General features: G+C 71.4%; 21 protein-coding genes and 1 tRNA gene (1 of these 22 running past the window's edge). 9 read left to right on the top strand and 13 right to left on the bottom strand.

The features are described from left to right. Positions 1-52 precede the first annotated feature (52 nt). The 4 genes from AB0I77_RS27570 to AB0I77_RS27585 all read right to left on the bottom strand — a co-directional run bounded on the left by AB0I77_RS27570 (position 53) and on the right by AB0I77_RS27585 (position 5,493). Positions 53-1,612, bottom strand: coding sequence for an aminotransferase class III-fold pyridoxal phosphate-dependent enzyme (locus tag AB0I77_RS27570; protein ID WP_363285387.1), 1,560 nt, complete (start codon positions 1,610-1,612; stop codon positions 53-55). A gap of 10 nt (positions 1,613-1,622) precedes the next feature. Further along, on the bottom strand, positions 1,623-3,254 hold the full coding sequence (locus AB0I77_RS27575) for an MFS transporter (RefSeq protein WP_363285388.1): 1,632 nt from the start codon (positions 3,252-3,254) through the stop codon (positions 1,623-1,625). 62 nt (positions 3,255-3,316) lie between these two features. After that, positions 3,317-4,162 carry an alpha/beta hydrolase gene (locus AB0I77_RS27580; protein WP_363285389.1) on the bottom strand — a complete coding sequence of 282 codons (846 nt, stop codon included), beginning with the start codon at positions 4,160-4,162 and terminating at the stop codon, positions 3,317-3,319. Positions 4,163-4,167: 5 nt separating this feature from the next. Then, complete coding sequence (locus tag AB0I77_RS27585) at positions 4,168-5,493, bottom strand: FAD-dependent monooxygenase (protein WP_363285390.1); 1,326 nt, start codon at positions 5,491-5,493, stop codon at positions 4,168-4,170. A gap of 254 nt (positions 5,494-5,747) precedes the next feature. Between AB0I77_RS27585 and AB0I77_RS27590 the strand changes: the two genes are divergently transcribed. The 3 genes from AB0I77_RS27590 (at position 5,748) to AB0I77_RS27600 (ending at position 36,909) form a co-directional block, all read left to right on the top strand. Then, positions 5,748-19,421 carry a type I polyketide synthase gene (locus tag AB0I77_RS27590; protein WP_363285391.1) on the top strand — a complete coding sequence of 4,558 codons (13,674 nt, stop codon included), beginning with the start codon at positions 5,748-5,750 and terminating at the stop codon, positions 19,419-19,421. Between the two features lie 107 nt (positions 19,422-19,528). Next, positions 19,529-30,217: an SDR family NAD(P)-dependent oxidoreductase gene (locus tag AB0I77_RS27595; RefSeq protein ID WP_363285393.1), complete on the top strand. Its 10,689-nt coding sequence runs from the start codon at positions 19,529-19,531 to the stop codon at positions 30,215-30,217. A 38-nt stretch (positions 30,218-30,255) separates the two neighbouring features. Further along, entirely contained in the window at positions 30,256-36,909 is a 6,654-nt protein-coding gene (locus AB0I77_RS27600) for a thioester reductase domain-containing protein (protein ID WP_363285394.1), read from the top strand. A gap of 90 nt (positions 36,910-36,999) precedes the next feature. On the opposite strand, the gene AB0I77_RS27605 is transcribed toward AB0I77_RS27600, so the two are convergent. Beyond that, on the bottom strand, positions 37,000-38,604 hold the full coding sequence (locus tag AB0I77_RS27605; protein WP_363285395.1) for an FAD-binding oxidoreductase: 1,605 nt from the start codon (positions 38,602-38,604) through the stop codon (positions 37,000-37,002). Between the two features lie 230 nt (positions 38,605-38,834). Here AB0I77_RS27605 and AB0I77_RS27610 point away from each other — a divergent pair, with 230 nt between their 5' ends. Both AB0I77_RS27610 and AB0I77_RS27615 read left to right on the top strand, forming a co-directional pair. Further along, positions 38,835-40,607 carry a biotin carboxylase N-terminal domain-containing protein gene (locus AB0I77_RS27610; protein ID WP_363285396.1) on the top strand — a complete coding sequence of 591 codons (1,773 nt, stop codon included), beginning with the start codon at positions 38,835-38,837 and terminating at the stop codon, positions 40,605-40,607. A gap of 63 nt (positions 40,608-40,670) precedes the next feature. Beyond that, complete coding sequence (locus AB0I77_RS27615; RefSeq protein ID WP_363285397.1) at positions 40,671-41,495, top strand: ATP-binding protein; 825 nt, start codon at positions 40,671-40,673, stop codon at positions 41,493-41,495. 203 nt (positions 41,496-41,698) lie between these two features. Here AB0I77_RS27615 and AB0I77_RS27620 read toward each other — a convergent pair whose 3' ends face one another. From AB0I77_RS27620 to AB0I77_RS27630, 3 genes are all read right to left on the bottom strand, one after another. Continuing rightward, a complete protein-coding gene (locus AB0I77_RS27620) occupies positions 41,699-43,888 on the bottom strand; it encodes an AfsR/SARP family transcriptional regulator (protein WP_363285398.1) in 2,190 nt (729 codons plus the stop codon). Between the two features lie 96 nt (positions 43,889-43,984). Next, a complete protein-coding gene (locus AB0I77_RS27625) occupies positions 43,985-44,830 on the bottom strand; it encodes an AfsR/SARP family transcriptional regulator (protein WP_363285399.1) in 846 nt (281 codons plus the stop codon). A gap of 440 nt (positions 44,831-45,270) precedes the next feature. Then, positions 45,271-45,996 (bottom strand): ScbR family autoregulator-binding transcription factor, encoded by a 726-nt coding sequence (locus tag AB0I77_RS27630; protein ID WP_363285400.1) that lies wholly within the window; start codon positions 45,994-45,996, stop codon positions 45,271-45,273. A 153-nt stretch (positions 45,997-46,149) separates the two neighbouring features. Between AB0I77_RS27630 and AB0I77_RS27635 the strand changes: the two genes are divergently transcribed. Beyond that, positions 46,150-47,055, top strand: coding sequence for a ScbA/BarX family gamma-butyrolactone biosynthesis protein (locus tag AB0I77_RS27635; protein WP_363285401.1), 906 nt, complete (start codon positions 46,150-46,152; stop codon positions 47,053-47,055). Between the two features lie 184 nt (positions 47,056-47,239). Here the strand turns inward: AB0I77_RS27635 and AB0I77_RS27640 are convergent, their stop codons facing one another. After that, positions 47,240-48,004, bottom strand: a complete 765-nt coding sequence (locus AB0I77_RS27640) for a glucose 1-dehydrogenase (RefSeq protein ID WP_363285402.1) — start codon at positions 48,002-48,004, stop codon at positions 47,240-47,242. 289 nt (positions 48,005-48,293) lie between these two features. Beyond that, complete coding sequence (locus AB0I77_RS27645) at positions 48,294-49,076, bottom strand: alpha/beta fold hydrolase (RefSeq protein WP_363285403.1); 783 nt, start codon at positions 49,074-49,076, stop codon at positions 48,294-48,296. Positions 49,077-49,626: 550 nt separating this feature from the next. On the opposite strand from AB0I77_RS27645, the gene AB0I77_RS27650 reads away from it, so the two are divergent. Continuing rightward, a tRNA-Arg gene (locus AB0I77_RS27650) sits at positions 49,627-49,699 on the top strand. Between the two features lie 649 nt (positions 49,700-50,348). On the opposite strand, the gene AB0I77_RS27655 is transcribed toward AB0I77_RS27650, so the two are convergent. The 3 genes from AB0I77_RS27655 to AB0I77_RS27665 form a co-directional block, all read right to left on the bottom strand. Beyond that, on the bottom strand, positions 50,349-50,564 hold the full coding sequence (locus tag AB0I77_RS27655; protein ID WP_363285404.1) for a hypothetical protein: 216 nt from the start codon (positions 50,562-50,564) through the stop codon (positions 50,349-50,351). Then, positions 50,561-50,875 carry a hypothetical protein gene (locus AB0I77_RS27660; protein ID WP_363285405.1) on the bottom strand — a complete coding sequence of 105 codons (315 nt, stop codon included), beginning with the start codon at positions 50,873-50,875 and terminating at the stop codon, positions 50,561-50,563. The genes AB0I77_RS27655 and AB0I77_RS27660 overlap by 4 nt, the downstream gene beginning before the upstream one ends. 259 nt (positions 50,876-51,134) lie before the next feature. Further along, complete coding sequence (locus AB0I77_RS27665; protein WP_363285406.1) at positions 51,135-51,503, bottom strand: hypothetical protein; 369 nt, start codon at positions 51,501-51,503, stop codon at positions 51,135-51,137. A 1,402-nt stretch (positions 51,504-52,905) separates the two neighbouring features. Between AB0I77_RS27665 and AB0I77_RS27670 the strand changes: the two genes are divergently transcribed. After that, on the top strand, positions 52,906-56,430 hold the full coding sequence (locus AB0I77_RS27670; RefSeq protein WP_363285407.1) for a LamG-like jellyroll fold domain-containing protein: 3,525 nt from the start codon (positions 52,906-52,908) through the stop codon (positions 56,428-56,430). 97 nt (positions 56,431-56,527) lie between these two features. Further along, positions 56,528-57,671: the beginning of an RHS repeat-associated core domain-containing protein gene (locus tag AB0I77_RS27675; RefSeq protein WP_363285408.1), read on the top strand. Its footprint extends 5,402 nt past the window's final position; only the first 1,144 of its 6,546 coding nucleotides appear in the window; it begins with the start codon at positions 56,528-56,530; the stop codon falls past the right edge of the window.

Raw genomic sequence — 57,671 nt, forward strand, 5'->3', positions numbered from 1 at the left:
GCCCGAGACAGATGTCTCGGGCCCTTCGAGGTGTCTGCCGCCTGAGGGCTCCTCAGGCGACGGGTGCGAGCGCCTGGCCGTCCGTGTCCCGGATGATGGCGCAGACGTCCCGCAGCGCCGCCTCCAGCCGGTCGATCTCACCGTCCGTCAGGTACACGGACGGCTCGAAGCGCAGGGTGTTGACCGCGCTCGACGTGGGGAAGACGCGGATACGGTGCGTCCGCAGGATGTGCCCGGCGACGAAGTAGCCGAAGAACCCGCTCCCGGCCACCTGGCGCAGCGGCTGAGCGTCGGCGGCCGACTGGTCGTGGAACTCGAGGCCCAGCATCAGGCCCCGTCCCCGCACGTCGCTGACCACACCGGGGAAGTCGGCCCGGACCGCGCGGAGCATCGCGAGCAGCCGCTCACCGCGCTCGGCCGCCCGCCGGTACACCTCGCCGTCGTCGGCCTCCATGATCTCCAGCACCTTCAGCGCGATGAGACAGGAGAAGCTGTCCTTGGCGAAGGTCGAGCTGTGGGCCAGCTCGAACTGCCCGCGGTAGAGCGGCTTGCGGACGAGCGTGACCGCCGCCTTGGCGATGCCGCCGCCCAGGCTCTTGGCCAGCGTGTAGTAGTCGCCGCGCAGTCCCAGGTGGGTGGCCGCGAGGAAGGTGCCGGTGCGCCCCATGCCGCTCTGGATCTCGTCGACCACGACCGGGATGCCGTGCTCCGCGCAGACCTGTTGCACCTCCTGCGTGAACTCCCGGCTCAGTTCGTGGATGCCGCCCTCGCCCTGGACGGGTTCCAGGACGAACGCCGTGAAGAGCGGGGCGTCGCGCTCGACGACGCGCACCCGGCCGCCCTCTACGACCAGGTCGAGCAGGTGGCCCCGCTCCTCGTCGATGATCTTCCGCAGCGCACCGGGCTGGTCGCGCGGCACGAACCGAGCCTGCGCGGCGAGGGCCTTGAACGGCAGCCGGTAGCCCTCGTTGTGGGTCAGCTGAACGCTGCCGGCCAGCTTGCCGTGGAAGGCGCCCTCGGGGGTGAGGAACAGTGGCGGGCGCGCCGACTGCGCCTCGTTCCTGGTGCGTACCTCGGCGACGAGGTCGTCGATCGAGTCCGCGACGTGTGCGGGCACCGTGGCGGCACCCGCGGCGACCTGCTCCCGTACGTCGTCGATGTGCCCGGCGATCTCCTCGGTCAGCTCCGTGACGCGCAGGCCACGGTCGAGTTCGGCGTGCTTCATGGCCGCCTCGACGGCCTCCGCGCCGCTGTTGGCGAAGATCGCGTAGTACTGCTCGTCGTCCCCCCGCTCCCGCTGGATGATGCGGTTGAGCGCCGCCGCCACGTCGCCCGCGTACGGGTGGCGGGAGAACTGCGCGTGGACGGGGGTCCGCTGGTCGAGGAGCGTCTTGGCGTACGCGATGATCTCGGGATTGCTGTGCCCGAGCATCAGCGAGCCGTAGCCGCCGACGTAGTCGAGGACAGGAATCTCCTCGCCGTCCTCGCCGCGCCGGTACAGGGTGTTGCCCTCAGCGCGCACGTACTCGGCGTCCAGGCCGCCGGAGGCCAGCACGGCGAGCAGGAACGGCTCCGCGAGGTCCCCCTCGGGCGCTGTCCGTTCGTCACTCATGGCGGTCCCCTCAGGCGTTGGTGACGGTGGACTCGTGGGACGCGGCAGCCCCGGGGTCCGGCACGGCCTCGGCGGGCACCTCCCCTTCGGCCTCGGCGGGCGCTGCCGCGCCGATCGCCGGGATGCCGCGCAGCAGGGAGAGCACCACGACGGCGGTGAGGACCGCGAAGCCCGCGCTGACCCACGCCGTCGTCTGGTACCCGGACGTGAACGCCTCCCGCGCGGCGGCCAGCAACTGCGCGCCGACGTCCGGGGAGAGGGACTCGGCGGCGGCGGTGGCACCGCCGACGCTGTCCTGCGCCGCCTCGGCGGCCTCGGCCGGGATGCCCGCGGGCGCCGTGTCCGCGACCTCGCCGCGGTAGACGGCCACGGCGACGCTTCCGGTCACCGCGATGCCCAGCGCCAGGCCCAGGTCGTACGCGGTCTGGCCGGTCGCGGAGGCCGAACCGGCCTTCTCCGGCGGGGCGGCGCCCGCCGCGAGCGAGGTGCCGAGCACGCTGATCGGGGCGACGCCGAACATGATGACCGTCAGGCCCATCGCCGCCGGCACGACTCCGTCCTTGTCGGCGCCGGCCGACGCGGACAGCCAGAAGCCGGCCAGGGTGACCAGCAGGCCGCCCGCGATCACGTAGGCCGGGCGGATCCGCTTGGCCAGCACCGGCGTCAGCTGGGAGCCCACGATCAGGCCCGCCGCGCCCGGCAGCAGCCACATGCCGGCCGCGAGCGGACTGAGCTCGCCGGCGATCAGCAGGTACTGCGGGACCAGGTACTCGACGCCGTTGAGCGCCATCATGCCGAACAGGAGTGTCAACAGGGCGCCCGTGAAGACCTTGGTGCGGAAGAGCCCCATGTCGAGGAGGGGTGTCTCCAAGATGTTCTGCCTGCGTACGAACACCACCGCGAGCACCACACCGGCCACGATCGCCCCCAGGTTGCCCGCGGACCATCCCGTCTCGGCGGACTTCTTGATCCCGTACACGATGGGCAGGATCGCGGCGAGGAACAGCGCCACGCTGGCGAGGTCGAGCCGCCCCGGGTTCGGGTCGCGGTACTCCGGCAGCAGCACCGGCGCGGCGAGGAGCGGCACCAGCATCACCGGTACGGCCATCAGGAAGACCGAGCCCCACCACCAGAAGTCCAGCAGGACACCACCGACGACGGGGCCGATCGCGATGCCCACGGACAGCGAGGTGACCCACATGGCGATGGCCGTCGCCCGCTGCTTGGCGTCGGTGAACATGTGAATGATCAGGGAGAGGGTCGACGGCAGCACGGCCGCGCCGGCGACGCCGAGCAGCGCACGGGCCGCGATAAGCATCTCGGGGCTGACGGCGTAGGCGGCGAGCAGCGAGGAGACGATGACGCCGACCGAGCCGTACATCAGCATTCTGCGTCGGCCGAGCCGGTCTCCGAGCGTGCCCATGACCACCAGGAAGCCGCAGGTCATGAAGCCGTACATGTCGGTGGTCCACAGCACCTGGGAGCTGGTGGGCTGTAGGTCGGCGGCCAGGTAGGGCGTCGCCAGCCACAGCACGCCCAGGTCGGCCGTCATCAACGTCACGGGGAGCAGCAGCACCAGCAGTCCGAACCATTCACGTGGTCCGGCACGCAACTCCGCCGCGGAAGCGGTGTGGGAAGACATGGGGGATCCCTTTCTTGGTGTGTCTCTTCTTCCGGCTTCTGCGACCGGGAGTCGGGAGTCCGTCAGGCGGTGTGGGCGCGGACGCGCCGGAGGATCTCGGTGGCCACCGTCTGCGGGGCCTGCTGCGGCTGCCAGTGCGAGGTCTCCTCGAGCGTCACGAGACGGTAGGGGCCCGTGACGTACTCCTGGGTCCGCTTGACGGCCAGTTCGCTGACCGCCGTATCCGTACGGCTGTAGAGGAAGGTCGTGGGGACGCCGACCGGACCGAAGCCGAGGTCGTCGCCGAGCAGGTCGTTGGCGCGATACCAGTTCAGGGCCGCGTCGAGGGTGCCCGGACGGGTGTGGGTGGCGACGTACCGGGCGATCTGCGCGTCGGTGAGGACGCCCTCGCCGGCCTGGGTGAACCAGGCGTGCAACTGGGCGGCGTCGTCGGCCAGGAAGTGGTCGGCGGCGCCCTGCGAGATGAGGAACTTGACGTATTCGGAGCTGTGTTGCTGCTCCTCGTCGACGCGGTAGGCGTGCTGGTAGGCGTCGAGGTGCGGGATGGCCAGCGCGGTGAGGGTGCGCACCCGGGCGGGGTGCTTGGCCGCCAGCCACCACGCCACGGCCGCACCCCAGTCGTGGCCGACGACATGGGCCGTGCTGATCCCCAGGGCATCGAGGATGCCCAGCGCGTCGGCGGCGAGGTGCGGCAGCCGGTAGGCGGCCACGTCGGCGGGCCGGGCGCCGGGCGAGTAGCCGCGCTGGTCGGGGGCGATGGTGCGCAGACCCGCCTCGTGCAGCAGCGGCGCGGTCTCGGTCCAGGACTCCTTGTTGTGCGGGAAGCCGTGGAGCAGGAGGACCGGTTCGCCGTCGGCGGGGCCGGCCACGTCCACGTCGAAGACCAGGTCGTCGGAGGTGATCCGCATGGTGGTCACCTCTGCCCCGTAACGGCGAGGGCGGCCTCGATCTGTGGGGTGTGCAGGACGGCGGGCGAGTCGACGAGGCCGATGACCCGGGCGTACGCGCGGGCCACGGACGCGTCCCGGGTCGCCGCCTCCTGCACCTGCGCGATGAACGCGTGCGCCTGCCGGACCTCCTCGGTGCGCTCGCCCTCGACCTCCGGGAAGCTGAGGTCGGCGCCGACCGCCATCTCCCAGCAGCCGTCGATGGCGTCGCGGGCGAGGTCCTCGAAGTACCGGATCGGGTCCGGCCGGTGGGTCGCGGCCAGGTGGCGGCGCAGCACGAGGGAGCCGAGGGCCGCGACGGTCATGCCCTGGGCGTAGCTCGGGTTGAAGCTGCACACCGCGTCACCGATGACCAGCAGCCCGGCCGGGAAGTCGGTCATGCGCTGGTAGTGGCGGCGCAGGTTGGTCGGGAACTTGTACGCGACGGGGTCGTCGATCGGCTCGGAGACCTCCAGCACCTCGTGGATGTCGGGCGCGGCGAGGGACTTGACGAAGCCCAGGAAGCCCTCCGGCTCGGTGGGCGGGTGGTCGCCGAGAATGCCGTACGCCGTGACGATGGCGCGGTCGCCCTCGATCCGCTGGCAGATGGCGCCGCGCGGGACGCCGGCGGAGGCGACGGTGTTGATGGAGATGTCGCCCTCGAACGCCGCGTCCGGGACACGGTAGTAGCGGGTGGTGTACCCGAGGCCGATCTTGTGCTTCTCCTCCTGGACGGCTTCGTAGCCGAACTCCTGGAGCCAGACGGAGGTGCGCGAGCCGCGGCCGGTGGCGTCGACGACCAGATCGGCGTGGAGGGTCTCCTCGGCGCCGCCGGCCCGGCGGACCACGACACCGGTGACCGTGCGGCGGTCCCCGGTGGTCTCCAGGCGCAGGATGTCGGCCTCTTCCAGGAAGCTGACCCCGGGCAGCGCGAGCACGCGGTCGCGCACGTGGCGCTCCAGGAACGGGCGGCTGAGCGTGAGGACGAGCAGCTCGGAGTGAACCTTCCGCAGCCGCTTGCCGTTGATGATCCACCGGACGTCGTCGGCGACGTCGCCGCTGCCCGCCCCGCCCCGCGTCAACGCCTCGGTGATGCCCGGGAAGTACTCCTCGGTGATCTGCTGGCCACGGGCGAGCAGGCCGTGCAGGTGATGTCCCTGCGGCAGGCCGCGCCGCAGCTCGTTCGGGCCGGTCAGTTCGTCGCGGTCCACGACGACGACCTCCGCGAAGGTCTCGGAGAGCGCACGGGCGGAGAAGAGTCCCGCCATGCTGCCCCCGAGCACCACCGCACGGCCTTCGCGTTGCTTACTCATAGCGATCAACTCTCCTTGAATTCGCAATTCGCACCGGCGGAGCCACGAAGTTATCCGCACGCGTTCCATCGGCCGTCCATCGCGCGGCAACGCGGCGGTCATCGGCCGCTCTCAGCAGGGCAGTTACCGCGCCATGACTGTCGGTGAACCCGATTTCACTAACCTCGGTGGAAATAGCTTCCCGGGTCTTGAAAAGACCTCAGCGAATAGCCGAGGCAACAACCGCCGAGTAAATCCTGAAAGGGCAGCCGAGCGTGGTGACGAGTGAGAACAATCCTGTAGCAGCCGGTACGCGCGCCGAGAAGACGGAGCCGATCGCTGTCGTGGGGCTGTCCTGCCGGCTCCCCGGAGCCGGGAGTCCTTCGGCATTCTGGGAGTTGCTGCGCGGCGGCGCCAGTGCGGTGACGGACGTGCCGCCGGGCCGCTGGGACGAGTCGTCCGGGGCACGGCGTGGCGCGTTCGTGGACGGGGTCGACCAGTTCGACGCCGGGTTCTTCGGCATCTCGCCGCGTGAGGCCGCCGCGATGGACCCGCAGCAGCGGATCGTTCTGGAGCTTGCCTGGGAGGCGCTGGAAGACGCCGGGATCGTGCCCTCCGCGCTGCGCGGCAGCCGGACGGCCGTGTTCGTCGGTGCCCTGCGCGACGACTACACGAGCATGCTGTACCAGTACGGCACCGACGCCGTCACCCAGCACACGATGACCGGCGTCAACCGCGGTGTCATCGCCAACCGCGTCTCGTACCACCTGGGCCTGCACGGACCCAGCCTGACCGTGGACTCGGCCCAGTCCTCATCACTCGTCGCGGTCCACCTGGCCTGCGAGAGCCTGCGCGGCGGCGAGTCGACGGCCGCCATCGCCGCTGGTGTGAACCTCAACCTGCTGGCCGAGAACGCCACGACAGAGGAACGTTTCGGCGCGCTGTCTCCCGACGGCGTCTCGTACACCTTCGATGCCCGGGCCAACGGCTTCGTGCCCGGCGAGGGAGCCGGGGTCGTCGTCCTCAAGCCGCTCTTGGCCGCGCTCGCCGACGGCGACCGCGTCCACGGCGTCATCCGCAGCAGCGCCGTCAACAACGACGGGGCCACCGACGGGCTCACCGTGCCGGGCCGAAGCGCCCAGGAGCGGGTGATCCGCCTCGCCCACGAGCGTGCCGCGCTCGGCCCGGACGAGCGGGTCCAGTACGTCGAGCTGCACGGCACCGGCACTCCGGTGGGCGACCCCATCGAGGCCGCCGCCCTCGGCGCCGCACTCGGTACCCAGCAGGCGGCCGCCGGCAGGTCCGCGCTGCGCGTCGGCTCCGTCAAGACCAACATCGGGCACCTGGAGGGCGCCGCCGGCATCGCGGGCCTGATCAAGACGCTCCTCAGCATCACCCACCGCGAGCTGCCCGCCAGTCTCCACTTCGAGACCCCGAACCCCGCCATTCCGCTCGAAGAGCTGGGGCTGGCCGTCCAGCGTGAGCACTCCGCCTGGCCGCATCCGGACCGCCCGCTGGTGGCGGGCGTCAGCTCGTTCGGCATGGGCGGCACCAACGCCCACGTCGTGGTGGCCGAGGCGCCCGCCGCCCAGCAGCCGGAGGCCGCCGAGCTCAAAAAGACGCCGCTCGCCGCCCTGCCGTGGGTGGTCACCGGCCACTCGGAACCGGCGCTGCGGGCCCAGGGCGAGCGCCTCGCCACGTTCGCGGGGGACGCCGGTGCGCCCGATCCCGTGGACACCGGGTACTCACTGGTGGCCGGCCGCACGCTCTTCGAGCATCGTGCGGTGGTGGTGGGTGCGGACCGGGACGAACTCCGCGCCGGACTACGAGCGTTGGCCGCAGGACAGCCCGCTCCCGGACTGCTGCGGGGCACCGCGACCAGCGGCGCCAAGACCGCGTTCCTGTTCACGGGGCAGGGCGCCCAACGCGTAGGCATGGGACAGGACTTGTACGCCGCCTTCCCCACGTTCGCCGAAGCCTTCGACGCCGTCGCGGCCCAACTCGACCCACTGCTGGACCGGCCCCTGCGCGACATCATCACCACCGGCGAGCAACTCGACCAGACCGGCTACACCCAGCCCGCCCTCTTCGCCGTCGAAACCGCCCTCTACCGCCTCCTGGAATCCTGGGGCATCACCCCCGACTACCTCACCGGCCACTCCATCGGCGAACTCACCGCCGCCCACATCGCCGGCGTACTCGACCTCAAGGACGCGGCAAAGCTGGTCGCCGCCCGGGCCAGGCTCATGCAACAACTGCCACCCGGCGGCGCCATGACCGCCCTCCAAGCCACCGAAGACGAAGTACTCCCCCTCATCGAGGGCCACGAGTCCCGCCTGTCCATCGCCGCCCTCAACGGCCCCGACTCCCTGGTCATCTCCGGCGACCAAGACGCCGTCGCGGACATCACCGCGCAGGTCGAAGCATGGGGACGCAAGACCAAAGCCCTCACCGTCTCCCACGCCTTCCACTCCCCCCACATGAACCCCATGCTGGAGGACTTCAAAGCGGTCGCCGCCACCCTCACCTACCACCAGCCGAAGATCCCGATCGTCTCCACCCTCACCGGCACCCTCGCCACCGGCGACAACCTACGCACCCCCACCTACTGGACCGACCAAGTCCGCGGCACCGTCCGCTTCACCCACGCCATACAGACCCTCGACCAACTCGACGCCACCACCCGCCTCGAAATCGGCCCCGACGCCGTCCTCAGCCCCCTCACCGACGCCACCCCCACCCTCCGCACCGGACACCCCGAGGTCCGGGCACTGCTCACCGCCGTCGCCACCGCGTTCGTGCGCGGCTCCGAGGTGGACTGGGCGGCTGTGTACGCGGGGACCGGCGGCCGGCGCACCGACCTGCCCACCTACGCCTTCCAGCGGCGCCGTCACTGGTTCGACGCCTCCGCGCGCAAGGAAGCCCCCGCTCCGGACCGAGCGGCCGTACCCGACCAGGTCGCTGAGGCATCCCCGCGCGGGGAGCTCGGCGCACGTCTCGCGGGGCTCTCCCCTGAGCAGCGCGAGCGTGTGGTCGCCGAGCTGGTGATCGGGCACATCACCGCGATCCTGGAGTACGCAGAGGGTGACCGCCTGGAACTGCGGACGCCCTTCCAGAAGCTCGGGTTCACCTCGATGATGATCACCGAGCTGCGCCAGGCCCTCGCCGACGCCACCGGCCTGCGGCTGGCCAGCGGTCTGCTGTTCGATCACCCGACGCCCCAGGAGCTGATCGAGTTCGTCGGGGCGGAGCTGCTCGGCACGGTGGAGGCCGCCGAGAACGATGTTCGGGCTGCCGACGCGGACGAGCCGATCGCCGTCGTCGGCATGGCCTGCCGCTATCCGGGCGGCATCTCCTCACCCACCGAGCTGTGGAAGCTGGTCGCCGAGGGCGGCGATGCCGTCACCGAGTTCCCGGCCAACCGCGGCTGGGACGAGGACCTGTACGACGCCGACCCCGACCGCCCCGGCAAGAGCGCGGTGCGCCGCGGCGGGTTCCTGCACGACGCGGGCGAGTTCGACGCGGCGTTCTTCGGCATCTCGCCGCGCGAGGCACTCGCCATGGACCCGCAGCAGCGGCTGCTGCTGGAGAGTGCCTGGGAAGCCGTCGAGGGGGCGGGCATCGACGCGCAGTCGCTGCGCGGTTCCCGTACCGGCGTGTTCGTCGGCGCGACCGCGCCGGAGTACGGACCGCGCATGGACGAGGCGCCCGAGAGCGTCCAGGGCAGCGTCCTGACCGGCAGTACTCCCAGCGTCATGTCGGGCCGGATCGCCTACCAGTTGGGGCTCGTCGGCCCGGCGGTGACCGTCGACACGGCGTGCTCCTCGTCGCTCGTCGCACTGCACCTGGCGATCCGGTCGCTGCGCTCGGGGGAGTCGAGCCTGGCGCTGGCGGGCGGCATCACCGTGATGTCGTCGCCGGGCATGTTCGTCGAGTTCTCCCGGCAGCGGGGCCTCGCTCCCGACGGGCGCTGCAAGTCCTTCGCGGCAGGCGCCGACGGCACCGGCTGGAGCGAGGGCGTCGGTCTGCTGCTCGTCGAGCGGCTCTCGGACGCCGTGCGCAACGGTCACGAGGTGCTCGCCGTGCTGCGCGGCTCGGCCGTCAACCAGGACGGCGCCTCCAACGGGCTCACGGCCCCGAACGGCCTGTCCCAGCGGCGCGTCATCCGCCAGGCTCTCACCGACGCGGGCCTGGACCCGGCGGACGTCGACGCGGTCGAGGCGCACGGCACGGGCACCAGGCTCGGTGACCCGATCGAGGCCGAGGCGCTGATGGCCACGTACGGCAGCGGGCGCGGCGAGGGCCGGCCGCCGGTGTTCCTCGGGTCGCTGAAGTCCAACATCGGGCACGCCCAGGCGGCGGCCGGTGTCGGCGGTGTCATCAAGATGGTCGAGGCCATCCGGCACGGCGTCCTGCCCAGGACGCTCCATGTGGACGAGCCGTCGCCGCGCATCGACTGGAGCGCGGGGGCGGTGGAACTGCTGGCCGAGGAGCGGGCCTGGCCCGAGACCGGCCGGCCGCGCCGCGCCGCCGTCTCGTCCTTCGGTATCAGCGGCACCAACGCCCACGTCATCGTCGAGCAGGCGCCCGAGGTCCCGGACACCGGCGAAGAGAGCGAGGAGAGCGCCGGTGCCCCCGCGCTCCCGGTGCCGTGGCTGCTGTCCGCGCGTACCCCCGCCGCGCTGCGCGCCCAGGCCGAGCGGTTGCGGGCGTACGCGGCCGGCGAGGACGCACCCGGCCCCGCGGCGATCGGCCGGGCCCTGGCCACCGGCCGTACCGCCTTCGAGGAGCGCGCCGCGGTCGTCGCCGAGGCGGACGACCGCGGCGGCTACCTGGCCGGCCTCGACGCGCTGATCCGGGGCGCCGACGCCCCCGGCGTGGTCACCGGCAGCGCGACGGGCGCCGGCCTGACCGCGTTCCTGTTCACCGGCCAGGGCGCCCAACGCCTGGGTATGGGCCGCGAGCTGTACGAGCGCAGCCCGGTGTTCGCGGCGGCGCTCGACGCGGCGTTCGCGGCGTTCGACGCCCACCTCGACCGGCCGTTGCGGGACGTCGTCCTCGCGGCCGAGGGCAGCGCCGAGGCGGGACTGCTCGACGAGACGACGTACACCCAGCCCGCCCTGTTCGCGATCGAGGTGGCGCTGTTCCGGCTGCTCGAGCACCACGGGGTCAGGCCCGGTCTGCTCGCCGGGCACTCCATCGGCGAGCTGGCCGCCGCGCACGCGGCACAGGTCATGACCCTCGCCGACGCGGCCAAGCTGGTCGCCGCACGCGGCCGGCTGATGCAGTCGGCCCGGGCGGGCGGCGCCATGATCGCCGTACAGGGCGAGGAGGCGGAGATCGCCGCCTCGCTGGCCGGGCACGAGGACGAGGTGTCCGTCGCGGCCGTCAACGGCCCTTCGTCCGTGGTGATCTCGGGTGACGCGGAGGTCGCGGAGCGGATCGCCGCGAAGTGGCGTGAGCGCGGTCGCAGGACGAAGCGGCTGACCGTCTCGCACGCCTTCCACTCCCCGCACATGGACGCGGTCCTCGACGAGTTCCGTGCGGTCGCGGCTCAGATCGCCTTCTCCTCGCCGACCGTGCCGATCGTCTCCACCGTCACGGGCACGCTCGCCACGGACGCCGAGCTGACCTCGCCCGACTACTGGACGGGGCAGATCCGTGCCGCCGTGCGCTTCCTGGACGCCACGCGCACGCTGGCGGAGCGGGGCGCGACCGTGTTCGTGGAGGTCGGCCCGGACGCGGTACTGACCGCACTGGTGCGGGGCGCGCTCGACGGATCGGCCCGCACCGCCGTGCCGTTGCTGCGGGCCGGCCGCCCCGAGGCGCAGACCGTGGCCGAGGGCCTGTGCGCGGCGTACGCGGCCGGGGCCACCCTGGACGCCGGCTCGCTGTTCCCGGAGCCGCCGGTCCCGGGCAGGGGCGCGGTGCGGCTGCCGACGTACGCCTTCCAGCGCGAGCACTACTGGCTCTCCCCCACCCGGCCCGCCGACGCCCGCAGCCTCGGTCTGGACGCCTCCGACCACCCGCTGCTCTCCGCGAGCGTGGAGCTCGCGGAGCGCGAGGACACGCTGTTCACCAGCCGCCTCTCGGTGGCGGGCCACTCGTGGCTCGCGGACCACGCCATCAGCGGCACGGTGCTGCTGCCCGCCACCGCGTTCCTGGAACTGGCCGTCGCCGCCGGTGACCACCTGGGCGTCACCCGGGTGGAGGAGCTGACTCTGCAGGCGCCACTGGCGCTGACCGGCCGCGACGACGTTCGGGTCCAGGTCGCCGTGGGCGCGCCGGATGCCTCGGGCCTGCGCCCCTTCTCGATCCACGCCCGCCCGGACACCCCGGACGCCGGCCCGTGGACCCGGCATGCGACCGGCGCCCTAGGGCCTGTGTCGGAAGTGGCGCCTGCCGACGACCTCACCGTGTGGCCGCCCGAAGACGCCGTCGCCGAGCCGCTGGACGGTACCTACGAGCGGCTGACCGCCCTCGGTTACGGCTACGGCCCCGCCTTCCAGGGCCTGCGTGCCGTATGGCGCCGGGGCGACGACGTGTACGCCGAGGTACGGCTGCCGGACGAACACCTCGAGGGCGCCGCGCACTTCGGTGTGCACCCGGCGCTGTTCGACGCCGTGCTGCACCCGCTCGTCCTCGACGCGGCGGTGGAGGGCGAGAGCGACCGGATCCGGCTGCCCTTCGCCTGGTCCGGCGTCGACCTGCACGCCACCGGCGCCACCGAGCTGCGGATCCGGATCTCGCCGGCCGGCCCCGGCTCGTACCGCCTGACGCTGGCGGACCCCACCGGTGCGCCCGTCGCGGACGTCGAGTCGCTCACGCTGCGTCCGGTGGCCAGGGAGCAGCTGGTCACCGGTGCCGACGCGGCGACGCGGGACTCGCTGTACACGGTCGAGTGGGTTCCCCTTGTCCCGGAGCCGCAGAGCACCGAGCCGACGTGGGAAGAGGCCGGCGAGGACCTGGCCTTGACCGGCGGTCCGGGTGCCGAGGTCGTCGTCGTACGACTCGCCGGTGCGGCGGACCGCGAAGGCGCGGCCGGTGTGGCGGGCGCGCACGCGGCTGCCGCCCGTGCCCTCGGCCTGGTCAAGCGGTGGCTGTCCGACGAGCGGTTCGACGGCGCGCGGCTGGCGGTCGTCACCGAGGGCGCGGTCGCCGCACTGCCGGGCGAGGACGTCACCGATCTGCCGGCCGCTCCGGTATGGGGCCTGGTCCGGGCGGCGCAGTCCGAGCACCCGGACCGGATCGTGCTCGTGGACGTGGACGGCTCCGACGCGCCGCTGGGTGCGGCCCTCTCCTGCGGTGAGCCGCAGATCGTGGTTCGGGACGGGCAGCCGTACGCTCCGCGCCTCGCCCGTGCGGGGCGGTCCGGGCCGACGCCCGCCCCCGCCTTCGACCCGGACGGCACCGTGCTGGTCACCGGCGGCACCGGCGGCCTGGGCGCGCTGTTCGCCCGGCACCTGGTCACCGGGCACGGCGTACGGCACCTGCTGCTCAGCAGCCGACGCGGCCCCGCCACGCCCGGTGCCGACACCCTCGCCGCCGAACTGACCGCGCTGGGCGCGCAGGTGACCGTGGTCGCCGCCGACGCCGCCGACCGGGCGGCCGTCGAGGCACTGGTCGCCGGGGTCGACGCACGTCATCCGCTGACCGCCGTCGTGCACACCGCGGGCGTGCTGGACGACGCGACGATCGAGTCCCTCACCGCCGAGCAGCTGACGGCGGTGCTGCGGCCGAAGGTCGACGCGGCCCGGCATCTGCACGAGGTGACGCGAGGCCTGAACCTCTCGGCGTTCGTGCTGTTCTCGTCGGTCTCGGGCCTCACCGGCACCGCGGGGCAGGCCAACTACGCCGCCGCCAACACGTATCTGGACGCCCTCGCCGCGCACCGCCGCGCGAGCGGCCTGACCGCCACCTCGCTGGCCTGGGGCTTGTGGGACGCCAGCCACGGCATGGGCGCCGCGCTCGGCGAGGCCGACCTGGCCCGCTGGACCCGGGCCGGCATGACACCGCTCACGCCGGAGCGGGGCCTGGCCCTGTTCGACGCGGCCCTGGCCGGCGAGGAACCGCTGCTGGCGCCCGTCTCCCTGGACCTGGCCCGCTTCCGTTCCGGGCCGGAGCTCCCGCCGCCGCTGTACCGGGGCCTGGTGCGCACACGTGCCCGGCGTACCGCTGCCCGGGGCGGCGCCGCCGCCGACTCGGACTGGTCGCGGCGGATCGCCGCGCTCGGCGAGGAACAGCGGCGCGAGGCCGCCTTGGAGTTGGTCCGCGCCACGGTCGCCGGGGTGCTCGGCCACTCGGGCGCCGCGGCCGTCGACCCCGACCGCGCCTTCAACGACATCGGCTTCGACTCCATGGCCGGCGTGGACCTGCGCAACCGGCTCAGCGCCGCGACCGGTCTCAGGCTTCCCGCCACCGCGGTCTTCGACCACCCGACACCCGGCGCGCTGGCCGGGTATCTGTTCTCCCGGGTCTCCGCGTCCGAGGTGCCCGCGGCGGTGGCCGCGGCCCGGCCCCGGGGCGCGACGGACGAGCCGATCGCGATCGTCGGCATGGCCTGCCGCTATCCCGGCGGAGTCTCCTCACCGGAGGACCTGTGGCGGCTGGTCGCGGACGGCACCGACGCCATCACCGAGTTCCCGGCCAACCGCGGCTGGGACGTGGAGAACCTCTACGACCCGGACCCGGAGCAGACCGGTACGTCGTACGTCCGCCACGGCGGGTTCCTGCACGACGCCGACCTGTTCGACCGCGAGTTCTTCGGCATCTCGCCGCGTGAGGCGACCGCGACCGACCCGCAGCAGCGGCTGCTGCTCGAGACGGCCTGGGAGACCTTCGAGAACGCGGGCATCGACCCGGCGACGCTGCGCGGTAGCGCCACCGGTGTGTTCACCGGCGCGATGTACGACGACTACGCGTCGCGGCTCGCGTCGACGCCGGCGGAGTTCGAGGGCTTTGTGCTGGCGGGCAACCTGTCCAGTGTCATCTCGGGCAGGCTCTCGTACACGTACGGCCTGGAAGGTCCGGCCGTCACGGTCGACACCGCGTGCTCGTCGTCGCTGGTGGCGATGCACCTGGCGGCGAACGCACTGCGCTCGGGTGAGTGCGAGCTGGCGCTGGCCGGCGGTGTGACCGTGATGAACGGGCCGAGCACGTTCGTCGAGTTCTCGCGGCAGCGCGGGCTTTCGCCGGACGGCCGCTGCAAGTCGTTCGCGGCGGGCGCCGACGGCACCGGCTGGAGCGAAGGAGTCGGCCTGCTGCTCATCGAACGGCTCTCCGACGCCCGCCGCAACGGCCACCAGGTGCTGGCCGTGATCCGGGGCTCGGCCGTCAACCAGGACGGTGCCTCCAACGGACTGACCGCGCCCAACGGCCCCGCCCAGGAACGCGTCATCCGCCAGGCTCTGGCCAACGCGGGCCTCGGCACAGCCGACGTGGACGTCGTAGAGGCACACGGCACCGGCACCACCCTCGGTGACCCCATCGAGGCGCAGGCCCTGCTCGCCACCTACGGGCAGGACCGCCCCGAGGACCGGCCGCTGTACCTGGGCTCCCTGAAGTCGAACATCGGGCACAGCCAGGCCGCGGCGGGCGTCGGCGGCGTCATCAAGATGATCGAGGCCATGCGGCACGGCGTCCTGCCCCAGACCCTGCACGCGGACGAGCCGTCGCCGCACGTGGACTGGGAGACGGGGGCGCTCGCCCTGCTGACGGAGGAGACCGACTGGCCCGAGACGGGCCGGCCGCGTCGCGCGGGTGTGTCGTCCTTCGGCATCAGCGGCACCAACGCCCACGTCATCGTCGAGCAGGCGCCAAAGCCGGTGCCGGCGCGGGGACCGGCTCAGCCGCAGCCCGCCATGGTGCCGTGGATCGTGTCCGGCAAGAGCGAGGAGGCCGTACAGGCGCAGGCCCGCAAGCTGCACCGGTACGTCCTGGACCACCCGGAGCTGTCCACCGCCGACATCGGCCTCTCGCTCGTCACCACGCGCGCCGTACTGGAGCGCGGCGCGGCCGTCGTCGGCGCCGACCGCGAGTCGCTGATCCGGGGCCTGGCGGCCGTGGCGGCGGGCGAGAACGCCCCCGGTGTGGTGCGCGGCCACTCGGCGCGCCCCGGCAAGACGGCGTTCCTGTTCACCGGGCAGGGCAGCCAGCGGCTCGGCATGGGCCGTGAGCTGTACGCCACGCATCCCGTGTTCGCGCGGGCGCTGGACGAGGTGTGCGGTCACTTCGACCCCGAACTGGCCCGCCCCGTCAAGGATGTGCTGTTCGCCCGCGCGGACTCGGCGGACGCGGCGCTGATCGACCAGACGGCGTTCACGCAGGCCGCGCTCTTCTGCATCGAGGTGGCGCTGTACCGGCTGTTCGAGCACCACGGGATCACGGCCGACTATCTGCTCGGTCACTCCATCGGGGAGGTGACCGCCGCCTACCTCGCCGGGGTGCTCGACCTGGGTGACGCGTGCTGCCTGGTCGCCGAGCGCGGCCGGCTGATGCAGGCCGCACGCGAGGGGGGCGCCATGGCCGCCGTGCAGGCCTCCGAGGAGGAGGTGTACGCCTCGCTCGTCCCGTACGGGGAGCGGGTGGCGATCGCCGGCGTCAACGGCCCCCGCGCCATGGTGGTCTCCGGTGACGAGGACGTGGTGGAGGAGGTGGTCGCCGGCTGGCGGGCGAAGGGCGTCCGCGCCAAACGACTGCCGGTGTCGCACGCCTTCCACTCGCCGCACATGGATGAGGTCCTGGACGAGTTCATCGAGGCCGCGTCCGGGCTGACGTTCCGGGCGCCGCGCATTCCCGTGGTGTCGAACGTGACCGGCACGCTGGCCACGCAGGAGCAGCTGACGTCCCCGGACTACTGGGCGACCCACATCCGCGAGGCCGTCCAGTTCCTCGACGGCGTCCGGTACCTGGAGGCGCGGGGCGTCACCGACTTCCTGGAGCTCGGGCCCGACGGCATCCTGACAGCGCTGGCCCAGGGCTGCCTGGAGGAGGAGGCCGGCGTACTGGTGCCGGCCCTGCGCCGGGACCGGTCCGAGGCCGAGACGGTGACCGGCGCCCTCGCCGCGCTGCGCATGCGGGGTGCCGTACCCGACTGGGCGACGGTCTTCCCCGGCGCACGACGGGTCCCGCTGCCGACGTACGCGTTCCAGCACGAGCGGTACTGGCTGGACGCCCCGGAGACGGTCACCGACGCGGCGGGGCTCGGACTCGCCGCGGCGGACCACCCGCTGCTCGGCGCCGCGGTACGCATGGCGCACCGCGACGAGTACCTGTTCACCGGGCGCCTGTCCCGGCGTACGCACCCGTGGCTGGCCGAGCACGCGGTGTACGGCACGGTGTTGATGCCGGGCACCGGCCTGGTGGAGCTGGCAGCGCGGGCCGGTGAGCGGCTGGGGGCCCCGCGCGTGGCCGAGCTGATGCTGGCGGCGCCGCTGACACTGCCCGAACAGGGCGCGGTGCAGGTGCAGTTGGTGGTCGGCGAGGCGGACGACGAAGGGCGCCGCACGGTCGAGATCTTCTCGCGGCCGGACGACGGCGACGTCACCACGGACCGGCCGTGGACCGCGCACGCGAGCGGAGTGCTGGCGCCCGCCGCCGATGCCACCGGCTCCACGCTGACGGTGTGGCCGCCGGCCGGAGCCGTCGAGGCCGACCTGGCGGGCGCCTACGACCGGCTGGACGAACTGGGATACGCCTACGGGCCGGCCTTCCGGGGGCTGCGCCGGGTCTGGCGCGGGGCCGGTGAGCTGTTCGCCGAGGTGGTGCTGCCCGAGGAGCAGCGCGCCGACGCCGGACGGTTCCTGCTGCACCCGGCGCTGCTCGACGCCGCGCTGCACCCGCTGCTGCCGGGGGTCGCCGAGGCGAAGGGCCGCGCGCGGCTGCCGTTCTCCTGGTCGGGTGTGAGCGTCCACGCGGTGGGCGCATCCGTGCTGCGCGTACGGCTGGCCCTGTCGGGTCAGGACACGGACACGCTGGAGGCGGCGCTGACGGTGGCGGACGAGACGGGGGCCCCGGTGGCGACCGTCGAGTCACTGCTGCTGCGGCCGGTCTCCCCAGAAGCCCTGCGCTCGGCCGCCGCCACCGCACGTGACGGCCTCTTCCGCGTGGCCTGGAACCCGGCACCGGCCTCCAACACCCCGGCGTCGACCGCGGGTTGGGGCCTGATCGGGGACCTGCGGATCGACGGGGCGGTGCGTTACGGCGACCTGGACGCCGCCGCCGACGCCGTGCCCGGCGCTCTCGTCCTCGCCCTGCCCCCGAGCGGTACGGACAGCGAGCTGCCCGGGGCGGCCCGCCGCACCCTGCGCGACACCCTCACCACCCTCCAGGCCTGGCTGGCGGACGAGCGGTTCGCCGACTCCACCCTGGTCGTGGTCACCCGAGGGGCCGTCGCCGCCGTCCCGGGTGAGGAGGTCACCGACCTGGCCCACGCGGGCGCCTGGGGCCTGGTGCGTGTCGCCCAGACCGAGAACCCCGGCCGTATCGTGCTCGCCGACGTCGACACCGACGCCGTGCCCGCGGGCATCCTCGCCCTGGGCGAGCCCCAACTGGCCGTCCGCGGACACGACATCCTCGTGCCCCGCCTGGCCCGCACCGCCGACCGGCCCGACCGGCCCGACGGGCCCCGCTGGGACCGGGGCACGGTCCTGGTCACCGGCGCCACCGGCGCCCTCGGCGGCGTACTCGCCCGCCACCTCGTCACCGCACACGGCGCCCGACGCCTGCTCCTCCTCAGCCGACGCGGGATCGCCGCACCGGGTGCCGGGGAACTCCAGCGGGAACTGGCCGAGTTGGGCGCCGAGGTCACCGTCACCGCCTGCGATGTGACGGACCGCGCGGGCCTGGCCGAGGTGCTGGCGGCGATCCCGGCGGAGCATCCGCTGACCGCCGTCGTGCACACGGCGGGAGTCCTTGACGACACGGTCCTTTCCGACCTGACACCCGAGCGGCTGGAGAAGGTGCTGCGCCCGAAGATCGACGCGGCCTGGAACCTGCACGAGCTGACGAAGGACCAGGACCTGACGGCCTTCGTGCTGTACTCGTCGGTCGCCGGTCTGATCGGCAACGCCGGCCAGGCCAACTACGCCGCCGGCAACACCTTCCTGGACGCCCTCGCCCAGTACCGCCAGGCCCGCGGCCTGCCCGCCACCTCCCTCGCCTGGGGCCTGTGGGCCCAGTCCAGCACCATCAGCGGCGGACTGGAGGAGGCCGACCTGCGCCGGCTCGCCCGGCTCGGGCTGCTGCCGCTGTCGTCGGACGACGCCATGGAACTGTTCGACGCGGCCCCGGCCACCGGCGAGGCGGTCCTCGCCGTGACCCGCCTGAACACGGACGCACTGCGCAAGCAGGGCGAGCGGCTGCCGCCGCTGCTGCGGGGCCTCGCCCCGGCCGCGCCGCGCCGCGCCACCGCCGGTGCGCAGAGCGAGGGCGGGCCGACGCTGGTGGAGCGCCTGGGCGCGCTGCCGGAGGAGCAGCGCATGGCGGCGCTGACGGATCTCGTGCGCGGCCAGGTGGCGGCGGTGCTCGGCCACGCCGACGCCGGATCGGTCGAAGCCGACCGCGCCTTCCAGGAGCTGGGCTTCGACTCGCTCACCGCCGTCGAACTGCGCAACCAGCTGGGCACCGCCACCGGACTGCGGCTGCCCACCACGCTGGTCTTCGACCACCCCACCCCGGCCGCCCTCGCCACCTATCTGCGCCGCCAGATCACCGTCGAGGAGGTGTCCGCCGCCGCGCCCGTGCTCACCGAGCTGGACAGGATCAAGTCGTCGATCAAGGCCGTGGGCGATGACCGGGAGGCGTTCGAGCGGATCTCCGAGCGCCTGCGCGAGCTGCTCGACCTCACCGGCGGGACGGCCGGCCCGGAGGACGCAGCGGACGGCGACGACAAGGACCTGGACACGGCGAGCGACGAGGAGCTGTTCGCGCTCCTCGACGAACTGGAGTGAGCGGACCCGCGATGCGGACACAGCGATACGCCGACGCGCCCGTGCACGACGGCGCACGGCACGACCTTTCATCACCGAGCCACACCACGTCGGGGAGCTGAGAACACGTGGCGAACGAGCAAGAACTCAGGGAGTACCTCAAGCGGGCCATCGCGGACGCGCGAGACGCCCGCAAGCGTCTGCGCGAGGTCGAGGACAAGGCGCAGGAGCCCGTCGCGATCATCGGCATGGCCTGCCGCTATCCGGGGGGCGTCGCCTCGCCCGAGGACCTGTGGCGGCTGGTCGCCGACGGCGTCGACGCGGTCGGCCCGTTCCCGGCCAACCGGGGGTGGGACCTGGAGCGGCTCCGCGACTCCGATCCGGACGCCGTCGGCACGTCGTACACCGCCGAAGGCGGCTTCCTGTACGACGCCGACCGCTTCGACCCGGAGTTCTTCGGGATGTCGCCGCGCGAGGCCCTCGCCGTGGACCCGCAGCAGCGGCTGCTCCTGGAGACCACGTGGGAGGCGTTCGAGCGGGCGGGCATGGAGCCGGCGTCGCTGCGCGGCAGCCGCACGGGTGTGTTCACGGGCCTGATGTACAACGACTACGGCTCCCGGCCGAACCTGCCCGCCGAGGGCAACGAGGGCTATCTGTTCAGCGGCAGCGCGGGCAGCATCGCCTCGGGCCGGCTGGCGTACACCTTCGGTCTTGAGGGGCCGACGGTCACCGTCGACACGGCCTGCTCGTCGTCGCTGGTGGCCCTGCACCTGGCCGCGGGCGCGCTGCGCGCCGGTGAGTGCGACCTGGCGCTGGCCGGCGGCGCGGCCGTGATGTCGACGCCCACCGCGTTCATCGAGTTCTCCCGACTGCGCGGGCTTTCGCCCGACGGGCGTTGCAAGTCCTTCTCCGAGCACGCCGACGGCACCGGCTGGGCCGAGGGTGTCGGTCTGCTGCTGGTCGAGCGGCTGTCGGACGCGGTACGCAACGGGCACCAGGTACTGGCCGTGATCAGGGGCTCGGCCGTCAACCAGGACGGCGCCTCCAACGGCCTGACCGCCCCCAACGGCCCCTCCCAGGAACGCGTCATCCATGACGCTCTGGCCAACGCGGGCCTGACGGCCGCCGACGTCGACGCCGTCGAGGCACACGGCACCGGCACCACCCTCGGCGACCCGATCGAGGCCCAGGCCCTGCTCGCCACCTACGGGCAGAACCGGCCGGACGACCGCCCGCTGTACCTGGGCTCGCTCAAGTCGAACATCGGCCACAGCCAGGCCGCCGCCGGCGTCGGCGGCATCATCAAGATGATCGAGGCCATGCGCCACGGCGTCCTGCCCCGGACCCTGCACGCCGAGGAGCCGTCCAGCCGGATCGACTGGGACACGGGCGCGGTCGAACTGCTGACGCAGGCGCGGGACTGGCCGCGGACCGGTGCGCCGCGCCGGGCCGCCGTGTCGTCCTTCGGTTTCGGCGGCACCAACGCCCACGTGGTGATCGAGCAGGCTCCCGCCTCCGAGGAGGCCGAGACCCCGGCGGAGGTCCCCCTGCCGGTGGTGCCGTGGGTCCTGTCCGGCAAGACGGCGGAGGCGGTGCCGGAACAGGCGCGGCGGCTCCTGTCGTACGTCGAGGAGCACGACGGTCTCGCCCCGGCCGGTGTCGCGCGGTCGCTGGTCCGCGACCGCTCGCTGTTCGACCACCGCGCGGTCGTCGTGGGCGCAGGCCGGGAAGAACTCCTGGCGGGATTGCGGGCGTTGGCGTCCGGGCAGTCCGCCTCGGGACTCGTGCGGGGCACCAGGACCAGCGGCGCCAAGACAGCGTTCCTGTTCACCGGGCAGGGCGCCCAACGCGTGGGCATGGGCCAGCAGTTGTACGCCGCCTTCCCCACCTACGCCGAAGCCTTCGACGCCGTCGCGGCGGAGCTCGACCCGCTCCTGGACCGGCCCCTGCACGAGACCATCACCTCGGGCGAGGGCCTTGACCAGACCGGCTACACCCAGCCCGCCCTCTTCGCCGTCGAGGTCGCCCTCTACCGGCTTCTGGAGTCCTGGGGCATCACCCCCGACTACCTCACCGGCCACTCCATCGGCGAACTGGCCGCCGCCCACATCGCCGGTGTACTCGACCTCAAGGACGCGGCCACCCTCGTCGCCGCCCGCGCCAGGCTCATGCAACAACTGCCACCCGGCGGCGCCATGACCGCCCTGCAAGCCACCGAAGAAGAGGTACTCCCCCTCATCGAGGGCCACGAGTCCTGCCTGTCCATCGCCGCCCTCAACGGGCCCAACTCCCTGGTCATCTCCGGCGACGCGGACGCGGTCGCGGAAATCGCCGACCGCATGAGCGTCATGGGCCGCAAGACCAAACCCCTCACCGTCTCCCACGCCTTCCACTCCCCCCACATGAACCCCATGCTGGAGGACTTCAAGACGATCGCGGCCACCCTCACCTACAACGAACCGCGCATCCCCATCGTCTCCACCCTCACCGGCACCCTCGCCACCGGCGACGACCTACGCACCCCCACCTACTGGACCGACCAAGTCCGCGGCACCGTCCGCTTCACCCACGCCATACAAACCCTCGACCAACTCGACGCCACCACCCGCCTCGAAATCGGCCCCGACGCCGTCCTCAGCCCCCTCACCGACGCCACCCCCACCCTCCGCGGCACGCACCCCGAGGTCCGGCAGATCGTCCTGGCCGCAAGCCGCCTGCACACCAACGGCACCCCCATGGACTGGGAGTCGTACTTCGGCGGCCCGGCCGGGGTGCCGGTCGACCTGCCGACGTACGCCTTTCAGCGCGAGCGCTACTGGTTGGAGGTCACCGAGGCCGCGGGCGACGCCGCCGGGCTGGGGCTGGAGCCGGCCGACCATCCGATCCTCGGCGCCACGCTCGAGCTGGCCGACGGCAACCAGACGCTCTTCACCAGCCGTCTGTCCCGCCAGTCGCACCCCTGGCTGGCCGACCACACCGTCTTCGGTACGACACTGCTGCCGGGGACGGGCTTCGTGGAACTGGCCGTCCGGGCCGGTGAGCGGCTGGGCTGCCCGCGGGTCGAGGAGTTGACCCTGTCGGCGCCGCTGGTGCTGCCCGAGCACGGTGGCGTACAGCTTCAGCTGGTGGTCGGCGAGGCCGAGGAAGCGAGCGGGCGCCGCACGGTCGGCGTGTACGCGCGCCCCGACGGCGACGCTTCCGCGGAGGCCCGCCCCTGGTCGCTCCACGCGCGGGGCGTCCTGGCCCCTGCCGATGCCGGCGGCGACGAGCCCGGGGCGAACCTCGTCGTATGGCCTCCGGCCGGTGCCACCGAGATCGCCCTGGACGGCGTGTACGAGCGGCTGGCGACCGGGGACTACGGCTACGGGCCGGCGTTCCAGGGGCTGCGCCGGGCGTGGCGGGGCGACGGCGCGGTCTACGCCGAGGTCGCCCTGCCCGATCCGCAACGCGCCGACGCCGGGCGCTTCGTCCTGCACCCGGCGCTCCTGGACTCCGCGCTGCACCCGCTGCTGCCCGGCGTGATCGACGACAGCCGTCCGGCGCTGCTGCCGTTCTCGTGGTCCGGCGTGCGGGTGTACGCGACGGGCGCCTCCGTGCTGCGCGTACGGCTGACGCTCACGGGCTCCGAGGTCGCCGCGCTGACGGTGGCGGACGCGACGGGCGCCCCGGTGGCGAGTGTGGAATCGCTGCTGTTGCGCCCGGTCTCCAAGGATGCGCTGCGGGAGGCCGCGTCAACCGCGCGGGACGGCCTGTTCCGCGTCTCGTGGAATCCCGTCACCGGATCCAACGCCCCGGTGGATGTCGCGAGTTGGGCTGTCGTGGGTGACCTGACGCTCCACGGAGTCACCCCCTACGCCGACCTGGAGGCGGTGGCCGCCGCCGCGACCGTACCCGCCACTGTCGTCCTCGCTCTGCCTCGCAGCGGCGGCACGGACGGTGACGTGCCCCGGGCCGCGCACACCGCGCTGCGCGACACCCTCACCACCCTCCAGGCCTGGCTGGCGGACGAGCGGTTCGCCGACTCCACCCTGGTCGTGGTCACCCGAGGGGCCGTCGCCGCCGTCCCGGGTGAGGAGGTCACCGACCTGGCCCACGCGGGCGCCTGGGGCCTGGTGCGTGTCGCCCAGACCGAGAACCCCGGCCGGATCGTGCTCGCCGACGTCGACACCGACGCCCTGCCCGCCGCCGCGCTCGCGACCGGTGCACCGCAACTGGCGGTGCGTGCGGACACCGTCCTGGTGCCGCTGCTGGCCCGCACCACCCGGCAGGCCGACCCCGCCCGCTGGGATCGGGGCACGGTCCTGATCACCGGCGCCACCGGCGCCCTCGGCGGCGTCCTCGCACGCCACCTCGTCACCGAGCACGGCGCCCGCCATCTGCTCCTGCTCAGCCGACGGGGGGCCGAGGCGGCAGGCGCGAGAGAACTGGAGGCGGAGCTCACCGGGCTCGGCGCCCAGGTGACGCTCGCGGCGTGCGATGTCGCCGACCGGGCGTCGCTCGCCGCGGTCATCGACGCCGTTCCGGCCGCGCGGCCGCTCACCGCGGTCGTCCACACGGCGGGTGTCCTCGACGACGGCATGCTGTCCTCTCTCACGCCCGAGCGGCTGGAGACGGTGCTGCGCCCGAAGATCGACGCGGCCTGGAACCTGCACGAGCTGACGAAGGACCAGGACCTGACGGCCTTCGTCGTCTACTCCTCCATCGCCGGCCTCATCGGCAACGCCGGCCAGGCCAACTACGCCGCCGGCAACACCTTCCTGGACGCCCTCGCCCAGTACCGCCAGGCCCACGGCCTGCCCGCCACCTCCCTCGCCTGGGGCCTGTGGGCGCAGACCAGCGCCCTCAGCGGCGGTCTGGAGGAGACCGATCTCAAGCGGATGGAGCGCACCGGGCTGCTGCCGCTGTCGTCGGACGACGCCATGGAACTGTTCGACGCGGCCCCGGCCACCGGCGAGGCAGTCCTCGCCGTGACCCGCCTGAACACGGACGCACTCCGCAAGCGGGCGGACGGCCCGCAGTTCCTCTTCCGTGGTCTCGTCCCGGCCGTCCCGGTTCAGGCGGCCGGGGCCACCCGGCCGGGTGGCGGCTCGTCGCCGGCTCAGCGCTTCGGCGGGCTGTCACCGGCCGAGCGGGAGCAGGCGCTGACCGACCTGGTCCGCGGCCAGGTGGCGACGGTGCTGGGCCACGCCGACCCCGGGTCCATCCAGGCCGACCGCGCCTTCCAGGAACTGGGCTTCGACTCACTGACCGCCGTCGAACTGCGCAACCAGCTGGGCACCACCACCGGGCTCCGCCTGCCGACCACGCTGATCTTCGACCACCCCACCCCGGCCGCCCTCGCCGCCCATCTGTCGTCGGAGCTGTTCGGCGACGCCGACGAGGCCGCCGCGCCCGCCGTGGTGCCGGCGGACTCGGCCGACGTGTCGCTGGAACCGATCGCGATCGTCGGCATGGCCTGCCGCTATCCCGGCGGGGTCTCCTCACCCGAGGACCTGTGGCGGCTGGTCGCGGACGGCACCGACGCCATCACCGAGTTCCCGGCCAACCGCGGCTGGGACCTGGAGAACCTCTTCCACCCGGACCCGGAGCACGCGGGCACCACGTACGCCAAGGGCGGTGGCTTCCTGCACGACGCCGACCTGTTCGACCGCGAGTTCTTCGGGATGTCACCGCGCGAGGCCCTCGCCACCGACCCGCAGCAGCGGCTGCTGCTCGAAACGGCCTGGGAGACCTTCGAGAACGCGGGCATCGTTCCGGCGTCGGCACGCGGCAGTCGTACGGGCGTGTTCACGGGGGTGATGTACCACGACTACGGCTCCCAACTGGACGTGATCCCGGAGGACTTGGAGGGCTACCTGGCCAGCGGCAACGCGGGCAGCGTGGCATCGGGCCGGGTCTCGTACACGCTCGGTCTGGAGGGTCCGGCCGTCACGGTCGACACGGCGTGCTCGTCGTCGCTGGTGGCACTGCACCTGGCGGCGAACGCGCTGCGCACCGGTGAGTGCGACCTGGCGCTGGCCGGCGGTGTGACCGTGATGTCCAGCCCCACGTCCTACGTGGAGTTCTCCAGGCAGCGCGGGCTTTCGCCCGACGGCCGCTGCAAGTCGTTCGCGGCGGGCGCCGACGGCACCGGCTGGAGCGAGGGCGTCGGCCTGCTGCTCGTCGAGCGACTGTCGGACGCCCGGCGCAACGGCCACCAGGTACTGGCGGTCATCAAGGGCTCAGCCGTCAACCAGGACGGCGCCTCCAACGGCCTCACCGCCCCCAACGGCCCCTCCCAGGAACGCGTCATCCGCCAGGCACTGGCCAACGCCGGCCTGACGCCGGCCGACGTCGACGCCGTCGAAGCGCACGGCACCGGCACCCGCCTCGGCGACCCGATCGAGGCCCAGGCACTGCTCGCCACCTACGGACAGAACCGCCCACAGGACCGACCCCTGTACCTCGGCTCCCTGAAATCCAACATCGGCCACAGCCAGGCCGCCGCCGGCGTCGGCAGCGTCATCAAGATGATCGAGGCCATGCGCCACGGCGTCCTGCCCCAGACCCTGCACGTCGACGAGCCGTCGCCGCACGTGGACTGGGAGGCGGGCGCGGTCGAACTGCTGACGCAGGCCCGGCAGTGGGAGACGTACGGGCGTCCGCGGCGTGCGGCCGTCTCCTCGTTCGGCATCAGCGGGACGAACGCCCACCTGGTCATCGAGGAACCGAAGGCCGTCGAGGCGCCGGAAGCGGCGCCCGGAGGCACCGCCCTGCCGCTGGTGCCGTGGGTCCTGTCCGGCAAGACGGCGGAGGCGGTGCCGGACCAGGCGCGGCGGCTCCTGTCGTACGTCGAGGAGCACGAGGGTCTCGCCCCGGCCGGTGTCGGATTGTCGCTGGCCACGGAACGGTCGGCGTTCGAGCATCGCGCGGTGGTGACGGGCACCGGCCGGGACGAACTCCTGGCGGGATTACGGGCGTTGGCCTCTGGGCAGTCCGTTCCCGGACTCGTGCAGGGCACCAGGACCAGCGGCGCCAAGACGGCGTTCCTGTTCACCGGGCAGGGCGCCCAACGCGTGGGCATGGGACAGGATTTGTACGCCGCCTTCCCCACGTATGCCGAGGCCTTCGACGCCGTCGCGGCGGAGCTCGACCCGCTGCTGGACCGGCCCCTGCGCGACATCATCACCTCGGGCGAGGACCTTGACCAGACCGGCTACACCCAGCCCGCCCTCTTCGCCGTCGAAACCGCCCTCTACCGGCTCCTGGAGTCCTGGGGCATCACCCCCGACTACCTCACCGGCCACTCCATCGGCGAACTCACCGCCGCGCACATCGCCGGTGTACTCGACTTGAAGGACGCGGCCAAGCTGGTCGCCGCCCGCGCCAGGCTCATGCAACAACTGCCACCCGGCGGCGCCATGACCGCCCTCCAAGCCACCGAAGACGAAGTACTCCCCCTCATCGAAGGCCACGAGTCCCGCCTGTCCATCGCCGCCCTCAACGGCCCCAACTCCCTGGTCATATCCGGCGACCAAGACGCCGTCGCGAACATCACCGCACAGGTCAAGGCATGGGGCCGCAAGACCAAACCCCTCACCGTCTCCCACGCCTTCCACTCCCCCCACATGAACCCCATGCTGGAGGACTTCAAGACGGTCGCCGCCACCCTCACCTACCACCAGCCGAAGATCCCGATCGTCTCCACCCTCACCGGCACCCTCGCCACCGGCGACGACCTGCGCACCCCCACCTACTGGGCCGAGCAGGTCCGCGGCACCGTCCGCTTCACCCACGCCGTACAGACCCTCGAAGCCGCGGGCGTGACCTCGTACGCCGAAATCGGACCTGACGCCGTCCTCACCGCCCTGACCCAGGACACGGTCACCTCGGCCGCCGCCGTACCGCTGTTGCGGCGCAGCCGGCCGGAGGCCGACACGCTGGTCACGGGGCTCGCGCGGCTGCACTGCCGTGGTGTGCGGGTCGACTGGGCGGCCTTCTTCGCGGACACCGGCGCCCGGCGCACCGGTCTTCCGACGTATGCCTTCCAGCACGAGCCGTACTGGCTGAAGGGCTCGGCGCTCTCCGGCGGCGACGCCGGGCACGGGCTGAGTCCGACGGACCACCCGCTCCTCGGCGCGGCCGTCACCATCGCCGGGACCGGCGACGTCCTGTTCACCAGCCGCGTATCGGTGCGCACCCACCCGTGGCTGGCCGAGCACACGGTGTTCGACTCGGCGGTGCTGCCCGCGTCCGCGCTGGTCGAGCTGGCCGTGCGGGCGGGCGACGAGCTGGGCGTCACGGGAGTCATGGAACTGGAGGTGACCTCACCCGTCGTCCTGCCGGGCGACGGGGCCCTGCACCTGCAACTGGGCGTCGGGCCGGCGGACGAGTCGGGGCGGCGCGTGTTCACGGTGCACACCCGGCCGGAGCAGGCCGAGGGCGAGGCCGTGTGGACGGTCAACGCCAAGGGTTCGTTCGGCGCGTCGGCCGGGCGGCCCGTGCCCGCGCCGGCCAGCGGCGGAACCGTTGAGGTACGGCTGCCGGAGGAACTGCTGCCGGACGCCGTCCGCTACGGGCTGCACCCGGCTCTCCTGGATGCGGCGGTGACCGCGTCGGCCGAGGGCGGGGACGCCGGTACGACCCGGGTGCCCGCCCGGTGGCAGGGCGTCCGGCTGCATGCGACGGGCGCCACCGCCGTGCACGTCCGGCTGGACGAGGTGGACGGTGCCGAAGACGGCACGGTCGCCGTGCGGCTCTCGGACGCGGAGGGGCAGCCTGTCCTCACCGTGGAGCGGCTGACGTTCCGGAACGTGCCGGACAGTGAGTTCGCGGTCGTCGACGGCGGTGTGCTGCCGCTGTTCCAGCCGGTCTGGGAGCGCACCGCCCTGACCGAGCCGGACGGCCCGCCGCGGTGGGGCGTGCTCGGTGGCGCGGACGCCTTCTCCTTCGACGTGCCATCCCTCGACGTGCCATCCCTCGACATGCCGTCCCTCGACGTGCCGTCCCTCGACGTGCCGTCCTTCGACGGCGTGGCGGCGGCAGGCGCGGCGGTCGAGGCGGGGGCGGCCCTGGACGCCGTCTTGGCCTGGGCCGAACCCGGTCCGGCCGACGATGCCGTGGCCATCGCCCATCATGCCGCGCGGCACGCGCTGCGCCTGGCCCAGGAGTGGCTGGCCGACGACCGGTTGGCGGGCACCCGGCTGGTGGTGCTCACCCGGGGCGCGGTGGCCACCGGGGCGGAGAGCGCGCCCGAGCCTGGCGCCGCGACGGTGTGGGGTCTGCTGCGCTCGGCGCAGGCGGAGGCCCCGGACCGGATCCTCCTCGTCGACGTGGACCAGCCGCGCTCCGGCACGGACGTACCGGACGCGGGTGCGCTGGCGGCGGTCGTCGCCGCCGGCGAGCCCCAGGCGGCCCTGCGCGGCGGGGAGATCCTGCTGCCCCGCCTGCGCCGCGCCACGGCCGCCGACGCCGCGACCGGCGCCAGGACGGTGACCTGGGACGCGGACGGCACCGTGCTGATCACCGGTGGCACCGGCGCCCTGGGTTCCCTGTTCGCCCGGCACCTGGTCACCGAGCACGGCGTACGCCACCTGTTGCTGCTCAGCCGCCGGGGTACCGACGCCCCCGGTGCGGCGGACCTCGTGTCCGAACTCACCGCGCTCGGGGCCGAGGTCAGCTGCCGCGCCGTGGACGTCTGCGACCGGGACGCCCTCGCGTCCGCGCTGGCGGCGGTCCCGGCCGAGCACCCGCTCAGGGGAGTCGTCCACGCGGCCGGCGCCCTCGACAACGGCCTGGTCCCGGCGCTGACCGCGAAGGGCCTCGATGCCGTGCTGAGCCCGAAGGCGGATGCCGCCTGGCATCTGCACGAGCTGACGAAGGACCTGGACCTGTCGGCGTTCGTGCTCTTCTCGTCGAGTGTCGGCGTCGTCGGCGGCCCCGGTCAGTCCAACTACGCCGCCGCCAACGCCTTCCTCGACGGCCTCGCGGCGTACCGCGCCGCTTCGGGCCTTACGGCGACGTCGATCGCCTGGGGTCTGTGGGACCTGGGCCACGGCATCAATGCCGGACTCGACGACGCCGACCTCAGGCGGTTCGGCCGCGAGGGCTTCCGCACGGTCGTGCCGCAGCAGGGCACGGCGTTGTTCGACGCGGCGCCGGCCCTCGGGACGGCGGCCGTGGTGGCCTTGCCTGTCGACCTGTCCGCGATGCGGGCGCACGGCCAGGTACCGCCGGTGTTCCGGTCACTGGTCCGGGTACCGAAGCGGCGCCATGCCCAGTCCGGTGCGGCAGCCGAATCCCTGGGGCAGCGGCTGGCGGAGCTGTCCGCCGTGGAGCGCCGGCAGGCGGTGCTGGACCTGGTGCGTACCGAGGTGGCCGCGGTCCTCGGCCACTCGGGGCCGGCCGCCATCACGGCCGATCGCGCGTTCCAGGACATGGGCTTCGACTCCATGACTGCCGTCGAGCTGCGCAACCGGCTGGTCGACGAGACCGGTGTACGGCTCTCCGCCACCGTGGTGTTCGACCACCCGAGCCCCACGGCGCTGGCCGAGCACGTGCTCGCCGCGGTGGTGCCGGACGGCGGCGCGGACGGCGGCACGCAGGCCGCGCTGATGGCCGAACTGGACCGCCTCGACACCTCGTTGGCCGCGCTCACCGACGACAGCGGGACGCGCACGGCGGTCTCGGTACGGCTCCAGACCATCCTCTCCCGGTTGAACGAGGCGGTGGGTTCGGGCTCCTCCGAGGGACCGGACGTGGCCGACTCCCTCGAGTCCGCGACCGCGGACGACCTCTTCGATTTCATCGACAACCAACTCGGACGTTCCGCGAACTAGGCCTGCTCGATCCTGTCCTGAGGAGAAGTTGATCACGCATGTCCCATGACTCCAGTGAGACCGGCGAGAAGGCCGTGTCCAACGAAGAGAAAATGGTCGAGTACCTGAAATGGGTGACTACGGACCTGCAGAAGACCCGGCAGCGGCTCGCGGAACTGGAGGCCGGCAACGATGAGCCGGTCGCGATCGTCGGCATGGCCTGCCGGTTCCCCGGCGGGGTGACCTCGCCCCAGGAGCTGTGGCGGCTCGTCATGGACGAGGCCGACGGCATCACCGACTGGCCGGACGATCGCGGCTGGGACATCGACTCGCTCTACGATCCGGAGCGCGGCAAGCCGGGCAAGTCGTACACGAAGAAGGGCGGGTTCCTCGACGGGGCGGCGCTCTTCGACCCCGGGTTCTTCGGGATATCGCCGCGCGAGGCGCTCGCCATGGACCCGCAGCAGCGGGTACTGCTCGAGACCGCCTGGGAGACCTTCGAGCAGGCGGGGATCGACCCCGCCACGCTCCGGGGCAGCCAGGTCGGCGTCTTCGCGGGCGTGGTGGAACAGAGCTACCTCGGGCTCGACGGCCCTCAGGAGCTCGAGGGATACCTGATGACCAGCAAGCTGACCAGTGTGGCGTCCGGCCGGATCGCCTACACCTTCGGCTTCGAGGGCCCGGCCGTGTCGGTGGACACCGCCTGCTCCTCCTCGCTGGTGGCCCTGCACCTGGCGGTGCAGTCGGTACGCAAGGGGGAGTCGGTACTCGCACTGGCGGGCGGTTCGACCGTCTCCGGCCACCCGAGCGGTTTCGTCGACTTCTCACGGCAGAACGGTCTGGCGGAGGACGGCCGTATCAAGTCGTTCGCGGCGGCCGCGGACGGCACGGCGTGGTCGGAGGGTGTCGGCCTGCTGCTGGTCGAGAAGCTGTCCGACGCCAAGCGCAACGGACACCGGGTGCTGGCCGTGATCAGGGGCTCGGCCGTCAACCAGGACGGCGCCTCCAACGGCCTGACCGCCCCCAACGGCCCCGCCCAGGAACGGGTCATCCGCCAGGCACTGGCCAACGCCCGGCTCAACGCCTCCGACGTCGACCTGGTCGAGGCACACGGCACCGGCACCCGCCTCGGCGACCCGATCGAGGCCCAGGCACTGCTCGCCACGTACGGACAGAACCGCCCACAGGACCGACCCCTGTACCTCGGCTCCCTGAAGTCGAACATCGGGCACAGCGTCGCCGCGGCCGGTGTCGGCGGTGTCATCAAGATGATCGAGGCCATGCGCCACGGGATCATGCCGAAGACACTGAACGTCGACGAGCCGACCCCGATGGTCGACTGGGAGGCGGGCGCCGTCGAACTGCTGACGGAAGCCCGGCCCTGGCCGAGGACCGGTGCACCGCGCCGGGCCGGTGTGTCGGCCTTCGGGGTCAGCGGCACCAACGCGCACGTCATCCTGGAGGAGCCCGCGGCCGTCACGGAGCCCGCGCCCCCGGCGCAGGTCGCTCTGCCGACGCTGCCGTGGGTGATCTCGGCGAAGACCGGGGAAGCGCTGAAGGACCAGGCACGGCGGCTGCTGGCACAGGTCGAGGCCGACGGCGACCGAGTGTCCCCGCTGGACGTGTCATACTCGCTCGCCACGGGGCGTTCCGCTCTGGATCACGGCGCGGTGGTGGTGGGAAGCGACCAGGAGGAACTCCTCGCCGGATTACGGGCGTTGGCGTCCGAGCAGTCCGCCCCGGGACTCGTGCAGGGCACCAGGACCAGCGGCGCCAAGACCGCGTTCCTGTTCACCGGGCAGGGCGCCCAGCGTGTGGGCATGGGACAGCAGTTGTACGCCGCCTTCCCCACGTACGCCGAAGCCTTCGACGCCGTCGCGGCGGAACTCGACCCGCTGCTGGACCAGCCCCTGCGCGACATCATCACCTCGGGCGAGGGACTTGATCAGACCGGCTACACCCAGCCCGCCCTCTTCGCCGTCGAGGTCGCCCTCTACCGGCTTCTGGAGTCCTGGGGCATCACCCCCGACTACCTCACCGGCCACTCCATCGGCGAACTCACCGCCGCGCACATCGCCGGCATCCTCGACCTCAAGGACGCGGCCACCCTCGTCGCCGCCCGGGCCAGGCTCATGCAACAACTGCCTCCCGGCGGCGCCATGACCGCCCTCCAAGCCACCGAAGACGAAGTCCTGCCCCTCATCGAGGGTCACGAGTCCCGCCTGTCCATCGCCGCCCTCAACGGTCCCAACTCCCTGGTCATCTCCGGCGACGCGGACGCCGTAGCAACCATCACCGCACAGGTCGAGGCATGGGGACGTAAGACCAAAGCCCTTACCGTCTCCCACGCCTTCCACTCCCCCCACATGAACCCCATGCTGGACGAGTTCAAGACGATCGCGGCCACACTGACGTACAACGAACCGCGCATACCCATCGTCTCCACCCTCACCGGCACCCTCGCCACCGGCGACGACCTACGCACCCCCGCCTACTGGACCGACCAAGTCCGCGGCACCGTCCGCTTCACCCACGCCATACAGACCCTCGACCAACTCGACGCCACCACCCGCCTCGAAATCGGCCCCGACGCCGTCCTCAGCCCCCTCACCGACGCCACCCCCACCCTGCGCACCGGACACCCCGAAACCCACCAGATCGTCCTGGCCGCAAGCCGCCTGCACACCAACGGCACCCCCGTGCACTGGGAGTCGTACTTCGCGGGGACCGGCGCCCGGCGCACCGAGCTGCCGACGTACGCCTTCCAGCACGAGCGGTACTGGGTCGAACAGTCCGGTGTCGTCGCCGACGCCTCCGACCTCGGCCTCGACTCGGCGGACCACCCGCTGCTGGGTGCGGCCGTCATGGTCGCCGGGGCCGAGCAGATCCTGTTCACCAGCCGCTTGTCGGTGCGTACCCACCCGTGGCTGGCCGACCATGTGGTGCTCGATCGGACGCTCGTGCCGGCGACCGCGCTGGTGGAGATGGCGATCCGGGCCGGCGACGAGCTGGGCAGCACCGTCCTGGACGACCTGTCCGTCCTCGGCCCGCTGATGCTGCCGGCGAAGGGCGGCGTCCATGTCCAGGTCGGTGTGGGCGCGGCCGACGCGTCGGCGCGGCGTGAACTGTCCATCTACTCGCGCCCTGAGAACGCCGACGTGCCATGGACGCTCAACGCGCGTGGCCATCTCAGCTTTCAGGGACCGGACGCCCCGTTCGAGCTCACCCAGTGGCCTCCGGCGGGCGCGCAGGAGGTGCCGCTGGACGACGCGTACGACAAACTCGCCGTCCAGGGCTACCAGTACGGGCCGGTGTACCGGGGGCTGGAGGCCGTGTGGCGGGTCGGCGAGGACGAGGTGTACGCCGAGGTCGCCCTGCCCGAGCAGACGCGCCCGGGCGCCGACGGGTTCGGACTGCACCCGGCGCTGCTGGAGATCGCGCTGGCCGCCTCCTGCCTGGCGACCCTCGGCAGCAGCCCGGACGGCTCGGTGTGGATCTCCACCGACTGGCAGGGCGTGCGGCTGTACGCGACCGGCGCGGCCAAGCTGCGGGTGCGCCTGGTCACCGGGCCGGACGGGGCGCTGAACGTCCAGCTGGCCGACGGGACCGGGCAGCCGGTGGCGGCGGTCTCGTCGCTCGCCTGCCGGGCGATAGCCGTCGGGGAACTCTCCAACGCCGTGGCCCGTAACAGGGATTCACTGTTCCAGGTGGACTGGGCGCCCTTCCCCCTCGGGTGGCCCGGAGACCCGGAGCGCTGGGCGGTGCTAGGGCCTGTGTCGGAAGTGGCGCCTGCCGGGCGACGCCCGGCACGCACTCTCGCCGCACCGGGCGAAAGCCCAAGTACATCCAGTACGAGGGCTTCCGCCCGGCACGCCGAGAGCACGCACCAGACGCCGCCCGGCCCGCCCTCCGGGCGGACGACGCCACTTCCGACACAGGCCCTAGGCCCGCAGGGCGAGGCGCCCTTCGGCCGGCCGTTCGCCGATCTGGCGGCGGTGGCGCGGGCCGTGACCGCGGGCGAGCGTGTCGATGCCGTCGTCGCCCGCCCTGAGCCGGGCCTCGCCGGCGGTCCGGCCGAGTCGGTGCACGCCGCGACGCGGGCGGCGCTGGCGCTGGTGCAGGACTGGCTGGCAGAGGAGCGGCTGTCCGACACCCGGCTCGTGGTGCTGACCCGGGGCGGTGTGGCGACCCGCGCCGAGGAGGACGTCACCGATCTGGGCGCGGCGGCGGTATGGGGCCTGCTGCGCTCGGCGCAGTCGGAGAATCCGGGCCGGATCGTGCTCGTCGACCTCGACGACGAGGCGGCGTCCGTGACGGCGGTGCCGTCGGTGGTGGCGTCCGGGGAACCGCAGGCGTCGGTGCGCCGCGGCCAGGTGTTCATCCCGCGGCTCGGCCGGGTACCGGCTCAGGCCTCCGGGTCGACCGGCTCGTGGAACCCGCACGGCACGGTCCTGATCACCGGGGGTACGGGCAGCCTGGGCGCCCTGTTCGCCCGGCACCTGGTCACCGAGCACGGGGTGCGCGACCTGCTGCTGACGAGCAGACGGGGCGGCGATGCTCCGGGCGCGGACCGGCTGGAGGCCGAACTGACCGCGCTCGGTGCGCGGGTCACCATCGCGGCCTGCGACGTCGCCGACCGCGAGGCCCTGGCCCGGGTGCTCGGGGCGGTCCCGGCCGACCGGCCGCTCACCGGTGTGGTGCACACGGCCGGCGTCCTCGACGACGGGCTGATCGGGTCGCAGACCCCCCAGCGGCTGGCGGCGGTGCTGCGGCCCAAGGTCGACGCCGCGTGGAACCTGCACGAGCTGACGAAGGACCAGGACCTGTCCGCCTTCGTGCTCTTCTCGTCGGTCGCGGCCGTCGTCGGCGGCCCCGGCCAGTCCACGTACTCGGCGGCCAACCACTTCCTGGACGGGCTTGCCCAGCATCGCCGGGCGCTGGGCCTGTCCGCCACCTCCCTCGCCTGGGGCCTGTGGGCGCAGACCAGCGGCATGACCGGGCACCTGGAGGAGGCCGACCTCAAGCGGATGGCCCGCAGCGGTTTCAAGCCCGTCGAGTCGGAGCAGGGCCCCGCCCTGCTGGACATCGCGCTGACCACCGGCCTGGCGGCACTGGTCGCCACGCCGATGGACCTGGCGGCGCTGCACGAGCAGGTGCAGGTGCCGGCGCTGCTGAGCAAGCTGGCCCGCAGCTCCGGGCGTCGCACCGCGCGGAACTCGGAAGAGCGGACGGACGCGCTGGCCGGACGGCTCGCCGGACTGCCCCAGGACGAGCAGCGTGCGCTGGTGCTCGATGTGGTACTGGCGCAGGCGTCGGCGGTGCTCGGACACGGGGACGGCATGGAGATCGCCACGGACCAGCAGTTCTCGGCACTCGGCTTCGACTCGCTCACCTCGGTGGAACTGCGCAACCGGCTCGGTACGGTCACGGGCCTGAAGCTGCCGCCGACGCTTGTCTTCGACCACCCGACCCCAAAGGCCCTGGCCGCGTTCCTGCACGGCGAGGTGCGGTCATCGCTGTCGGAGGGCGGCTCGGACGGCCGTCGGGGCGTGGATTTCGCGGCCGAGGTGCGGCTCGCCGACGACGTGCGGCCGGCCGCCGAGGTGGTGCGTACGGCCGAGGATCCCAAGGACGTCCTGCTGACCGGCGCGACCGGCTTCCTCGGCGCGTTCCTGCTGCGCGATCTGATGCGGAACACCACGGCACGGGTGCACTGCCTGGTGCGCGGGGCCGACGAGGCCGAGGCGTTCGAGCGGCTCGAGCGGAACGCCCAGTGGTACCGGGTGTGGGACGACGTGGACCCGCGGCGGCTGTCGGTCGTCGTCGGTGACCTGGCCGAGCCCCGGCTCGGCCTGAGCGAGGACGGCTTCGACGCACTCGCCCGCACGGTCGACGTCGTGTACCACAACGGCGCGCGGGTGCACTGGCTCCACCCGTACGAGGCACTCAAGGCGGCGAACGTCCTGGGCACCGAGGAGGTGCTGCGGCTGGCGGCGCGCCACCGCACGGTGCCGGTCCACTACGTCTCCACGGTGGGCGTCTTCGACGGGGTCCGCGAGCCGGGTGTACCGCTGAAGGTGACCGACCCGACCGGGCCCGCCGAGGCTCTGCCGAGCGGCTACCTGCGCTCCAAGTGGGTGGCGGAGCAGCTCATCGGCCTGGCCCGGGAACGGGGCCTTCCCGTGTCGGTGTACCGGGTCGACGTGATCTCCGGCGACCAGGTCAACGGCGCCTGCCAGACCCGGGATTTCGTCTGGCTGACGCTGAAGGGCCTGGTGCAGGCGGGCAGCGTGCCCAAGGGCACGGAGGGTCGCTTCCACTTGTTGCCGGTGGACTACGTCAGCGCGGCGATCACCGCGCTCTCGCGCCGGCCGGAGACGATCGGGCGGACCTTCCACCTGTTCAACCGGAGTGCGCTGAGTCTCGGCCAGTGCGCCGGGTTCCTGCGCGCCATCGGGTACGAGCTGGACGAGGAGGAGTGGGACACCTGGACGCAGAAGGTGAAGTCGGGTGACAACGCGCTGCTGCCGCTGCTCGACGCCTTCGAGATGATGACGTCGGACACCGACGGCTTCTACCCGCCGATCGACACCACCGAGACCGAGGCGGCGCTGGCCGGTACAGGGGTCGAGATACCGTCGCTGACCAAGGAGCTCTTCGAGAAGTACGTGGAGTTCTTCGTCGAGGTGGGCCACTTCCCCCCGGCCGCGTGACGGGACTGACCTGAGCGTCGCGAAAGCCCCGCCGACAGGACTGAGATCCCTGTCGGCGGGGCTTTCGCGGCATGATCCGCCGGAGGGGCCCTACGGCAGCCGGATCCCCAGACGGTGGCTGAAGACGTCGCGCGGATCCCAGGTCGCCTTGACCCGCTGGAGTCGCGGGTAGTTGTCCTTGAAGTAGAGCTGGTGCCACGGGACGCCCGACGTGTTGAGGGCCGGGTCGGCCAGGTCGGCGTCGGCGTAGTTGATGTAGCAGCCGTCATTGACGCCGCCGGGGCGCGGCACACCGCCCGTGGCGGCGTACACGTCCCTGTACGACTCGCGGATCCAGCGCTCGTGGACGGCGTCGTCCGCCGGATCGGTCCACAGTCCGCAGTAGAGGATCTTCGCGAAGGAGTCGCGCTGAGCGGTGGCGGTGTCGCCCGAGGCCACCTCGTTGATCTTCCCGCCGAAGCCGACCAGGGCGATCATGCCGTACGGGCCGGGGTAGTCGGAGCGGGTCAGCGCACGGTGAACGGCCTTCAGCTGTGCGTCGGGCATCGCCTTGCGCACGTAGGCCGACTTGGACTTCCAGCGGGGCACGGACGGCTCGACCATGCCGGACCACTCGGTGACCGCGTACAGCCACGGCGCACGGTAGCGATCGCTCACGTGGTACGTCACGCCGGTGCCCTCGGCGATGGCGGCCAGGTAGTCGTCGAGCAGTTTCTCCGCGCCGGGGACGGACGTGTCGACCGTGGTGCTCATCCGGAAGTAACCGGCGGACTTGTGCATCGCCTTCAACTGGCTGAACAGGTAACGGCCGGGTGAGTCGGGAGCCGAGTTCCGCTCGTGCCACTCGTTGAAGTTGCGCAGGAGGCGGGTGAAGCTCGTCTCGTCGAGGTCGTCCCACGACCAGCTGACGTCCGAGAGCAGCACTTGGGAAGGCGGCTTGGGCAGCAGACCGGCCGGATCCGTGCCGGTGGCCCTCGGCGAGCGCAGCCAGTACCGGGTGATGACGCCGAAGTTGCCGCCGCCCGCGCCGGTGTGGGCCCACCACAGCTCGCGGTGGGGGTCATCGGCCTCGCGAGTGGCCACCACCTTGCGCGCGCGGCCGTCCTTGTCGACATGGACGAGTTCGACCGCGTACAAGTGGTCGACGGTCAGGCCGCGGGAGCGGGACAACGCGCCATAGCCGCCGCCGACGATGTGGCCGCCGGCACCCACCGTCGGACAGGTACCACCGGGCAGCACGACGCCCCAGCGCTTGTAGAGCGTGCGGTAGACGGAGCCGAGCAGCGCGCCCGGCCCGACGGCGATGGCCCGCATGGCCGGGTCGTACTCGATCGCGTGGAGACCCGCCATGTCGATGACGACGCGGACCTCGCTGTTGGCGACGAAGTCCTCGTCGCAGTGGCCGCCGCTGCGGACCGCGATCTTCAGGCCCTTGTCGACGGCTTCCTGCACGGCCGTCACGACCTGGTCGGCAGAGCTGACGACGCGCACGTAGTCGGGGCTGCCGACCCAGCGCTGGTTGGATCCCGATATCAGGCCGTGGTAGCGCGGATCTCTCGGGGTGACGTGGATCGGGGGCGGCGCCGCGCCGGTCGCGGCTTCGGCGGCCGTGGCCACACCAGACGCGGGCAGCGCCAGGGCGCCGCCGGTTACCGCGGCGCCCTTCATCAGCACCCGACGGGAAAGTTCGGTCATGACCGCGTACCTCCATGAGATGTGAGGCGTGGAATGTGCATGCGAGCGATGTCGCGCCTGTCTCGACATAGGCGCACGTTTCCAGCCAGGTCTCACGGCGGAGTAATTCGAAGGCAACCGGACTTATCGACGGTGATTACCACTGGATGGCCGGTGAGCGGAATTCCGCCGGATATGTTTCCCACGAGTTTTCGCCCCCATCCGTATCCGAACCATGCAGGAGAGAATTCGTGCGCAAGGTGCTCATCGCCAACCGTGGCGAAATCGCTGTCCGCGTGGCGCGGGCCTGCCAGGACGCCGGGATCACGAGTGTGGCCGTCTACGCCGAACCGGACCGGGACGCGGTGCACGTCCGCGCCGCGGACGAGGCGTTCGCCCTGGGCGGTGACACCCCGGCCACCAGTTACCTCGACATGGCCAAGGTGCTGAACGCCGCGCGCGAGTCCGGCGCGGACGCCATCCATCCCGGCTACGGATTCCTGTCCGAGAACGCCGAGTTCGCGCAGGCGGTCGGGGACGCGGGCCTGATCTGGATCGGCCCGCCCCCGCAGGCCATCCGTGACCTCGGCGACAAGGTGGCCGCCCGCCACATCGCCCAGCGCGCCGGCGCCCCCCTGGTCGCCGGCACACCCGACCCCGTCTCCGGCGCCGACGAAGTCGTCGCCTTCGCCCGCGAGCACGGCCTGCCCATCGCGATCAAAGCCGCCTTCGGCGGCGGCGGTCGCGGCCTGAAGGTCGCCCGCACCCTCGAAGAAGTACCCGAGCTGTACGACTCCGCCGTCCGCGAGGCCGTCGCCGCCTTCGGCCGGGGCGAGTGCTTCGTCGAGCGCTACCTCGACAAACCCCGCCACGTGGAAACCCAGTGCCTGGCCGACCAGCACGGCAACGTGGTCGTCGTCTCCACCCGCGACTGCTCCCTCCAGCGCCGCCACCAAAAACTCGTCGAGGAAGCCCCGGCACCCTTCCTCACCGAGGCACAGGTCGCCGAGCTGTACGCCTCCTCCAAGGCCATCCTGCGCGAGGCCGGCTACGTCGGCGCGGGCACCGTGGAGTTCCTCGTCGGCGCCGACGGCACGATCTCCTTCCTGGAGGTCAACACCCGACTCCAGGTGGAACACCCGGTCACCGAGGAAGTCTCCGGCATCGACCTCGTACGCGAGATGTTCCGCATCGCCGACGGCGAGCACCTCGGCTACGACGACCCGCAGCTGCGCGGCCACTCCATCGAGTTCCGCATCAACGGCGAAGACCCCGGCCGCAACTTCCTCCCGGCTCCCGGCACCGTCACCACCTTCGCCCCGCCGTCCGGCCCGGGCGTACGCCTGGACGCGGGCGTGGAGACCGGCAGCGTGATCGGCCCGGCCTGGGACTCCCTGCTCGCGAAGCTGATCGTCACCGGCGCCACCCGCGAGCAGGCCCTCCAGCGGGCCGCCCGCGCCCTGGAGGAGTTCCAGGTCGAGGGCATGGCCACCGCCATCCCCTTCCACCGCGCGGTCGTCAAGGACCCCGCCTTCGCTCCCGAAGTCCACGGCCAGGAAGGGCCGTTCACGGCCCACACCCGCTGGATCGAGACCGAGTTCGTCAACGAGATCAAGGCCTTCGCCGCCCCGACGGACATCGAGGCCGACGAGGAAGCGGGCCGCGAGACCGTCGTCGTCGAGGTCGGCGGCAGGCGCCTGGAAGTCTGCCTTCCAGCCTCCCTCGCCACAGCGGCGGCGCGCACCGGGCCGGCCGCGGGGGCCAGGCCCAAGCGACGGGTGGGCAGGAAGTCCGGCCCGGCCGCCTCCGGCGACACACTCGCCTCCCCCATGCAGGGCACGATCGTCAAAGTCGCCGTCGAGGACGGGCAGCAGGTCGACGAGGGCGACCTGATCGTGGTCCTCGAGGCGATGAAGATGGAGCAGCCGCTCAGCGCCCACAAGACGGGCACCGTCAAGAACCTCGCCGCCCAGGTCGGTACCGCCCTCACTTCCGGCACCCCCATCTGCGAGATCAAGGACTGACGCGGCGATGACCGCGGGGACTGTTGCCCCTCCCGTCCCGGGCCGGCTTCTTGAGGAGAACAGGTGACCACGCCTTCCGCACCCGCACATCAGCACGGCGTCGCATCGCTGGAAACCGTCGTCACAGACGGCTTCGCGCAGGCGTTGCAGACAGGGCTCAACCGCTCCCGCTACGCCAGGAGCCGTCGGTCGGCCGACGCCGCCGCACCGGCCGCGCCTCAGGTACGCCCGGCGACCGTGCGGGACCGCGACGGCAGTCACGACCACGACGACTGCGTCTGGTACGAGCGGCGCCGCCTGGCCCGCGAGGTGCACGACGAGTTGGGTGCCGCTCTGGCCACGGCCGCGCACCGGATCGAACTGCACGCCGTCGAAGCCACGCCCGACACCGCGGAGGGCACGCACCTCGACGCCGCGCGCCGCGCGATCCGGGAGGCGATCGAGCTCACCCGCCGGATGGCCGGCGGCCTTCACGATCAGACCGTCCTGCCGCCGCTGCCGCGGGTGCTGCGCGAGTTCGCCACCACCGCATCTGAGGCCGTCGACGTGCGGTTCAGAACCACGGGCAACGAGAGACTGCTGTCGGACGCGTGCCGCCGGGAGCTGTTCCTCACCGTGAAAGAGGCCATGAGCAACGCCTTCCGCCACTCCGGCGCGCGGCAGGTGACGGTCACGATGCGTTTCACCCCCCGCTGGGCGCACGCGCGCATCGCGGATACCGGCGTCGGTTTCGACACCGACGACGTCCTGGCTCCGGGCTTCCGCGCGCCCGGACTGCGCTCGATGACGGACCGGATCGAGGACCTGGGCGGGCGGCTCACGATCGCGAGCGACCCGGGTTCGGGCACCCGCGTCGACGTACACCTGCCGCTGCGCCCGCGGACGTAGCGAAGCGGACGTAGCGAGGCGGACGGAGCGAGGCGGACGGAGCGAGAAGGAGTCGGCGACCGACGACAACGCCGCCCTGAGCCGCCCGTGCGGCAGGAGCCCCGGCGGCGACGTCCGCCGGGGCTCGTCTGTGTCGCTCCCTCGCTGTCAGACGGCGGTCGTCAGACAGCGGTCGTCAGATGGCGGTCGTCAGATGGCGGTCGTCAGATGGCGGTCGCCACGGGCCCCAGAGTCAGAGACCGCTGCTGGTCCGTGAGCCGGCGGAGCGCGGTGTCGGCATCCGACGGTGCGTCGAGCATGATCGTGGTGACGGGGTGCCCTGTGCCGGGCCAGTGCTGCCGGGAGAACGCCGTTTCGGGCCGTGCGCCGGTGACGACGAGCAACGGCATCAGCGTCCCGGACTGCCTCAGCGTGGCCAGGAACTCCTGAAGGGCCACGCCGCCCCGCTGCGCGGCCTCGTTGATCAGCACGAGCGGGCGCACGTGCGCGGCCGCCGCGACGAGTTGGTGCCACGCGTCCAGCCACTCGACGGTGTCCGGTAATCGGTGCGCGGAGCGGGCGGCGGCATCCAGGAAGGGACCGAGACCGGACATCAGCCGGTTCGCCTGGTCCGGTTCCGGGGCCAGCAGCCAGACGGCCTCCTCCAGCTTCGCTCGGACAACCCTGGGCGGGTCGTTCTCCGACAGCCCGCAGTACGCGGCGAGGATCACCCGGTGCAGGGGGTACGGCCCGTCCCCGACGGGCCGCGGGCCGCCGAGGTGGATCACCTGAGCGGAGTCCGGCGCGTCGCCTCCCACCCGGTCCCGGAAATCGGCGAACACCCTCGCCCGCGCGGTCTCGGATGCCCCCAGCACGAGGACCTGGTGGGGGCTGCGCCAGCGTCTCGCGTGGTCCAGCAGGCCGGTCAGCAGCTCGACTTCGCCGGGGTGGCCGCTGCCCTGCCCGGCGTGGGGATCGCCCGGCCCGCTCTCGCCGACGGTCGCGCTCCGCACCTGCCACGTGTCCCGGGGGCCGGTGCCCTTGAGATAGCCGAACAGGTTCTTGGTCGCCGCGCGGGTGTTGCCACAGACCCACACCTCGCCCGGCGGCACCAGGGACAGCAGGGCCTGGCACTCCGGGAGCAGCGAACCGTTGACGAACAACGGCGCGGTGCCGTCCTGCCCCATCCGTACGAGTGCCTCGCCGGTGGCGACCACGGCCCGTACTCCTATCTCCCCCGCAGCCACGGCTTCGTGGATGCTCGCACCCGGTGCGACCGCGAGGGTGTCACGGACCGCCACGGCCGCCCGCACCGCGCGCTCGGCATGGTTCTCCTGCCGCGGACCGGCTGGGAAGAGGCCGAAGCCGACGCCGTCCATACCCATGGTGAAGACGCCGCCGAACCGTTCGGTCTCCTGCCGGATCAGTGCGGCTCTGGTGTCGAAGGCGGCGGCCATGTCATGCACGTCGGCGGTCTCCGGCACGGGGCCGGGCTCGGCGCGCACGAGCAGTACCGCGACCTTGCGGCGCTCCCAGGAGCCGGGCCCGGCCTGGGTGCCGCGGACCGGGGTCCGCGAGACCGGCGAGGGTTCGGGTTGTACGGCGAACGGGACCGTCCGGGAGGAGACGGTCACGGCCGCGGCCGGTTCCGGCACCTGAAGGGAGGGGTCATGAGTGAGGATGGCCTGCTGGAGTCGCTGAAGCTCGCGGCTCGGCTCGAGACCCAGGTCCTCCACGAGTGCGGCGCGCAGCCGACGGTAGACGCCGAGTGCGTCAGCCTGTCGGCCACACCGGTAGAGGGCACGCATCAGCTGGCCGCAGGAGCGTTCTCTGAGCGGCTCGTTCTCGACCATCACCTCGAGCTCGCTCAGCACGGCGTAGTGCTGTCCGGACATCAGCTGCGCCTCGACGTAGTCCTCCTGCACACCGAGCCGGGCGTCCTGCACCGTGGTGAGCTCGGGCCACAGGACGCCGGCTTCCACCAGGTCGGAGAGGGCCGGGCCGCGCCACAGCGCGAGGGCGTCCCGCAGCAGCCGGGCCGCCTCTTCGGGTTCGGCGGCGAGACGGGCCCGCCCCTCACTCACCCGCTGGTGGAACTGGCGGAGGTCGATGCGCTCGGGGGCGACCTGGAGGCAGTATCCCGGGGCTTTCGTCTTCAGCACGGCCGGTCTTACGGGATCGTCGTCCGCGGCGAGGGCTCTGCGCAGTCCCCAGATGGCGTTCTGAAGGATCTTGCGGGCTGTCGCCGGAGCCTCTTCCACGCTCCACAGCGCCCCGAGTAACTGGCTGGTGGACACCACCTGGTTCGGCTGGAGCAACAGGTATCCGAGCGTGGCGCGCTGTTTGATTCCCCCCAGGCCGATCGGCTGACCACCTGAGATGACCTCCAGCGGACCCAGCATGTTGAACCGCATGATTCTCCCTGAGACGTGTTGGAACGTGCCGGCCACAGCCGGCCCTGCCTGTGCCGACTCAGCTGGGTTCTTGGCTCGTGTGGCCCCGCGTGGTCGTCAACCGGCGAAGGCCGCGGCCCACAGCGGGGTGACCGGGGGCTTCACCCACCCGCCGTCTTGCTCTTGAGGCTGCCGGGCCACGCCACGGGCGGGGGGTCTGAAGATCTCTGCCTGGATCTGCTGGATGTCCACGGAGGGTTCAAGCCCCAGTTCCGTCTTCAGGATGCGGTAGAGATTCTGGTAGGCCTCCAGGGCGTCCCGCCGCCGGCCGGAGTGGTGCAGCGCCCAGATGAGCTGGCCGTGGAACCACTCGTGCAGGGGGTATTCGCTGACGAGAGCTCGCAGGTCGGGAAGGAACTCCCGGTGTCGGCCCAGCCGGTGCTCGGTCTCCACCCTCAACTCCAGCGCGCGGATCTTCAGTTCCTCCACGCGCGCGACGCGGCCGGTGAGAACGCTCCCCATCGGTACGTTGCTCAGGGGGCGTCCGCGCCAGAGCTGCAGGGCCCGGGTGACACAGCCGGACGCGGCCTCGACCTCGTCGTGGTCGAGCTTGTGCTGCGCCCGCCGGACGAGCCGCTCGAAGACCCTGGCGTCGACCTCGTCATCGCTGAGGTCGAGCTGGTACCCCGGCGACTTCGTCAGCAACAAGGGCCGTCCGGAGGAGGACACCTGCGTGCTCGCGAGCAGGCGACGTGCGTGATACACGTGGGTCTGCAGCGTGCGCGGCGCGCGGTCCGAAGGAGTCTCCCCCCACAACTCCCTTATCAGGGTGTCCGCTGCGACGGTCTCTCGTGGCTGGAGGGCCAGCACGGCGAGCAGCTGACAGATCTTGGGCGCTTTGGGAGCGTACGTGTGGCCTCCATCAGTGATGACCTCAAAGGGGCCCATGATGTTGAACTGCACCGCGCACGCTCCATCAGTCTCCTGATCGGCCCTCCCGCGCTCCGTATGAGTTGCTTTCGCCCCGCGCAGTGTCATCGCTCCCCCGTCCTGGCACGTCGCACTGCCATCAAAGAAAACACTCGTCCTGTTATTTGTACAGCCGGAAGTTGCGACATATACCTGAGCAAAGTCGGCTAAATCGGGCACAATAATCGGCTACTTTGACTCGGAAGCCACCTCGGAGGCGACTCTCGAGGTCGCCACGAGGATCAGAAACCGAACGACGCTTACTAAAATCTCGCGTCTGCACAGATCTACAGCAGTAGATCGATCAAAAACGAACGGAATCCATCACTCCGTCCAACACTTGGTTGCCCAACGAGAAGCGGCACCGCCCCGTCGGGTCGGTGCCGAAATCATTCCCACATGCAACTTAAGCGCGACGAGCGACTGCGGACGCCTCAGACCGCGCCGTTGTCCCCGCGATGACCGTTCCCGCGATGACCGTTCCCGGCGCCGCCGCCGCGCGCGGACTGGCCCGAAGGACCGCCGGCGGGGGCCACACCCTCCCGCAGCAGCCTCTCCGCCCGGTAGGGGGACATGTCGAGCTTGGCGAGCACCGCGGGGCTGACGATGCTGGGCAGCAGCAGCTGGTACAGCCCGGAGATCTCCTCGGACAGATCCAGCGCGTCCGGCAGGGCATCCGTCACCAGGTGCACGCCGGTCCACGCACCGACGACTAGCCGTGAGATGCCGGCCGGATCGGCATGGGAGACGAGCTCACCCCGGTCCTTGGCCTCGGCCAGCAGATCGTGCCCCAGCACGACCCAGTCCGGCCACCGAGTACCGAACAGCCTGCGGGCCTTGGGGTCCACGGACAGCCGGATGGCAGCACGCAGCATCGGCTCCCGAGGCAGCCGGTAGGCCAGCAGGAGCCCCAGGTCCACCCACTCCTGGAGCTTGAACGTCTGCGGCCTGAGCCCTTCACGGGTCAGCGCCTCCTCGAGCACACTGCGCGCCATCTCCTCCTTCGACGCGAAGTGGAAGTACAGAGCTCCCCGCGTCAGCCCGGTTCGCTTGACCAGCGCGGCGATGGTCGCGGCGTCGTAGCCGACGTCGTTGAAGAGGTCGGCCATGGCCTCCAGAATCAGATTGCGTGTGCGAATTGCACGCTCCTGCTTCACCATGCTGCGCCTCCAGGGCGTCTCTTTACTTGTGGTTTAGCTCTCATTGAACAGCCCTTGTAAGCAACCGAAGAGTCGGTACTTTATCAGCGCAGTGCATGCGAACAGACATCCGGATCACGGAGGTCTTGTCACAATGGGGGGGACATCTTGTCCATGACCACTGTTGCCGCACAGGCAACGCTTGACGATTCCGACCCGTCGTTCATGGCGAAGCTGGGTGAGTACACGCACCTCAGAGACAGCGACGCCATCCTCGTCAGAAGCAGGCGCCGACAGGGCGCGGACGACTTCACTCTCACCGTCCACTGGCCGGCCACCGGCGGCCCTGGACCCTACGATCCCCGGCTTCTGGCACAAACCGTTCGCCAGACCGGACTCGCCGTCGCGCACGCCGAGTACGGGGTGCCGACGACGCATCAGACGCTGCTGCGCGCCCTCGACATCACGGTGGAGCCGGGCCTTCTGGCCGTCGAAGGCTCGGCGTTCGAGGTCGACGTCGCGGTCACCCGAACGGCCGGGCGTTCCCGGAGTTCCCTGGCCATGGGGTTCCGCATCCACCAGCACGGTGTCCTCGTGGGGCGGGCGGACACCGAGTTCGACTGGGTGTCCCCGGCGGCGTACGAGCGCGTACGCGGCCGGTACCTCACCGTCGACTGGGGCCGGTGGCCGCTGCCGCGACCTGTGGCTCCCCGCCTGGTAGCCCGGGCCGACGACATCGACGTACTCCTGGCGGCCGGAGCTGGTGACCACCGGTGGCAGTTACGCAACGACGTCTCCAACACCCTGCTCTTCGATCATCCGGTCGACCACGTGCCCGGTCTCGTCCTGGTTGAGGCCGCCTGGCAGGCGGCGCATGCCTACGCGGCCCCGGCGCGCTTCGAGCTCGGCGACATCGCCATAACCTACGAGCGGTACGTGGAGTTCGGCGAGCCGTGCTGGATCGAGGCCCGGCCGCTCCCCGCACCGGCACCTGGCCGGATCGCCGTCGAGGTCACGGGGCACCAGAGCGGGCGGCAGGCCTTCGGGGCCCGGCTGAGCGGCCTGCGGCACCACCTGTAGGAGAAAAGCCGACGACCGCCATTGCACCCGGCTGCGGGGCGCAATGGCGGTTCAGGCGGGCGGGTGCTGTCGGTGGTTTCGGTGGCTGTCAGTGGTTTCATTGGCCGGCAGTGGTTTCGGTGGCTCCCAATGCCTTTCGGTGGCTGCCAGTGGTTTACGTGCCTGTCAGTTGTGTTCGCGGCTGTCAGTGGTTGATGAAGCCGCCGTCCACAGGCATCACCGTGCCTGTCAGGAAGGGACAGCGGTCACTGAGCAGCCAGGCCGCGGCTGCCGCGATCTCAGCCGGCTCCGCAGTACGTCCTTGCGGCGTAAGGGAGTTGGCCAACTCCTCCATGCCGGGGTTGCGTTCGAACCAGTCGGCGGTGATCTCACTGCGGGTGGTGCCGGGAGCCACCGCGTTCACTCTGATGCCCTGTCCGGCGTACTCGTCCGCCGCCGCTCTGGTGAAACCGACGACCGCGTGTTTGGAGGCGATGTAGGGCGCGGCCGCGGGAATGGCCACCAGGCCGGCCACACTGCTGTTGTTGACGATGGCGCCTGCGCCGCGTGGCAGCATCGCCGCTATCTCATGGCGCAGGCAGTTCCAGACGCCGCGCACATTGACGTCCATGATGGTGTCATAGACGTCGTCCGCCATCAGATGCAGCGGAGTGCGGTCGCCACCGATTCCGGCGTTGTTGAAGGCCGCGTCCAGACGCCCGTACCGGGTGACGGCGAAGTCCACCGCCCTGCCCGCGTCGGCGGCGACCGACACGTCGCTCACCACGTACGCCGCCTCCGCTCCCTTGCCCCGGAGTTCGTCCACGAGGGCGGCCAGCCGGTCTTCCCGACGCGCGGCCAGGACCACCGCCGCACCCTCCTGGCAGAACACCTTCGCCGCCGCGGCGCCGATGCCGCTGCTCGCACCGGTGATGAGGACCACTTTGTTCACAAGGAGATCACTGTTCATGGCCGGAGTCTCGGGCCTCCCGGCAATCGGTCGGTAACCGGGGCGAGCCGGGCGCGAGCGGAAGGCAGCGCTCCACCGAGGACACCAGGGCCGACACGGCGGAGCCCGTCTCGCGGTGGACCGGCGTGCGCCATATGCGCGTGAGTGTCATGAACGACGAACAGAACGGCGAACAGAACGACTAACAGAGGGACTAACAGAGGGACGCCGACAGATCTGTGACGAACCGGTCGTAGCGCTACGCCCCGCGCAGCGAACCCGGATCGTGCGGATACGCACTTTACGATCTCTACGATGCTGCGAGGGGCGCCGAGGAAGACGGCGGAGCCGGCATGCTCAGAGCCTTGGAGACCGTCCCGGCCACCTCGCGGGTCTGCCCGTCGAGGTAGAAGTGCCCTCCCGTGAAGACGTGAAGGTCGGTGGAAGCCGTGGTGAAGTCCTCCCAGGCAGCCGCCTCGGCCACCGTGACCACCGGGTCGGCGTCACCGATCAGCACCGTGAACGGGATGCTCAGGGCCGGGCCCGGCACCCAGGTGTACGAGCCGAGGGCCTGGTAGTCGGCCCGCAGCGCGGGCAGGATCATCTCCCGGACCTCCGGGTCGTCGAGTACCTGGGTGGCCGTGCCGCCCAACCGGGTCACCGCGCTGAGCAGTTCGGCGTCCGTACGCAACTGGTCGTGCCGGCTGGGCGCGGGAGTGGGAGCGCCGCGACCGGAGAGGAACAGCCGTACCGGCGCGGGCGCCTGCCGCTCGCGCAGGCGGCGCGCGGTCTCGTAGGCGAGGACCGCGCCCATGCTGTGCCCGAAGAAGGCGTACGGGGTTTCGCAATGCCGCACCACTTCATCGGCAAGAGCGTCGGCCAGCCTCGCGATGTCGGCGATCGGCTCGTCACGCCTGCGGTCCTGCCTGCCGGGGTACTGCACGGCCAGCACGTCGAGCGCCGCCAACTGGCGCGACAGGGAGACGTACGCGCTGGCTGCGCCACCGGCGTGGGGGAAGCAGACCAGCCGTGGTCCGTCACCAGTGTGCTGCCCGCTCCCCGCGGCGTACCTGCGGAACCACTTGCTGCCCACGTCAACTCCCCGCTCACCGTAGAAACATGGCGCCCACCGCGGGGCCACCTCTGCGACCATGGTGCGGGCCGCTCCTCAAATGCCGTACAAATCAAGCGCAAAGCTGCCACGGACCTCGGAGCAGACGGCGCCGAGCCCCGGACGACGATGTGTCACAGCCGACGTCCTCCACTGCTCGGGATTCAGCCGATACCTCACCGGCGGACCAGCACGGCAGGTCCCCGACATCCTCTCGCCAGGGTTCACGGCATGGATGGGGCGAGCTGTGTCACGAGCCAGGGCTACGCGCCCCGCCAGACCGTCCCGAGGCCGCACCAAGCACACCCTCCCGCCCTCCGAACATCCGCCGACCGCTCGTCATCGACGACAGAACGAGCAGGTCAGAAGCGTCTGCATCCGCCACCGGGCCCATCAGCCCCGATCCCCTCAACCCGTACCCGTCCACATCCGCTACGCTGTTCCTTGGCCAGTAGTCGGTACGCCATGTTGTCTGCACGAGCAACAGCGCAGTGGATATGGCACCACTCCTGACCAGCGGGTTTGTGTCCTTGCCTTCGTAGCTCAGGGGATAGAGCACCGCTCTCCTAAAGCGGGTGTCGCAGGTTCGAATCCTGCCGGGGGCACTCTGTGCGGCGCGCTGATGTGCAGGTCAGCGCGCCGCTCTGCGTTTCCTGGTGCTATTGGGGCGCGCGTGATTACGGCTCGGTTGGTGGCGCTCATGCCACGTAGGAGCGAGAAAGCCCAGGTCGAGGGGCAGTAGCGGCGTGAACTCCCCGTTTGCGCCGCTGCTTGAGATCAACGCCACGGCTCATCGTGCCAGATCAGCCAGCGACAGCAGTAGGTGCGCGGATTCGGGGTGGAGGAAGTCGGCGTGCGCGCCCGCTGGGTGCCCGAGCGTGTACGGGTACCGGGGGTTGCTCCGGTACCAGCCGAGCACTGTCGGGCGCGTGTCCGCCGCGGCCTGGACCGCCTCGACCAGGAAACGGCCGCCGAAGGAGTGCCCGACGCAGTGCAGATACTGGCCTGGCGCGGTGCGCAGGGTGGGCGGGGCGCCGGCAGCGTGCGCTGCTCGTTGAGATAGCCGAGGAGTTGGGCGATGACGTCGGCGGCACGCCCCTGGGTGGTCATCGCGTGGGCCCGGTCCCGGATCCGGCGGTACCCCCGTAGGAGCGGGCTGCTCATGGACGGCCAGCGCACCAGGACGTAGTGCGCGGACCAGCGGCTCAGCGCCCGGATGCCTGGGGGTTGTCGGCGTGGACCCCGTCCACGAGGTCAAAGAACCGGCGTGCGCGCCCGCCGGGTGCCAGAGCCGGCCGCGGGGGTGTTCCGCCAGCCGTGCACGAACACCACGATATCCGTGGCCGACTCGGGCACGTGCAGGTGGCGTGCCAGGAAACCGCGGACGTTGGCGGTCGGCACCATGGCTCCGGTGCGGGGGCCGCGCAGCTCGCCCTCGGCCGTAAGGTCGACTGCCGTGGGCGGGGTCATGCGGGCTCCTGGGGCCAGAGATGGACGTCGAGGCCGCGGTAGAGGGTGAAGATCAGCCCCAGAGGGCTTCCCGCCTCGTCGGCGAAGTCGCGGGCGAGCCTGCGAACACTGTCTCCGAGTCGGGCCCCATGGTCGAGGAGATCGGTGAAGAGCCGAGTGGCGTACTCGCGTGCGAAGGCTCGGGGGAGGTCGATCTGCGGGCCGAGCAGACAGCGTGCGCCGTTTCGCAGCAAATAGTGTCCCGCCGCAGAGTAGAAGGCGGAGGACAGCTGCCCGCCGTGGCAGGCGCCGACGAAGACCAGCGGCCGCATAGGCAGCGGCTGATCGCCGCACAGCCAGTTGGCGAGCTCGCTGCCGTAGATCTCCTCCCCGTCGCCCAGTTTCAGGTAGGGCAGTCCCGGAGCCCCATCCGCAGAACTGACGTGGCCATGGCATCCGAAACGGTCTTTTCACGGCGCACTGTGACCGCGGTGCGGCGAGCGCATGCCTCGAAGATGCCGGGGAGTGCTGAGATGAAGCGGGTGGGCGCATGCTCTGCGTCGACGCCCTCGTCGACGTTGAGGCCGATACTCACCGGGCCGTCCGCCACGCGGATTCGGCTGTCGTAGTCCTTGATCCGCGAGAAGGTGTGCTCGATGAGGTGCTGATACCCCCAGAAACCCGCGAAGTCCCACTCGTCGCCGATGACCAGACCCTGGGGTCGTCCCCCGAAGGCGGGGTGTAGAGCAGGTTCCAGGGGACGAACAGGTCGTCCGACTCGATGCTCATGGCGCAGTCGCCGTCCCGTGTGTGCCGGAGCAGCACTTCCCCGATCTCCTTCATTCCCGGGTCGCCGTTGTGGAACAGCAGTTGGAAGAGATCATTTCCCGCGCGTGCGAGCCGAAGCCCGATCTGCTGCAGGCGCGGGCAGTCCGGGGCGGCGCCAGGGTGGTCGTCCACGAAGGGGAACGTGACGGCGGGCGCATACGGGTCCGGGCTCGTGTGCTTGAAGGAACCGTCAGGATGCGCGGCTGTTCGGCCATACACCGAAGGCGCTCGCGGTTACCGCAACGGTGAGGATGCCGGGACTCCGCGGCAGTCGTGGGCCGTGTGCTTGGACCATTCCAGGGCGGAGTGGTCCAAGTCGCCGTCGACGTCCACGAGGTAGCTGGCTGACGGCCACCGGACGGGCGTGCTCGACAACCGGCGCGGCTACCTGCCCTGAATGGGGAGCACGGCATCCATGGTCACCCGCGCACCGCAATACCTACACCGGATCTCGGCGAACGACGCTTTGATGCGCGCCCGAAGCAGCGCGGCGCTCTTGTATGCGTCGGCCACGGGCCAGGGCGCGTTCGGCGTGCAGGGCCAGGGCCACCGGGGCGGTGATGAGCAGGCCGGTTCTCTCCCCCCTCAATAGGGCCAACTGCAGTAGCGCACTGTCGTCGTTGAGGGATCAAAGCCGATGACCGGTGAGTTTCCTTCGGCCCTGCCTGTCAACCCTTTGCTCTTTCTTTCTCTTATCGAGGGGCACATATCAGCCACGCCAACCTTGGACGCTTGTGCAGACGGGAACGCGGGGTGCCGGATGAGTCGAACACTGGCGGAGGTGAACCAGATCCGGAACAGGGACTGGCCCTCCGAGGGCGCCCTCAGCGGCTGAAGGGCAACCCCAGGGCACCCTTTCTTTACCATAGCTAATAGTGATGCGATTGCCTGATTACCTGCGACGGGCATCACGGGAAGGCTCTTGCCGCGTCCTTTGAAGCCCGAGGCAAGGCGTCTTGGTCATCCGAGGTGGAACCGACGCCGCCTGCGTGGCGCGATCCGGGAGGGGGGCGTAGAGGAAGTACCTGAGATGTATTTGCTTAAGTAACTTATTATTCAGCTCGATGCGATGCCCTGCTCCTCAACTCCGAGCACATACGCCTGCATCGGCTCGAGCGAGTCGCAGATGAGGAAGATGACGGGCGCAGGGTCCCAGGGCTCGCCTTCCCGCACTGCCCGCGTGTCTCATTTGTCCGCATATAGGCGTGGCTGGATCTATCGCATCCTTGCCGTACAGGCCATTGACCTGCGGTGATCGCGGTGGTTCTCATAAGGCGGCCGTAAGGGCGGCGTAAGAAAGCCGTGAATCATTGGGGTGGGGATGGGGTTTTCTTGGCGTGCGCGCTCGGCAGTGGGCTCGCGCAGATGCGTTGTTTCACTGGCGGCTACGGTCGCTTTGATGGCGGTTTTGCCGACTCTGGCCGCGCCGGCTCCTGCAGCGCAGGCAGCCGACACCGCTGACAGCAGTCAGGTGACGCCTGAGGCTCGGGCTGATGCGGAAAAGGCGGCGGAGACCGGAGAACAGGTCGAGGTCGTGGGTGAACGCACGTCCTACACCACGACTTTCGCGAACCCGGACGGCGTGACGTTCACGCTCAAGGACTCCGCCGTGCCGGTGCGGGTGCGACAGGCTGACGGGTCCTGGACGCAGCCGGACGCGACGTTGGAGGAGCGGCCGGACGGCACCGTCGGACCGAAGGCGTCGGTCGCCGGGATCTCCTTCTCCGACGGTGGGGACGGCGCCGACCTGGTGAAGCTGTCACTGAAGGGGCGGTCTTTGACTGTGGGCTGGTCAGGCACCTTGCCCAAGCCGACGCTGGACGGTGACTCCGCGGTGTACGCGGACGTCCTGCCGGGCGTCGATCTGCGGATGACCGCTACCACCGAGGGCTACCGCGAGGTGCTCGTCGTCACCTCTGCCTCGGCCGCATCGAACCCGGCACTGAAAAAGCTCTGGTTCCCGGTGAGGACCAGCGGGCTGGCCCTGCGGGATGCGGGCAGCGGCGGTGTGTCCGTGGTCGACGACGACGGAAACACCGTCTTCCGTGCTCCTGCTGCCCAGCAGTGGGACTCCGCAGGCGACGTCACCACGACCGCCTCTGCCTCGCCTGCAGCCTCGTCCCAACCGGCGTCCCAGACGTCGTTCATGACAGCACCGCAGGACAGCGCGGCGAACGATGCGACGGGTGACGACGGCGAGACGACGCCGGATCCGGCCGAGGGGCCCAACGACGGCGACGCCTCCACCCGCCTGCCGGTCACCACGCAGCAGAGCGCGATCACGGTGACACCGGATGCGTCGATGCTGGCCGACGACTCCGCCGTTTTTCCTCAGTACATCGACCCGGACGTCGGCATGACGGCCTCCGAGCGGACCCTGTTGTCCTCGGACGGGGACACGTTCTACAACTTCTCCGGCGGTGACGACGGCAAGGGCGTCGGCTACTGCGGCACCTACGTGACTGGTGGCTACGCCTACTACTGCGGCTCCGGCTACAAGAACCGCATGTACTTCGAGTTCTCGCCGGCGAAGCTCGCGGGAAAGCACGTCCTGGACGCGACGTTCACTCTCACGGAGAAGTGGTCGATGTCCTGCACGCCGTCCTGGGTGGACCTGGTGCGCACCGGCAACATCTCCGCGTCGACGAACTGGCCGGGCCCGACGGCGAACTGGGACCTCATGGTCGACCGGGACGTCTCCGCGGGCCGCGGGTCGGCATGTGATCCCAGCCAGCCCGCCGCTCCGATCGAGTTCAACGACAACGCTGCCGAGCCCAACGAGAACCTGACCTCGACCGTGACGAAGTTCGCCGCCGGCGACTTCTCCCGGCTGACGCTGATGCTGAAGGCGCACGACGAGACCGACCCGAACAGTTGGAAGCGGTTCGACGACAACGCCGAACTGGATGTGAAGTACGTCGGCATCCCCGCCAAGCCGACCAAGATCGGCCTGGTCACCGGCACCAGCGTCGCGTGCGAGACGGACCAGTCGGATCCGCTGGTGGTATCCGACCCGACGCCGGCGCTCGCCGCGACACCGCAGACCGCAGCCGGCGGCGAGTCGGGCGCGTCGCTGAAGGCCGTCTACAGCGTGGACAAGTACACGACGAGCAGCGCCACATGGTCGACCGTCTTCGAGACCGCCCGGCCCACCAGCGGCTATGTGGGGGACAACGTCTCGCCGGGCAGTGTGCCCACTTCGACACTGACCGAGGGGACGCTGTACCGGTACCGGGCATGGACACGGTCGTACTACAACAGCGGAGACGACTACCTGGCCGGGCCCTCGAACGCGTCGACGACGGGCTGGTGCTACTTCAAGGTCGATCCCACCCGGCCGAAGGCGCCGGGGATCGCGCTGTCGAGCCCGTACTCAGTGTGCGACAGCAGTTCCTGCACCGCCGCAGGCGGGCCGGGCACCAAGGTGACAATCGCGTTCAGCGCCGCGTCCGGGGACACGACCAACACCGCCTACCAGTACAAGATGTCGTCTTCGGCCGCATGGTCGACACCGACCCCGGCCTGGGCGCCGATGGCAGTGTTCACCCCACCGACCTCGGGCACCTTCACTGTCTTCGTACGGGCGGAGGACTCGCTGGGCTGGGGTGCCCAGAACTCGGTGGACTTCCTGGTCGCGGAGGGCACCGGCCCCATCGGCCAGTGGCACTTCGATGAGGCGAGCGGCGCCGCGCTCGACACGTCCACGACCGTGGCAGCGCAGCAGGACAACGCGCCGCTCTCATCGACCGGCGCCTCACGTGACGGGCGTGGCCGACGCGGTGTGCTGACGCGAGATGCGACAGGCGCCGAGTTGGCGACGCCTCAGACGGACACCGGCCTGACTTTGAACGGAAGTACCGGATACGCGGCCACTGCCGGCGCAGTCGTCGAAACCCGCTCGTCGTACACGATCGCGGCTTGGGCGCGGCTGGATGCCGCACCTTCTCACAATGCCGTGGTGGTGTCGCAGACCGGCACCGGCAGCACCCATCCCGGCTTCGCCCTCTACTACTCCACCGCCTCCGCCAAGTGGGTCCTGAACTGGCACTGGACCGACGCGGCCGGAACAGAGCACGACGTGCGCTCCCTCGCCGACGCCACGTCACCGCCGGTGGCTGTGTGGACGCATCTGGCCGGCGTGTACGACGCGGCCGACAACACGATCCAGCTCTACGTCAACGGCAAACCGCAGGGCGACCCGCAACCGCTGCCCGCCGGGGAACCGGAGGCCGACACAGGCCCGACCGAGTTCGGCAGGAACAACGCCTCCTCCTACTTCGGGGGACAGATCGACGAGGCACGCGTCTGGCAGCGGGCACTGTCGGATGACGAGGTGTCGGCCGAGTCACAGCTCTTGACCAACCATGACTACGCCGCGGCCGAGCTGGTGGCGGCGTGGGACCCGTCCGCGGCAACGGGAACGTCGGTCGCCGACACCACCTCCAAATACGCAACACCGCTGACCCTCTCCGGCGGTGCCTCGCTGGACGGAACCGGCATCGTCCTGGACGGAACCGACGACGCGGCCACCGCACCGGGACCGCTCGTGGATGACACCGGCTCGTTCACGGCCACCTCCGCCGTGCAGCTGGACAGCGCAGCCCTGGCGGCCAAACCGGCCGGCTACATGGGACAGGTGATCGGGCAGCGCAGCAGCGACGGCTCCGCCTGGGGCCTGTGGTACGAGCTGACCGGCACCGACACCGATCCCGAGACCGACGCCACGATCCCGGTCGGACTGTGGCACTTCGGCCGCCTGAACGCCGACGGCAGCTTCACCGGGGTGGTCTCCGACGCCGTCGCGGACCTGGGCAGCGCGGTGCGCCTGACCGGTGTGTTCGACGCGCAGGCCGGAACGATCAGCCTGTATGTCGGCGACACCCAGAACGACAGTGCCACGGCTTACACCGCAGTCGCGGGAGCGGGTGACTTCGCCGCCGGCAAGGCGTTCGTGAACTCCGCCTGGAGCCACTACCTGCCCGCGACCATCAGCGACATCCGGCTCTGGGCCGGCGCCATGGCCAGCCAGGACCAGATCGCCAACACCGTCGGCGACTGATCCCGGCGATCACGGCGGGGCGGCACTACCCCCTGGTTCGCCGCCCCGCCCTCCCGAGTGTTTTTCCAATGACCTGTGAGCATGAGGAGTTGTTGTCGTGAGTGCCGGTATACGGGCCCGACGGCTGCGGGCAATGCTCGGCCGTGTCCTCCCGCGGACCGAAAGAACACCGCACGCCTTGCGCGCGCGACGCCACAGACACAGAGCCGTCACGGCCGGTACGGCCCTCGTCCTGGCCATCAGCGGCCTCACCCCCGCGGCCGCACAAGCCGCCGCCGGCACCAGGCAGCTGACACCGGCTGTGCCCGCACAGCGCTCCGACACCGTCAAAGACGTTGCCGGCCTCGGGGCGAAGAAGGCGCGTGCCCGCGTCGCCGCCCAGAAGAAGACCAACGACCAGCAGGCCAAGCAGGCCCTCGCGGAGCAGAAGACCAAGTGGCCCGCAGCAGCCACCGCCAGCACCAAGCTGCCCGCCTCCGGTACCTCCCGGCTGACGGCCGGAGGACTGCCCGTCACCCTCCACCACACCACGGGTTCCAAAGCGGCTTCCGGCACGGTCAGCGTCCAGGTACTCAGCCGCAAGGCCGCCACCGCCGCCGGAATCAAAGGAGTGCTGCTGACAGCAAGCGCCACCGACAGCGGCACAGCCGGCGTCAGCCTCGACTACAGCGCCTTCGCCTCCGCCTACGGCGGCGACTGGGCAGGCCGCCTGCGCCTCGTCTCCCTGCCCGCCTGCGCCCTGACCACCCCTCATAAGACGGCCTGCCGCAGCCAGACCCCTCTGGCCTCCCGCAACAACGCCGCTGAACAGACCGTCTCCGCGACCGTCCCTCTCAGCCAGGCCTCGACTGACGGAGAGGCAATGGCTTCGGCGACCGTGCTGGCGCTGGCGGCCACCTCGGGCGAATCAGCATCCGGATCCGGCAACTACGCGGCCTCGCCCCTGTCGTCCTCCTCCACCTGGGAGGCCGGCGGCTCCTCCGGCGCGTTCACCTGGACCTATCCGCTGGCGGCGCCCCCCGCCGCGGCGGGGCCTTCCCCGTCCCTGTCGCTCGCGTACGACTCCGGCAGCACCGACGGCAAGACCGCCTCCACCAACAACCAGTCCACCCAGGTCGGCGAGGGCTTCGACCTGAGCGCCGCGTCCTACATAGAACGCTCTTACGGTGACTGTGACGAGGACGGTCAGTCGGACAAGCACGACCTTTGCTGGAAGTACGACAACGCCTCCCTCGTCCTCA

The sequence above is a fragment of the Streptomyces sp. NPDC050619 genome (genome assembly GCF_040654815.1).
Lineage (GTDB): Bacteria > Actinomycetota > Actinomycetes > Streptomycetales > Streptomycetaceae > Streptomyces.

Coding starts and splice junctions, on each gene's coding strand:
- AB0I77_RS27655 (WP_363285404.1), bottom strand. CDS start 50,564: ATGACCCCGCCCACGGCAGTCGACCTTACGGCCGAGGGCGAGCTGCGC.
- AB0I77_RS27620 (WP_363285398.1), bottom strand. CDS start 43,888: ATGCGGTTCAACATGCTGGGTCCGCTGGAGGTCATCTCAGGTGGTCAG.
- AB0I77_RS27605 (WP_363285395.1), bottom strand. CDS start 38,604: ATGACCGAACTTTCCCGTCGGGTGCTGATGAAGGGCGCCGCGGTAACC.
- AB0I77_RS27600 (WP_363285394.1), top strand. CDS start 30,256: ATGTCCCATGACTCCAGTGAGACCGGCGAGAAGGCCGTGTCCAACGAA.
- AB0I77_RS27575 (WP_363285388.1), bottom strand. CDS start 3,254: ATGTCTTCCCACACCGCTTCCGCGGCGGAGTTGCGTGCCGGACCACGT.
- AB0I77_RS27660 (WP_363285405.1), bottom strand. CDS start 50,875: ATGCGGCCGCTGGTCTTCGTCGGCGCCTGCCACGGCGGGCAGCTGTCC.
- AB0I77_RS27585 (WP_363285390.1), bottom strand. CDS start 5,493: ATGAGTAAGCAACGCGAAGGCCGTGCGGTGGTGCTCGGGGGCAGCATG.
- AB0I77_RS27635 (WP_363285401.1), top strand. CDS start 46,150: ATGACCACTGTTGCCGCACAGGCAACGCTTGACGATTCCGACCCGTCG.
- AB0I77_RS27570 (WP_363285387.1), bottom strand. CDS start 1,612: ATGAGTGACGAACGGACAGCGCCCGAGGGGGACCTCGCGGAGCCGTTC.
- AB0I77_RS27630 (WP_363285400.1), bottom strand. CDS start 45,996: ATGGTGAAGCAGGAGCGTGCAATTCGCACACGCAATCTGATTCTGGAG.
- AB0I77_RS27640 (WP_363285402.1), bottom strand. CDS start 48,004: ATGAACAGTGATCTCCTTGTGAACAAAGTGGTCCTCATCACCGGTGCG.
- AB0I77_RS27580 (WP_363285389.1), bottom strand. CDS start 4,162: ATGCGGATCACCTCCGACGACCTGGTCTTCGACGTGGACGTGGCCGGC.